52 protein-coding genes and 3 pseudogenes (1 of these 55 cut by a window edge) are annotated in these 52465 nt (G+C 73.6%); 21 read left to right on the top strand and 34 right to left on the bottom strand.

Annotated features, from left to right (window positions below; translation table 11 throughout):
* Window positions 1-121: 121 nt before the first annotated feature.
* The 3 genes from ACIQGV_RS02460 to ACIQGV_RS02450 form a co-directional block, all read right to left on the bottom strand.
* The gene (locus ACIQGV_RS02460; protein ID WP_402489254.1) at window positions 122-547 is read right to left on the bottom strand and encodes an OsmC family protein; all 426 of its coding nucleotides are present in this window, start codon (window positions 545-547) and stop codon (window positions 122-124) included.
* A gap of 97 nt (window positions 548-644) precedes the next feature.
* On the bottom strand, window positions 645-2759 hold the full coding sequence (locus ACIQGV_RS02455; RefSeq protein WP_402489252.1) for a phage holin family protein: 2115 nt from the start codon (window positions 2757-2759) through the stop codon (window positions 645-647).
* 156 nt (window positions 2760-2915) lie between these two features.
* A complete protein-coding gene (locus ACIQGV_RS02450) occupies window positions 2916-3353 on the bottom strand; it encodes a hypothetical protein (protein ID WP_402489249.1) in 438 nt (145 codons plus the stop codon).
* Window positions 3354-3437: 84 nt separating this feature from the next.
* Between ACIQGV_RS02450 and ACIQGV_RS02445 the strand changes: the two genes are divergently transcribed.
* Both ACIQGV_RS02445 and ACIQGV_RS02440 read left to right on the top strand, forming a co-directional pair.
* On the top strand, window positions 3438-4211 hold the full coding sequence (locus ACIQGV_RS02445) for an MBL fold metallo-hydrolase (protein WP_402489247.1): 774 nt from the start codon (window positions 3438-3440) through the stop codon (window positions 4209-4211).
* Entirely contained in the window at window positions 4208-4828 is a 621-nt protein-coding gene (locus ACIQGV_RS02440) for a DedA family protein (protein WP_402489244.1), read from the top strand. Before ACIQGV_RS02445 ends, ACIQGV_RS02440 begins: the two co-directional genes overlap by 4 nt.
* Window positions 4829-4849: 21 nt before the next feature.
* Here ACIQGV_RS02440 and ACIQGV_RS02435 read toward each other — a convergent pair whose 3' ends face one another.
* From ACIQGV_RS02435 to ACIQGV_RS02420, 4 genes are all read right to left on the bottom strand, one after another.
* Window positions 4850-5965: an MBL fold metallo-hydrolase gene (locus tag ACIQGV_RS02435; RefSeq protein WP_402489242.1), complete on the bottom strand. Its 1116-nt coding sequence runs from the start codon at window positions 5963-5965 to the stop codon at window positions 4850-4852.
* Window positions 5962-7209, bottom strand: a complete 1248-nt coding sequence (locus ACIQGV_RS02430; RefSeq protein ID WP_402489239.1) for an aminotransferase class I/II-fold pyridoxal phosphate-dependent enzyme — start codon at window positions 7207-7209, stop codon at window positions 5962-5964. The genes ACIQGV_RS02435 and ACIQGV_RS02430 overlap by 4 nt, the downstream gene beginning before the upstream one ends.
* 257 nt (window positions 7210-7466) lie before the next feature.
* Window positions 7467-8129: a hypothetical protein gene (locus ACIQGV_RS02425; protein ID WP_402489236.1), complete on the bottom strand. Its 663-nt coding sequence runs from the start codon at window positions 8127-8129 to the stop codon at window positions 7467-7469.
* Between the two features lie 158 nt (window positions 8130-8287).
* Window positions 8288-9082: an RNA polymerase sigma factor SigF gene (locus tag ACIQGV_RS02420; protein ID WP_402489233.1), complete on the bottom strand. Its 795-nt coding sequence runs from the start codon at window positions 9080-9082 to the stop codon at window positions 8288-8290.
* Window positions 9083-9283: 201 nt separating this feature from the next.
* Between ACIQGV_RS02420 and ACIQGV_RS02415 the strand changes: the two are divergent.
* The 4 genes and pseudogenes from ACIQGV_RS02415 to ACIQGV_RS02400 all read left to right on the top strand — a co-directional run.
* Window positions 9284-9613: pseudogene (locus ACIQGV_RS02415) on the top strand (thiamine pyrophosphate-requiring protein); the annotation flags it as partial.
* A gap of 130 nt (window positions 9614-9743) precedes the next feature.
* Window positions 9744-10127 (top strand): DUF2795 domain-containing protein, encoded by a 384-nt coding sequence (locus ACIQGV_RS02410; RefSeq protein ID WP_402489230.1) that lies wholly within the window; start codon window positions 9744-9746, stop codon window positions 10125-10127.
* Window positions 10127-10552 carry a CBS domain-containing protein gene (locus ACIQGV_RS02405; protein WP_402489228.1) on the top strand — a complete coding sequence of 142 codons (426 nt, stop codon included), beginning with the start codon at window positions 10127-10129 and terminating at the stop codon, window positions 10550-10552. Before ACIQGV_RS02410 ends, ACIQGV_RS02405 begins: the two co-directional genes overlap by 1 nt.
* A 6-nt stretch (window positions 10553-10558) precedes the next feature.
* A complete protein-coding gene (locus ACIQGV_RS02400; RefSeq protein ID WP_402489226.1) occupies window positions 10559-11101 on the top strand; it encodes a type 1 glutamine amidotransferase domain-containing protein in 543 nt (180 codons plus the stop codon).
* Window positions 11102-11215: 114 nt separating this feature from the next.
* On the opposite strand, the pseudogene ACIQGV_RS02395 reads toward ACIQGV_RS02400, so the two are convergent.
* From ACIQGV_RS02395 to ACIQGV_RS02385, 3 genes and pseudogenes are all read right to left on the bottom strand, one after another.
* A pseudogene (locus ACIQGV_RS02395) lies at window positions 11216-11532 on the bottom strand (DUF6158 family protein).
* Window positions 11533-11969: 437 nt separating this feature from the next.
* Complete coding sequence (locus ACIQGV_RS02390; RefSeq protein WP_402489223.1) at window positions 11970-13589, bottom strand: ATP-binding cassette domain-containing protein; 1620 nt, start codon at window positions 13587-13589, stop codon at window positions 11970-11972.
* 42 nt (window positions 13590-13631) lie between these two features.
* Window positions 13632-14348 (bottom strand): histidine phosphatase family protein, encoded by a 717-nt coding sequence (locus ACIQGV_RS02385; protein ID WP_402489221.1) that lies wholly within the window; start codon window positions 14346-14348, stop codon window positions 13632-13634.
* A 157-nt stretch (window positions 14349-14505) separates the two neighbouring features.
* Between ACIQGV_RS02385 and ACIQGV_RS02380 the strand changes: the two genes are divergently transcribed.
* Window positions 14506-15345 carry a methyltransferase domain-containing protein gene (locus tag ACIQGV_RS02380; RefSeq protein ID WP_402489219.1) on the top strand — a complete coding sequence of 280 codons (840 nt, stop codon included), beginning with the start codon at window positions 14506-14508 and terminating at the stop codon, window positions 15343-15345.
* 24 nt (window positions 15346-15369) lie between these two features.
* Here the strand turns inward: ACIQGV_RS02380 and ACIQGV_RS02375 are convergent, their stop codons facing one another.
* The 13 genes and pseudogenes from ACIQGV_RS02375 to ACIQGV_RS02315 form a co-directional block, all read right to left on the bottom strand.
* A complete protein-coding gene (locus ACIQGV_RS02375) occupies window positions 15370-15633 on the bottom strand; it encodes a gas vesicle protein K (protein ID WP_402489517.1) in 264 nt (87 codons plus the stop codon).
* Window positions 15634-15650: 17 nt separating this feature from the next.
* A complete protein-coding gene (locus ACIQGV_RS02370) occupies window positions 15651-15839 on the bottom strand; it encodes a gas vesicle protein (protein WP_402489216.1) in 189 nt (62 codons plus the stop codon).
* Window positions 15836-16618, bottom strand: coding sequence for a GvpL/GvpF family gas vesicle protein (locus tag ACIQGV_RS02365; RefSeq protein ID WP_402489214.1), 783 nt, complete (start codon window positions 16616-16618; stop codon window positions 15836-15838). Before ACIQGV_RS02365 ends, ACIQGV_RS02370 begins: the two co-directional genes overlap by 4 nt.
* A complete protein-coding gene (locus ACIQGV_RS02360) occupies window positions 16615-16953 on the bottom strand; it encodes a gas vesicle protein (protein ID WP_402489211.1) in 339 nt (112 codons plus the stop codon). Before ACIQGV_RS02360 ends, ACIQGV_RS02365 begins: the two co-directional genes overlap by 4 nt.
* Window positions 16950-18167 (bottom strand): SRPBCC family protein, encoded by a 1218-nt coding sequence (locus ACIQGV_RS02355; protein WP_402489208.1) that lies wholly within the window; start codon window positions 18165-18167, stop codon window positions 16950-16952. Before ACIQGV_RS02355 ends, ACIQGV_RS02360 begins: the two co-directional genes overlap by 4 nt.
* Window positions 18164-18886, bottom strand: coding sequence for a DNA primase (locus tag ACIQGV_RS02350; protein WP_402489205.1), 723 nt, complete (start codon window positions 18884-18886; stop codon window positions 18164-18166). Before ACIQGV_RS02350 ends, ACIQGV_RS02355 begins: the two co-directional genes overlap by 4 nt.
* A gap of 12 nt (window positions 18887-18898) precedes the next feature.
* Entirely contained in the window at window positions 18899-19147 is a 249-nt protein-coding gene (locus tag ACIQGV_RS02345) for a gas vesicle protein GvpG (protein ID WP_402489203.1), read from the bottom strand.
* Between the two features lie 3 nt (window positions 19148-19150).
* The gene (locus tag ACIQGV_RS02340; RefSeq protein ID WP_402489202.1) at window positions 19151-19921 is read right to left on the bottom strand and encodes a GvpL/GvpF family gas vesicle protein; all 771 of its coding nucleotides are present in this window, start codon (window positions 19919-19921) and stop codon (window positions 19151-19153) included.
* Window positions 19918-20346, bottom strand: a complete 429-nt coding sequence (locus ACIQGV_RS02335; RefSeq protein ID WP_402489200.1) for a gas vesicle structural protein GvpA — start codon at window positions 20344-20346, stop codon at window positions 19918-19920. Before ACIQGV_RS02335 ends, ACIQGV_RS02340 begins: the two co-directional genes overlap by 4 nt.
* Before the next feature lie 44 nt (window positions 20347-20390).
* Window positions 20391-20702: a gas vesicle protein gene (locus tag ACIQGV_RS02330; protein WP_402489197.1), complete on the bottom strand. Its 312-nt coding sequence runs from the start codon at window positions 20700-20702 to the stop codon at window positions 20391-20393.
* A 72-nt stretch (window positions 20703-20774) separates the two neighbouring features.
* Window positions 20775-21701, bottom strand: a complete 927-nt coding sequence (ligD, locus tag ACIQGV_RS02325) for a non-homologous end-joining DNA ligase (RefSeq protein ID WP_402489194.1) — start codon at window positions 21699-21701, stop codon at window positions 20775-20777.
* Window positions 21698-23551: pseudogene (locus tag ACIQGV_RS02320) on the bottom strand (transketolase); the annotation flags it as partial. The gene ligD and the pseudogene ACIQGV_RS02320, both read right to left, overlap by 4 nt.
* A 146-nt stretch (window positions 23552-23697) precedes the next feature.
* The gene (locus tag ACIQGV_RS02315) at window positions 23698-24228 is read right to left on the bottom strand and encodes a phage holin family protein (protein WP_402489191.1); all 531 of its coding nucleotides are present in this window, start codon (window positions 24226-24228) and stop codon (window positions 23698-23700) included.
* A 40-nt stretch (window positions 24229-24268) separates the two neighbouring features.
* On the opposite strand from ACIQGV_RS02315, the gene ACIQGV_RS02310 reads away from it, so the two are divergent.
* Window positions 24269-24856 (top strand): hypothetical protein, encoded by a 588-nt coding sequence (locus ACIQGV_RS02310; protein ID WP_402489188.1) that lies wholly within the window; start codon window positions 24269-24271, stop codon window positions 24854-24856.
* On the opposite strand, the gene ACIQGV_RS02305 is transcribed toward ACIQGV_RS02310, so the two are convergent.
* Window positions 24817-26790 carry a DUF5107 domain-containing protein gene (locus ACIQGV_RS02305; RefSeq protein WP_402489186.1) on the bottom strand — a complete coding sequence of 658 codons (1974 nt, stop codon included), beginning with the start codon at window positions 26788-26790 and terminating at the stop codon, window positions 24817-24819. The two genes, ACIQGV_RS02310 and ACIQGV_RS02305, sit on opposite strands and share 40 nt — an antisense overlap.
* Before the next feature lie 169 nt (window positions 26791-26959).
* Between ACIQGV_RS02305 and ACIQGV_RS02300 the strand changes: the two genes are divergently transcribed.
* Window positions 26960-27307 carry a DUF6204 family protein gene (locus tag ACIQGV_RS02300; protein ID WP_402489183.1) on the top strand — a complete coding sequence of 116 codons (348 nt, stop codon included), beginning with the start codon at window positions 26960-26962 and terminating at the stop codon, window positions 27305-27307.
* Here ACIQGV_RS02300 and ACIQGV_RS02295 read toward each other — a convergent pair.
* The 9 genes from ACIQGV_RS02295 to ACIQGV_RS02255 form a co-directional block, all read right to left on the bottom strand.
* Window positions 27279-27830 (bottom strand): GNAT family N-acetyltransferase, encoded by a 552-nt coding sequence (locus ACIQGV_RS02295; RefSeq protein WP_402489180.1) that lies wholly within the window; start codon window positions 27828-27830, stop codon window positions 27279-27281. The genes ACIQGV_RS02300 and ACIQGV_RS02295 overlap by 29 nt on opposite strands.
* Before the next feature lie 44 nt (window positions 27831-27874).
* A complete protein-coding gene (locus tag ACIQGV_RS02290; protein WP_402489178.1) occupies window positions 27875-28126 on the bottom strand; it encodes a lipopolysaccharide assembly protein LapA domain-containing protein in 252 nt (83 codons plus the stop codon).
* A gap of 76 nt (window positions 28127-28202) precedes the next feature.
* Window positions 28203-29132, bottom strand: coding sequence for an LD-carboxypeptidase (locus ACIQGV_RS02285; RefSeq protein ID WP_402489175.1), 930 nt, complete (start codon window positions 29130-29132; stop codon window positions 28203-28205).
* A complete protein-coding gene (locus tag ACIQGV_RS02280; protein ID WP_402489514.1) occupies window positions 29129-31093 on the bottom strand; it encodes a prolyl oligopeptidase family serine peptidase in 1965 nt (654 codons plus the stop codon). The genes ACIQGV_RS02285 and ACIQGV_RS02280 overlap by 4 nt, the downstream gene beginning before the upstream one ends.
* A gap of 5 nt (window positions 31094-31098) precedes the next feature.
* Window positions 31099-32403 (bottom strand): M20/M25/M40 family metallo-hydrolase, encoded by a 1305-nt coding sequence (locus ACIQGV_RS02275; protein WP_402489172.1) that lies wholly within the window; start codon window positions 32401-32403, stop codon window positions 31099-31101.
* Window positions 32396-33229: a M55 family metallopeptidase gene (locus tag ACIQGV_RS02270; RefSeq protein ID WP_402489169.1), complete on the bottom strand. Its 834-nt coding sequence runs from the start codon at window positions 33227-33229 to the stop codon at window positions 32396-32398. Before ACIQGV_RS02270 ends, ACIQGV_RS02275 begins: the two co-directional genes overlap by 8 nt.
* A gap of 98 nt (window positions 33230-33327) precedes the next feature.
* Window positions 33328-34053 (bottom strand): class I SAM-dependent methyltransferase, encoded by a 726-nt coding sequence (locus ACIQGV_RS02265; RefSeq protein WP_402489167.1) that lies wholly within the window; start codon window positions 34051-34053, stop codon window positions 33328-33330.
* Between the two features lie 130 nt (window positions 34054-34183).
* Window positions 34184-36661 (bottom strand): SpoIIE family protein phosphatase, encoded by a 2478-nt coding sequence (locus ACIQGV_RS02260; RefSeq protein WP_402489164.1) that lies wholly within the window; start codon window positions 36659-36661, stop codon window positions 34184-34186.
* Window positions 36662-36983: 322 nt separating this feature from the next.
* The gene (locus ACIQGV_RS02255; protein WP_402489512.1) at window positions 36984-37427 is read right to left on the bottom strand and encodes an SRPBCC family protein; all 444 of its coding nucleotides are present in this window, start codon (window positions 37425-37427) and stop codon (window positions 36984-36986) included.
* Between the two features lie 133 nt (window positions 37428-37560).
* Here ACIQGV_RS02255 and ACIQGV_RS02250 point away from each other — a divergent pair, with 133 nt between their 5' ends.
* The 4 genes from ACIQGV_RS02250 to ACIQGV_RS02235 all read left to right on the top strand — a co-directional run bounded on the left by ACIQGV_RS02250 (window position 37561) and on the right by ACIQGV_RS02235 (window position 41269).
* The gene (locus ACIQGV_RS02250) at window positions 37561-38601 is read left to right on the top strand and encodes an Rv2578c family radical SAM protein (RefSeq protein ID WP_402489161.1); all 1041 of its coding nucleotides are present in this window, start codon (window positions 37561-37563) and stop codon (window positions 38599-38601) included.
* A 136-nt stretch (window positions 38602-38737) separates the two neighbouring features.
* On the top strand, window positions 38738-40297 hold the full coding sequence (locus tag ACIQGV_RS02245) for an alpha/beta hydrolase (RefSeq protein ID WP_402489159.1): 1560 nt from the start codon (window positions 38738-38740) through the stop codon (window positions 40295-40297).
* A 49-nt stretch (window positions 40298-40346) separates the two neighbouring features.
* A complete protein-coding gene (locus tag ACIQGV_RS02240; protein WP_402489156.1) occupies window positions 40347-40748 on the top strand; it encodes a RidA family protein in 402 nt (133 codons plus the stop codon).
* 17 nt (window positions 40749-40765) lie between these two features.
* Window positions 40766-41269 carry a GNAT family N-acetyltransferase gene (locus ACIQGV_RS02235; RefSeq protein ID WP_402489509.1) on the top strand — a complete coding sequence of 168 codons (504 nt, stop codon included), beginning with the start codon at window positions 40766-40768 and terminating at the stop codon, window positions 41267-41269.
* Between the two features lie 239 nt (window positions 41270-41508).
* Here the strand turns inward: ACIQGV_RS02235 and ACIQGV_RS02230 are convergent, their stop codons facing one another.
* Window positions 41509-42084 carry an adenylosuccinate lyase gene (locus ACIQGV_RS02230; protein WP_402489154.1) on the bottom strand — a complete coding sequence of 192 codons (576 nt, stop codon included), beginning with the start codon at window positions 42082-42084 and terminating at the stop codon, window positions 41509-41511.
* 372 nt (window positions 42085-42456) lie between these two features.
* Here ACIQGV_RS02230 and ACIQGV_RS02225 point away from each other — a divergent pair, with 372 nt between their 5' ends.
* The 8 genes from ACIQGV_RS02225 to ACIQGV_RS02190 all read left to right on the top strand — a co-directional run.
* Window positions 42457-44262, top strand: coding sequence for a 3-hydroxyacyl-CoA dehydrogenase family protein (locus tag ACIQGV_RS02225; RefSeq protein WP_402489152.1), 1806 nt, complete (start codon window positions 42457-42459; stop codon window positions 44260-44262).
* A 160-nt stretch (window positions 44263-44422) separates the two neighbouring features.
* On the top strand, window positions 44423-45238 hold the full coding sequence (locus ACIQGV_RS02220) for a TetR family transcriptional regulator (RefSeq protein WP_402489149.1): 816 nt from the start codon (window positions 44423-44425) through the stop codon (window positions 45236-45238).
* Between the two features lie 416 nt (window positions 45239-45654).
* On the top strand, window positions 45655-46998 hold the full coding sequence (ccrA, locus tag ACIQGV_RS02215; RefSeq protein WP_402489147.1) for a crotonyl-CoA carboxylase/reductase: 1344 nt from the start codon (window positions 45655-45657) through the stop codon (window positions 46996-46998).
* A gap of 17 nt (window positions 46999-47015) precedes the next feature.
* A complete protein-coding gene (locus tag ACIQGV_RS02210) occupies window positions 47016-49064 on the top strand; it encodes a protein meaA (protein ID WP_402489145.1) in 2049 nt (682 codons plus the stop codon).
* Window positions 49061-50023 (top strand): HpcH/HpaI aldolase/citrate lyase family protein, encoded by a 963-nt coding sequence (locus ACIQGV_RS02205; RefSeq protein WP_402489143.1) that lies wholly within the window; start codon window positions 49061-49063, stop codon window positions 50021-50023. The genes ACIQGV_RS02210 and ACIQGV_RS02205 overlap by 4 nt, the downstream gene beginning before the upstream one ends.
* 3 nt (window positions 50024-50026) lie before the next feature.
* Complete coding sequence (locus ACIQGV_RS02200) at window positions 50027-50539, top strand: MaoC family dehydratase (RefSeq protein WP_015656728.1); 513 nt, start codon at window positions 50027-50029, stop codon at window positions 50537-50539.
* A gap of 3 nt (window positions 50540-50542) precedes the next feature.
* Window positions 50543-51748, top strand: coding sequence for an acyl-CoA dehydrogenase family protein (locus ACIQGV_RS02195; protein WP_094056016.1), 1206 nt, complete (start codon window positions 50543-50545; stop codon window positions 51746-51748).
* A 168-nt stretch (window positions 51749-51916) separates the two neighbouring features.
* On the top strand, window positions 51917-52465 hold the 5' portion of the coding sequence (locus tag ACIQGV_RS02190; RefSeq protein WP_402489140.1) for a phosphatidylserine decarboxylase. It continues 108 nt past the right edge of the window; the window shows 549 of its 657 coding nt (coding positions 1-549); its start codon is at window positions 51917-51919; its stop codon lies off the right edge, out of view.

Genomic DNA, 52465 nt, shown 5'->3' with positions numbered 1-52465 from the left:
GCGGGTGACCGGGCGCGCGCCCCGGTGTTCCTGGGCGTCGATCCCCGGCGCCCGGCCCGTCACCCGCCGGGCGGCCCCCCCCGGGGGGGGGGGGCCCCACGGTCCCGACGGGCGGACCCGTTCAGGCCAGCTTCGCCGACAGCGTGATCGGCACGGCCTTGAGGGCCTGGCTGACGGGGCAGTTGGCCTTGGCGTCCTCGGCGGCGGCCACGAAGCCGTCGTTGTCGAGTCCGGGCACCGTGCCCTCGACGGTCAGGTGGATCCCGGTGATGCCCTCGCCCGGCTGGAAGGTGACGTCGGCCGAGGTGACGAGCTTGGTGGGCGGCGTGCCGGCACCGGCCAGGCCGTGCGACAGCGCCATGGAGAAGCAGCTGGAGTGGGCGCCGGCGATCAGCTCCTCGGGGCTCGTCTTTCCATTGGCCTGCTCGGCGCGCGACGGCCACGACACCGGCTGCTCGCCGATGCCGGAGGAGTCGAAGGTGACGACTCCGTTGCCCTTGAGCAGGTCGCCTTCCCAGACGGTGTGTGCGGAGCGCGTGGTAGCCACGGGTTCTTCCTTTCGCATGCACTCGATGCGGTCCCGGTTCCCCGGGTGCCCGCGCCCTATCCGATCACATTCCGGCCCGGCGCACCCGGAACACCCGTCAGGCGGACCTGTCCCGCACGACCTCGTCCACGACGGGGAACGGGGCGATCTCGGCGGACCGCGGCGGGGCCCCGTCCAGCGGCACCTGGGGGCCGTCGGACTCGCGCAGCCAGCGGCGCAGCACCTGGTGGACGTGCTCGGCGCCGGCGATCTCCCCGGCGGGCGGCGACAGGGCGAGCGGGGACAGCAGGAACGGCCGCCCCTGGGCGCCGCCGAGCCCGCCGTGCGAGCCGATCTGCTCCTCGAAGGCGAGGACCTCGCCGTCGGCGGGGTCGTGGAAGGAGTTGACCATGATGTCGGCGGTGTGCGGGAAGGAGTGGGTGCGCCGCACGGCGCCGGCGGCGCCCGGCCCGAACGCGGCCAGCGGGCCCTGCCCGTCCTCCAGTTCGGCGACCGGGATCTCGGCGCCGAACGCCCCGAGGACGACCCCTCCGTGCTCCTCGCTGCGCACGAGGAGGAAACCGATGCCGGGATGGTTGGCGAGGGTCGCCAGCAGCGCCGGGTGGCGGGCGTCGATCTCCTCCTTGGTCATGCGGTGGGGCACGTCCGGGAAGGAGACCAGGCCGAGGTTCCCGGAGGCGAGCACGACGGGCTCGCTGCGCCGGGAGGGCCGGTACTGCTCGGCGCGCTCCTCCACCGGCCGGCGCAGCGCCGCGCGCACCGCCGCCCGCGCCTCGGCGCCGCTGTGGGTGCGGCGGGCCCTGCGCGGTACGGGCAGCCCGCAGCCGGCCCGCACCAGGTCGCCGAGGGTGAGGCCGTAGCGGGCGCGGAAGGTCTCGCCGGGGCTCTGGCCGTGGTCGGAGAGCACGACCAGGCGGTAGGGGCGCGGGGCGTGCTCGGCGACCTTCTCGATCAGCGCCAGCGAGCGGTCGAGCCGGGCGAGCACCCGCTCGGCGTCGCGGCTGTGCGGGCCGGAGTGGTGCGCGACCTCGTCGTAGGCGACCAGGTCGGCGTAGACCGCGGTCCGGCCGGCGAGCAGGTCGCCCATCACCGCCGCGACGACGACGTCCCGCTCGACGACGGTGGCGAAGGCGCGGATGAAGGGGTAGAGGCCGCCGCGCCTGACGCGGGGGCGCTGCCGGTGCAGCCGGGCCCGGGTGGACTGGCCGATCTCACGGCCCGTCTCGGCGACGAACGACAGGGCGGTGCGCACGGCGTTGGCCGGGTCGGAGAAGTAGGCGAAGTACCCGGCCCGGGAGCGGGTCTCGCGGCTGCGCCGCCGGGTGGCGATGGAGAGCACCAGGGCCTGTTCGTCGGCGCCGCCGCTGAACAGGTTGCCGCGGCTGGCTCCGTCGGCGCCGAGCAGCCCGCCGTCGCCGGTGCGGGCGACCGCGCGGCGTTGCAGCTCGGCGGCGCTGGTGGGCCGGTTGCACACCATGACCTCACGGCTGTCCTTCTCGTACCAGCGGAAGGCGGGGACGTCGAAGGTGCTGCCGTGCAGGATGCCGAGCTGGCTGGCGCCGGTCTGGCTGGACCAGTCGGTGCGCCAGGGGGTGAGCCGGTGGGTGGCGGACGTGCCGGGGGCGCCGTGCAGCCAGCGGGCGACGGTCGGCACGAGGCCCTTGGCGACGGCGTCGGCGAGCACGTCGTGGCCCACGCCGTCGAGTTGCAGGAAGAGGGTGCCGGGGGTGGCCGGGCCGGGCGGCAGGGATCTGCGGCGGCGGTCGGCGAGCCGGTACAGGCGGCGCCGGTAGGCGTCGTCGTCGCGCACGGCGAGGGCGGCGCCGGTGGCGGAGGCGACGGCCGACATGACGGCGGCCACCACCACGGCGGTCTCCCAGGCCGCACCGCCGCGCTCGGCCGGGTTCAGGTCCAGCGCCAGCAGCAGCAGGGCGCCGTTGAGGAAGAACACCAGCAGGCCGAGCACGAACGCCGGGACGAGCAGCAGCAGCCGGACGAGCAGAGGCCAGACGAGGGCGGACAGCAGGCCGAAGGCACCCGCGCCGAACGCGGCGGTGACCGCGATCCGGGTGGCGCTGTCGCCGTCGGCGGACTGGAGCCGGAAGTCGGGCAGAAGGCCGGCGAGGACGAGCATGGTGAGGGTCGAGACGGCCCACACCGCGGTGCTCCGGCCGATCTGGTTCACGGCCCGTCGCCAACGCCGTCCCCGCACGCCGCACACCTCACGTCCCGGCCCGTCGCCACCGCGGGCCCGTCTCCAGCCTGGCACACCGGCGTGCGGAACCGGCCGGCCGCTCGGGCGACATTCGAAAGTACGTGCCCGGGTGCGCGGCGGGCCGCGCCGCCCGGCCCTGCGGCCGGGACGGGGTCAGCGGCCGTCGTAGCCCGCGGTCGGCATCGACAGCCTGCGGTGCACGACGGCTTTCATCCGGGCGTCGTAGGCGGGTTCGGCCCGGCCCACGGTCTCCACGCGCACCCCGCGCCGCGCGCACTCGGCGGTGAACTCCTCCAGGGAGGCGAGCGCGCACTCCAGCACCCGCCGGCTCGGCGCCACGAACAGGTCCACACCCGGCCGGACCCCGTCCCACAGGGCACGGTGGTCGGGCCGCAGCCCGCGCACGAGCAGCTCGCGCGTGACGACGTAACCGTGCTCGGCGGCCCAGCGCGCGCACATGGCGTGCTGGCCGCGGGAGTCCACGAGGAAGGGGTCCGCCTCCAGTTCCTCCAGAGGCGTCAGACTCGCGATCGCGGTGACATGGACCGCCGCCGCGTCCGGCCGGCCGAAGGCACCCCGTGTCCGTCCCATGGCGTCCCCCTCACCTCCGGGTTTCGCCGCCGACCCTACTCCTGCCCGTAGGCTCTGGGGAGTCGCGCGAAAGGGGGCGCAGAGGTGCCGGTGGAGATCACCTGGTGGGGGCACGCCACCTGCACGGTCGCGGACTCGGACGTACGCGTCCTCACCGATCCCCTGTTCGCCCGCAGGCTGGCGCACCTGAGGCGTCGCCGGGGCGCGTTGCCGCCGCCCGGCGCATGGCGCGCGGACGTGGCACTGGTGTCGCATCTGCACGCCGACCATCTGCATGTGCCGTCGCTCGCGCGGCTCGCGCCGGGCACGCGCCTGCTCGTGCCCCGGGGCGCGCCCCGGGCGGTGCCGTCGCTGCGCCGGCTCGGCCATCTGCGGATCAGCGAGGTCGGTCCGGGCGACGAGACGGCGGTGGGCGGCCTGCGGGTGCGGGCCGTGCCCGCGGCGCACGACGGGCGGCGGCTGCCGGTCGGTCCGCACCGCGCCCCCGCGCTGGGCTATGTCGTCGAGGGGGAGGCGCGCACGTACTTCGCCGGGGACACCGGGCTGTTCGACACCATGGCGAAGGACGTCGGGCCGGTCGACGTGGCGCTGCTGCCGGTGGGCGGCTGGGGCCCGTACCTCGGCGAGGGGCACCTGGACGCCGGGCGGGCCGCGGAGGCGCTGGCCCGGCTGGGCGCGGGCAGCGCGGTGCCGGTGCACTACGGCACGTACTGGCCGATCGGGATGGACGCCGTACGGCCGCACGAGTTCCACGCGCCGGGCGAGGAGTTCGTGCGGCTGGCGGCGGAGCGGGTGCCGGGGACGGCGGTGCACCGGCTGGGTCACGGGGAGAGCGTGCGCCTGGAGGTCGCGCGGTGAGCCTGCTCGCGGCCGCGTCCCAGTCCGTGCCGCAGGAGTCGACCCAGCAGGCACTCGGCTATCCGATGCTGTTCCTGCTGGTGCTGGCCGGCGCGCTGGTGCCGGTGGTGCCGACGGGGGCGCTGGTGTCCTCCGCGGCGGTGGTGGCCTTCCACCAGACGGCGCCCTTCGCGCTGGGCCTGGTGTTCGTGACGGCCTCGCTGGCGGCGTTCCTGGGTGATGTGGCGCTGTACTGGCTGGGCCGGCGCGGGGTGGGGTCGAAGAACGGCTCGCGCTGGCTGGAGGCGATCCGGGCCCGGGCGCCCGAGGACCGGCTGGAGCAGGCGCAGACGAAACTGGCCGAGCACGGGGTGGCCGTGCTGGTGCTGTCGCGGCTGGTGCCGGCCGGGCGGCTGCCGGTGATGCTGGCCTGTCTGCTGGCCAGGTGGCCGCTGCGGAGGTTCGTACGGGGCGACCTGCCCGCCTGTCTGGCCTGGGCCGTGACGTACCAGTTCATCGGGATTCTCGGGGGTTCCCTGTTCCCCGAGCCCTGGCAGGGGGTGGTCGTGGCGATCGCGCTGACCCTGCTGATCAGTGTGGCGCCGAGTCTGTGGCGGCGTGTGCGGTCCCTCCGCTGAGCCCTCCGCGGGAGCCGGGCGTCAGCCGCCGGTCCGCTCCAGCACCCTGGACGCGCCCACGGGCAGGTCCCACAGGTCGGCCCGGTCCAGGCCCGCCGTCTCCCAGGCCCGCCTCACCCGCACGAGCGGTTCGAGCACCGGCTCGGCCGAGAGGACGAAGGTGCCCCAGTGCATGGGGGCCAGCCGGCGGGCCCCGAGGTCCTGTGCGGCGCGCACGGCCTCCTCGGGGTCGCAGTGGACGTCGCTGAGCCACCAGCGGGGGTCGTAGGCGCCGATGGGGAGCAGCGCGAGGTCGATGCCGGGGTAGCGGCGGCCGATACGGGAGAACCAGTGGCCGTAGCCGGTGTCGCCGGCGAAGTAGACGCGCTGTCCGTGGGGGTCGGTGAGGACCCAGCCGCCCCACAGGGAGCGGCAGGTGTCGGTGAGGGTGCGCTTGGACCAGTGGTGGGCGGGGACGAAGTCGAAGCGGACCCCGGACAGCTGGGCGGCCTCCCACCAGTCCAGCTCGGTGACGCGGGTGAAGCAGCGGCGGTGGAACCAGCCGCCGAGGCCGGCGGGCACGAACACCGGGGTGTCGGCCGGCAGCCTGCGCAGGGTCGGGGCGTCGAGATGGTCGAAGTGGTTGTGGCTGATGACGACGGCGTCGATGTGCGGCAGCGCGTTCCAGGCGATCCCCACGGGCGTGACCCGGGCCGGGGTGCCGAGGATGCGGCGGGACCACACCGGGTCGGTGAGGACGCTCAGCCCGCCGACGCGCACGACCCAGCTGGCGTGTCCCGCCCAGGAGACCGCGACGGTACGGGCGTCCACCCTGGGCAGCGGAGCGGGTGCGAAGGGGATGCGGGGGATGTCGGCGAGGCCCTCGGGGCCGGGGCGCACGGCGCCCTCGCGGGCGAAGCGGGCGAGGGCCTTGAGGCCGGGCAGCGGGGCGGTGAGCCGGTCGTGGAAGGTGCGCGGCCACACACGGCGCTCCCCCAGCGGGCGGGGCTCGGCGAGGGGCGGGAACGGCGGGGCGAGGGGGGACCCGGTGAGGAGGGAGGGAGTGGGACGGGGCGGTTCGCCGGAGCCGGATCCCCCGGTCCTCGGGTCCGTGCCGGTGCTCGCCCCCGTGGTGGTCGGCTCGGACTGCTGCGTCATCGAGGAGGCTCCCGTCGCCGGACGTCGTCGCGGAGTTCGCCGAAGACCGTCCGGACGGTGGTCAACGCGCTCTGCACGTGGGGCAGTTCCAGGGGCATGGGTGAGGCGAGGCACCGCGCGCGTTCCTCGTCCGTGCGGCCGAGCAGCGGGCCGGTGGCGAGCCGGACGCGGAGGGCCGCGAGATCGTCCCCGAAGCGCTGTCCGCCGGGGGCGGGCATGCCGAGCCGGGCGGTGAGGAAGTCCTCCAGTTCCTGCGCGTCGCCGACGCCGTGCGCGGACAGCGCGGCGCGCAGCGGGCCGAGGTCGGCGTAGAGGTGGCGGCCGGCCTGTGGCGGGCGGCTGAGGGCACCGGCGCCGGTGACGGCCGCGTGCAGGGCGGCGGCCACCCGCACGTGGAGGCGCACGGCGGCCCGGGCCCGGTCGGCGACCGGCTCGGGTTCGGCGAGGGCGTACGAGGCCGCGGTGGCGACCGGACCGGCGACACGGGCGCCCAGAGCGGTGAGGATGTCGAGCACGCGCGCGTGGAGGCGGGTTCCGTCCGCGTCCGCGGGGAAGCGGGCGACGGCGGCGGGCCAGGCCGCGGGCAGCAGTCCGCCGGCCAGGTCGCTGACGACGGTGACCCGGCCGGGCAGCATCTCGGCCGGGCTGAGCAGCACCGTCCCGGCCGGGGTGTGCAGGGTGTCGCGCCAGGTCTCGTCGCTGACCAGGTGCAGTCCCTCGCCGGCCGCGGCCTCGACCGCCTCGTGCAGCACCTCGGGCGGGGCGACGGTGCCGGTGGGGTCGTCCGCGACGGACAGCACGAGCAGGCGGGGGTCGCCGCCCTCCTCCCGCACCCGGCGCACGGTCTCCAGCAGGGCGTACGGGTCGGGCACGCCGCCGCACTCGGCGGGGGTCGCGACATGGAAGACGGGCCTGCCGAGCAGACGGGCGTACGGGGCCCACCAGGCGGCGCAGGGACGGGGCACGAGGACGTCGCCGCCGAGCGCGGCCGTCAGCGCGAGCAGCAGGGCCGGGGCGCCGGGTCCCGCGGCGGTGTGCCCCGGTTCGGTGGGCAGCCCGCGCCGCTCCCAGTAGCCGCAGGCCGCCTCCAGCAGCGCGGTGCCGCCGCCGACCGGTTCGGCCGCGGCCCGCCCGGCCGCCGCGGCCAGCACCCCGCACAGCTCGGGCAGCACCGGCAGCCCGTCCTCGGGCAACGGGGGCCCGTACCGGACGGGCCCGTGTCCCTCCGCATCCGCCCACCGCATGCCCACCTCCGGATCGTGCCGTCATCGCCTCTGCCCTGCCGCGCCCCCGGTCCGCTCCCGGACCGGTGTCCCGGCCCCCGGCCGGGGGCCGGCGCGGCGGCCTCGCGGGCCGCCGTCACGGGCCGGGGCGGGCCGCCGGGCACGGGCCGGCCGTGGCACGAGTGTCGTCCCGCCGGATCCCCGCCGCCTCCCGTGCCGTGGGCCGCGTGGGGCGCGGCCGGTCCCTCGGGGCACCGCGTACCCGGCGGGACACGGGGTCAGGCGTCCCGGGCCGGGGTCCTGCGGCGCAGCCGGTAGACGGCCCCGCCGAACGCGCCGGCGATGAACAGGCCGCCGACGACCAGCGCGGGCACGGAGTCGGTGAAGGCGCCGCCCTCGCCGGCCCGCACGCCGTGCTGCACGGGTGCGGGCGCGGGCGGGCAGGTGGCCTGCGGCCGGGGGCAGGGCGACGCGGGGGCCGTACGGGTGACCGTGAAGGTCGCGCTCCACGGCTTGCCCTGGCCGCCGGGCGCCGCGGGGCAGGTGCCGTCGACGGTCCAGGCGGTGTCCGGTCCGAGGCCCGCCGGGTCGCTCTCCAGGTCGGCGGCGGAGGCGATGAGCGCGGTGCCGCGGTAGACGGGTCCGGCCTGCGGGTCGACGGCGGTGGGCACCAGGTTCAGGGCGACGGTGCCCTCGTCGAACGCCTCGGACGTGGCGTCCATGGCCGGCGGGGGCGACCCGCCGGTGGGGTCGCAGGTGACGGACACGGTGACGGTGCCGCCGGGCGAGGCGACGGCGGGGTCGACCTCCGCGGCCGGCCCGGCCGGGACACTGGCGGGGGCGGCCCGGGCGGCCGGCCCGGCCGGGGCCGGCGGTGCGGCACCGGCCAGGGCGGCGCCGGTGAGGGCGGCGACGGACAGGGCACGGGCGGTGCGGCGCATGACGGAGGGCTCCTCGGGGCCGGCGGCTGCGGGGGCACGGCGTTCGCGCCTCCGCAGCCATCACAGCCCGCCCCGCCCGGCCCCGCGCGCGGCCGGCCACCATCGGTGGGACGCCGGGCGTCCGTCCGGGTGAACCCGGCGCGGTCCGGGCGGGTCCGTCAGGCGGCGTCCCTCAGCACCTGCTCGCGCAGCCGGGCGCAGCAGCGGCTGATCAGCCGGGAGACGTGCATCTGGGAGACGCCGAGCTGCTCGGCGATGCGGCTCTGGGTCATGTCGCCGAAGAAGCGCATGTAGAGGATGGCCTGCTCACGCTCGGGCAGGGCGGCGAGCCGGGGCCTGACGGCCTCGCGGTCGACGACCGTGTCGAGGGCGGGATCGGGGGCTCCGAGGACGTCGCCGAGGCGGTGGCCGTCCTCCCCGCCCGGCAGTTCGGCGTCGAGGGAGAGGGCGGTGAAGCTCTCCAGTGCCTCCAGGCCGGCGCGGGCGTCCTCCTCGCTCATGTCCGTGTGCGCGGCGATCTCGGTGACGGTGGGCCTGCGGCCGGGGGCCCGCTGGCTCAGTTCCTGGACGGCGAACCGGACCTGGTTGCGCAGGTCCTGGACCCGGCGCGGCACGTGCACGGTCCACATGTGGTCGCGGAAGTGGCGCTTGATCTCTCCGGTGACGGTCGGCACGGCGTAGCTCTCGAACGCGTTGCCGAGCGCGGGGTCGTAGCGGTCGACGGCCTTGACCAGGCCGAGGGCCGCCACCTGGCGCAGGTCCTCGTAGCTCTCGCCGCGGTTGCGGAAGCGGCCGGCGAGCCGCGCGGCCATGGGCAGCCATGCCTCGACGATCTCGCCGCGCAGCACGTCGCGCCGCGGTCCGGGAGGCAGTTGGGCGAGGGTGCGGAACGCTTCGGCGGTGTCGGGGGCGTCGTGGTGCGGATGGCGCTTCGCAGCTGCTCGGGTTCGCATGCGCGTCGCAACTCCCTTGCGTGGACTCGGGTTCGGCAGGTCACCGTGGGAGTCCGCGACGCGACCGGGGGACGCGAGGGCTGCGGCGATGCCGCTCCCACGGGCGTGCCTCCGGTCCGAAGCACTGCCGGTGCGCCTGCCCCGGCCCGGTGACCGCAAACCAGGGCCGGGGTTTCCCGCCGGGGGGCGGGGTGACCCGGCACGGCGTACGCGCGCCGCTGTGCCGCCGCGGTCGTCGTACCGGGCGATGTGCAGGAGCTGGACCGCCCGCCGCCCGCGCACGGGTTCAGGACGGTGCCGTCGAGCCCGGACCTCAGGGGCCGGCCGGCGGTCCCGTCGAGGGGGCCGCTGCGCCGGGCCGCGGAGATCCTGAACTCCGGTGACAGGACGGCGGTCCTGGCCGGCCGGGGCGCGGCGGGTGGCCGCGCGGAGGCGGAGCGGCTCGCGCGGACGCTCGGCGCGGGCGTGGCCGGGGCGCTGCCCGGCAGGGACGTCCTCAGCGACGGACTCCCTCGTGCCACGGGGGTGATCGTCCCGTCGTTCCCGTAGGTGGCCCGTGGGGGGCGCAGGCCGGGTCTCCTGCGATCCCCGCCGCAAACCCCGGTGTCGGCGGTGCCCGTCCGGGTACGCGGTGCGCGACTGCCGACGATCAGGAGGAGTCATGCAGCGAGGCAGTGACCGGATGAGCGCGCACCGCGACGACGAGATGAAGCACCAGTTGCAGGGCCTGCTGAGGTCGGGCCATCCCACCCGGGTGGAGGAGTGGCACGACCCGGAGCCCTCCGCGGAGGACGACCCGCGTCTGGCGGGCGGACCGGCCGCGCCGGCCTCCACGGCGGAGGCACGACTGGAGCTGGGCCGGATGCTGGGCCGTACGTCGTTCCCGGCGGGGCCGCACGAGCTGATCGGGGTGCTGCGCGGCAGGCATGCGCCGGACGCCCTGATCGAGCCGTTGCACCGCCTCCCCCGGTCCGCGCGCTACCGCAACGTGCAGGAGCTGGCGGAGGCCCTGACAGGGGGAGCGGGATCGGAGGGAAGCCGCTGATGGCGGAGTTCGTGCGCGAGGTGATGACCCCGGGCGTGGTCGCGGTACGCCCGGACGCCTCCCTGACGGAGGCGGCGCAGCTGATGCGCGCGCAGGACATCGGGGACGTGGTGGTGGCCGACGGCCAGGAGGTCGTGGGGGTGCTCACGGACCGGGACATCACCGTGCGGGCGGTGGCCGAGGGCGTCGACCCGCTGACGATGAGCGCGGGGGCGGTCTGCACCCCCGGTCCGGTGACGGTCGCGCCGACGGACACGGTGGCGGCGGCCGTGGCACTGATGCGGGCGAGGTCGGTACGGCGACTGCCGGTCGTCGAGGACGGCCTGCCGGTCGGCGTGGTCACCCTCGGGGACCTGGCCGTGTCGGAGGACCCCGGCAGCGCCCTCGCCGCGATCAGCAGGGCCGGATCCGACGAAGGAGAGTGACGACGCATGCGTATCGCGTTTCTGACGGCGCCCGAGGGCGTGGAGCAGATCGAGCTGACCGGACCCTGGAAGGCCGCGCAGGACGCCGGGCACGAACCCGTGCTGGTGTCCACGAAGTCCGGTCAGGTGCAGGCGTTCGACCACCTCGACAAGGCGGACACCTTCACGGTGGACGACGTGGTGGGCGAGGTGCCGGCGGAGTCGTTCGGGGCGCTGGTGCTGCCCGGCGGGGTGGCCAACCCCGACTTCCTGCGCACGGACGACGAGGCGGTGGCGTTCGTCAGGGGCTTCTTCGAACGGGGCCGCCCGGTCGCCGCGATCTGCCACGCCCCGTGGACGCTGGTGGAGGCCGACGTGGTGCGCGGCCGGGAGCTCACCTCCTGGCCGAGCCTGCGCACCGACATCGTCAACGCGGGCGGCACCTGGGTGGACGAGCAGGTCAAGGTGTGCGACCACGGGCCCAACCAGCTGGTCACCAGCCGCAAACCGGACGATCTGAAGGCGTTCTGCGAGACCTTCCTGGAGGTCTTCGCGAAGGCGGACGCCTGAGGGCGGCGCACGGACGTGAGCGGCCCGCGCCGGGCCCCCGGAACCGACTCCCGGTCCCGGGGGCCCCGCGTGTCGGAGGCCGCCGGCCGCGCCGGACGTCCGGCGGGCGGGGGGTCAGCCGCCCCCGCCCCACTTGCCCACGGGCGTCTCGGCGGCCCGCCCGGCCGTGGCCCGGCCGGCCGTGGCCCGCCCGCGGGCGCCGTCGCGGGTGCGTGAGGGCGAGACGGACCTGCGCGGATTGCGGCGCAGATACTCGCCCTCCAGCTGCGCCATGCGCTCGTTGTGGACGCGCAGCGCGTCGTTCGACCCGTACAGGAGGGTGTCGTGGCGGGTCCGGTGGATCGTCTCCAGCTCCTTCATGAGCTGCTGGTCGTCCAGGCGGCCCGGGTCGACTCCGGTCATGGTGTGCCCCGCTCGTCGTGTTCGTCCATGCCGTTCGGGTACCCGCCCGGGAGCACCACCCCGGGAGGCGTCCCGGGAGGGAGCCATGGACCTCGCCTTCCTGCATCCACTGTACGAACAAACCGGCCCCTGGGCCTCCGTGTACGTCGACTCCTCCCGCCGCACCGAGGGCACCCCACGAGCGGCACCCGACCGCGGGGGCGATGCGGCCGAGCCCGCCCGGCCTGGCCCTGTTCCCCCGGGCGGGTGAGGTCGTGCCGGACCGGCGGCCCGATGCCCCCCGCTGCCGCGCACCGCACCCCTGCCGGGGCCCGCCGGGACGGTCGCCGGGCGGCGGTGGCCGGTGCGCTGTCCCTGGGGCCCGGCGGCGGGCGGCCGCGACGACGTGCCGGCGGGCGGCAGCGGAGCCCTGCCGCGCCGGGCCTGACCCCGTCGGCCCGGCCCGGACGGCCGCGCGGGCCGGGCCTCAGCGGGCCCGTTCCACCCGCCGTTCGTCCCAGACCGGCTCCGGGGTCTCGCGGACCCGGCCGTCGCTGCCGAAGACCAGATAGCGGTCGAAGGAGCGGGCGAACCAGCGGTCGTGGGTGACCGAGAGGACCGTGCCGTCGAACGCCTCCAGGCCCTCCTGGAGGGCCTCCGCGGACTCCAGGTCGAGGTTGTCGGTGGGCTCGTCCAGCAGCAGGGCGGTGACGCCCTGGAGCTCCAGCAGAAGGATCTGGAAGCGGGCCTGCTGGCCGCCGGAGAGCCGGTCGAAGGTCTGCTCGGCCTGCTGCGTCAGCTCGTAGCGGCGCAGACGGGACATCGCGGCGCCCCGGTCCTGGGCGTGCTCCTTCCACAGGATGTCCAGCAGCGTGCGGCCCTGGAGCTCCGGGTGGGCGTGGGTCTGCGCGAAGTGCCCGGGCACCACGCGCGCGCCCAGCTTCCACTCGCCGGTGTGCGCGACGTCCTCCCCGGCCAGCAGCCGCAGGAAGTGCGACTTGCCGGAGCCGTTGGAGCCGAGGACCGCGACCCGCTCGCCGTAGAAGACCTCCAGGTCGAACGGCTTCATCAGACCGGTCAGTTCGAGCCCCGCGCAGGTGACGGCCCGTACGCCGGTGCGGCCGCCCTTGAGGCGCATGGTGATGTCCTGCTCGCGCGGCGGCTCCGGCGGCGGACCCGCCTCCTCGAACTTGCGCAGCCGGGTCTGGGCGGCGGCGTAGCGGGAGGCCATCTCATGGCTGACGGCGGCGGCCTGACGGAGGTTCAGCACCAGCTTCTTCAGCTGGGCGTGCTTCTCGTCCCAGCGCCGGCGCAGTTCCTCGAAGCGGGCGAAGCGCTGCCTGCGGGCCTCGTGGTACGTCGCGAAGCCGCCGCCGTGCACCCAGGCGTCGGCGCCGGCCGGGCCGGGTTCGACGGAGACGATCTTCTCGGCGGCGCGGGCCAGCAGCTCCCGGTCGTGGGAGACGAAGAGGACCGTCTTGCGGGTCTCCTTCAGCTTCTCCTCCAGCCATCGCTTGCCGGGCACGTCGAGGTAGTTGTCGGGCTCGTCGAGCAGCAGCACCTCGTCGGTGCCGCGCAGCAGCGCCTCCAGCACCAGCCGCTTCTGCTCGCCGCCGGACAGAGTGCGCACCTGCCGCCACTGCGCCTTGTCGTACGGCACCCCGAGCGCGGCCGTGGTGCACATGTCCCACAGCGTCTCGGCCTCGTAGCCGCGGGCCTCGGCCCAGTCGGCGAGGGCCTGGGCGTACTTCAGCTGGGCGGCCTCGTCGTCGACGGTCATGATGCCGTGCTCGGCGGCGTCGACGGCCTTCGCGGCCTCCCGGATGCGCGGCGGGGCGACCGAGACGAGCAGGTCGCGCACGGTGGTCTCGTCGCGCACCGAGCCGACGAACTGACGCATCACACCGAGCCCGCCACCGACGGTGACGGTGCCGCCGTGCGGCTTCAGCTCGCCGGAGATCAGGCGCAGCAGGGTGGTCTTGCCGGCGCCGTTGGGTCCGACGAGGGCGACGACCGCGCCCTCGCCCACGCGGAAGGACACGTCGCCGAGCAGCGTCCTCCCGTCGGGGAGGTGGTACTCGAGGTGCGCGGCTTCCAGATGTCCCATGGTCAGGCATTGTGCGGGCGCCCCGCCCGGCCGGGCAAACCGTTATACCGCCCCGCCCGGTCCGCCCCCGGGGCCCGCGGGGTCCGGCCCGTGCCGGTCCGCCTCGCCGAGGGGCCGTCCCGCGGGGCCCTCCTCGACGACGGGCCCGGTGCCCTCCACCAGCGCACCGGCCCACGACAGCGCCGTCCAGCCGTCGGACGGGGAGCCCTCCAGGACGACCACGCCGGTGTTCTCCAGGCCCTGGGAGGCGCCGAAGGGGGCGTCCAGGTTCCCGGCGCGCACGGCCGTCCACAGCCGGACGGCGGCGCCGTGGCTGACCAGCACGGCGGTGCCGGCGCCGCCGTCCGCGGCCTCCGCGACCACGGCGTCGTAGCGCGCGAGCACCTCCTCGCCGGTCTCGCCGCCCGGCATCCGCAGCCGGGTGGCGCCCTCCATCCACGCGACCACGGTCCGCATGAACGTCTGTCCCCGCGGTGAGCCGCCGGGCAGCATCTCCAGATCGCCCGCCGTCACCTCGCGCAGCCCGTCGCGCACCCGGACCTCCAGGCCGCGGGCGGCGGCCAGCGGGGCGGCCGTACGGCGGGTCCGGGTCAGCGGGGAGGCGTAGACGGCGGTGACGTCCTCGCCGGCCAGGGCCTCCGGCAGCGCCGCGGCCTGCCGCTCCCCCAGCTCGGTCAGCTCGGCGCCGGGATACGCGGTGTCCAGCAGGAAGTCCACGTTGGCGACGGTCTGGGCGTGGCGGACGAGAAGCAGACGCATCGCCTCAGCGTACCCGCGGCGGCCGACGCGAGTACGTGGACTGACACACCGTCAGTCCATATAAAGAAATAGGTATCTCAGAATGCGGCACCCGGGCTTACGGTGACGTCAGCCGCCCCGGCACCCCGGGACGGGCCGGACGCGAAGGGGTACAGCCATGCCGCAAGCACGGGAGACCGCCGTCTACACCCATGGGCACCACGAGTCGGTGCTGCGTTCCCACACCTGGCGCACCGCCGCCAACTCCGCGGCGTACCTGCTCGGTTCGATCGAGCCCGGCATGCGGATCCTGGACATCGGCTGCGGCCCCGGCACCATCACCGCCGACCTGGCCGAGCTGGTCCCCGACGGGCATGTCACCGGTGCCGACCGGGCGCCGGAGATCGTGGCGACGGCCCGGGCCACGGCCGCCGCACGGGGCCTGGCCAACACCGACTTCACCGTCGCCGACATCCACGCCCTGGACCACCCGGACGACTCCTTCGACGTGGTCCACGCCCACCAGGTGCTCCAGCACGTGGGCGACCCCGTCCAGGCCCTGCGCGAGATGCGCCGGGTGACACGGCCGGGCGGGATCGTCGCCGTACGCGACTCCGACTACGCGGCCATGACCTGGTACCCCGCCTCGCCGGGCCTGGACGACTGGCAGGACCTCTACCAGCGGGTCGCCCGCGCCAACGGCGGCGAGCCGGACGCCGGGCGCCGGCTGAAGTCGTGGGCCCTGGAGGCGGGCCTGACGGACATCACCGCGACCTCCTCCACCTGGACCTTCTCCACCCCCGAGGAGCGTGCCTGGTGGAGCGGCCTGTGGGCCGACCGCACGCTGGCCTCGGCCTACGCGGACCGCGCCACCGAGGGCGGCCACGCGACCGCCGAGGAGCTGCGGGCCGTGTCGCGGGCCTGGCGGGAGTGGGGCGAGCGGGAGGACGGCTGGTTCAGCGTCCTGCACGGGGAGATCCTGTGCCGCGAGGGCGGCGGGACCCGCACGGCGTCCTGAGCACGGCGTCCTGCCCCCGCCGCCTCACTCCCGGGGCAGCAGGGGTCCCAGCGGCCCGAGGTCCAGGTTCAGGTCCTCGGGCCGCAGGCCGTAGCGCTCCCGCAGCTCGGTCATCCGCTCGTCCAGCAGCATCAGGGTGAGCCCGATCCGCTCCTCCTGCTCCTCGCTGAGGTCCCCGACGTCGACACGGCGCAGCGCCTGCCGCTCCATGAGCTGGCGCAGCAGCTCCACCACGGTCAGGACCAGCTTGACGAGGTCCCGTTCGACGGTGTCGGGGTCCAGCTCCATCCGGTGTCCGCGCGCGCTCACAGCGGCTCCCCCCAGGGCGCGGGAACGCCTGGCCCGACCGAGCTGATCAGGGCGTTCAGATCGATGCGGACGAGGTCGACGTCCGCGATGCGCAGCGTGAGGTCCCCCGTGACGACGACCCCGCCCGCCAGCAGCCGGTCGAGGAGGTCGACGAGGGCCACCTCCCGGCGTTCCACCACCGTCACCGGTCCTCCTCCCCCGTGAATCCCATGTCCCCCGTGAACGAGTAGGCCGCCCAGGGCCCGGTGAGCTCCACCCGCATCCCGGTGGCCTCGTCCTTCGTGCGGTCCACCAGCTCCACGAACTCCTCGGACTGCGCGCGGGGCACGAGATAGGCGGCGTTGAGGACGTTCTGCCCGGCCGCCCCGGAGAGCGCCGGGTTCTGCGGCGCGTGCAGCCGGACCTCCTCGGCGTGCGCGGACAGCGTGCGGTGCAGGCCGTTCGCGAACTCCTCGGCCCGCCGCCAGGTCTCCTCCGCGCCGAGCGACTGCCTGCGCCGGCGGCGCAGATAGTCCCGGCCGCTCGCCGGGCGGGCCGCCGGTGCCGCCGGCTCCTCCGGCTCGGGCTCGGGTTCGACGTACAGCTTCACACCCCACTCGACCCGGCCGGTCAGCCGTTCCAGGGTGCGCCGGAACTCCTCCTCGTGCCGCTCGATCATCACGCGTACGCCGCTGTCGTCGCGGAACACGGTGGCGAGCCGCAGCGGCAGCGGAGTGGTGACGGCCGTGAGCGCGTCGATCACGCCCTGGTGGGCGCGGGCCGTGGCGGTGAGCCAGTCGAGGTCCTCCAGATGCTCCCGCAGCGGCTCCTCGGAGAAGATCGTCTCCGGCACCGTGCTGACGACGGCGATCAGGCCGTGGTGCTCCAGCTGCCGGGGCGGCACCCCCGCCACCCCGGTCAGCTGCACCTGAAGCGGGGAGCTGAAGGGCCGGCAGACGGCGTAGACGTAGCGCAGACCGCTCACGGGGCCTCCTCCTGTGCCTTGCGGGGCTCCAGCTGCTCCAGCTGTGCCAGCCGCTCCCGCAACTCGGCGTTCTCACGCGCGAGTTCGGAGCGGCGGGCGCGGGAGGACAGCGCCGGGTCGTCCTCCCACCAGTCGATGCCCATCTCCTTCGCCTTGTCGACGGACGCGACCACGAGCCGCAGCTTGATGGTGAGCAGCTCGATGTCGAGCAGGTTGATCCGGATGTCGCCCGCGATGACGACACCCTTGTCCAGCACCCGCTCCAGGATGTCGGCGAGGTTGGCGCCGCCACCGTCGCGGGCATAGGGCTCGGGCAGCCGGCCGGCCACGCTCATCGGCGGCTCCGCCGGGACCGGGGCTCGGGCTCGGGCTCGGGCTCGGGCTCGTACTCGTCGTCGCCCCTCTCTTCCCCGCCGTCCTCGTACTCGTCCTCGTCCTCGTACCGGCCCTCGGGCTCGTCCGAGTCCTCGGCGTCCTCTCCATCGTCGTCGTACTCGGCGTCGTCGGCACGCCCGGCGTCGTCGTACTCGGCGTCCTCGTCCGGATACTCCTCGTCGTCCTCGTCCTCGTCCTCGTCCTCGTCCTCGTACTCGTCCTCGCCGCGAGGCTGCTCGTCGCGCTCCTCGTCGGTGGACTCGTCCCGGTCCTCGGACTCCTCCTGCTCCTCCTCCGCCAGGGCGTCCTCGTGGCTCTTGACGACCTCGCCGTCGCGGATCTCCCCGCGCCAGCCGTCCTTCGCCTCGCCCTTGAGGGTGATGTACCGGGCGAAGTGCTTCAGGTCCAGCCGGGCCCGGCGGCCCTGGGCCCGCCAGATGTTGCCGGTCTTCTCGAACAGGCCCGAGGGGTAGTACTCGAGGACGAGCAGGACTCGGGTCAGATTGTCGGCCAGCCGGTGGAAGGAGACGACGCCCTTCGTGGTGCCCTTGGCGCCCTCCGACGACCAGGCGATCCGGTCGTCGGGAACCTGCTCGGTGGTGTGGCCCTTCCAGCTGCGGCTGGACCAGAACACCTTGAGGTTCCAGTCGGAGTCCACGTCGTTGGCGCGGTTCGCGCTCTTGACGCCCTTGGCGAAGGTGCTGAAGTCCTGGTACTGGGTCCACTGGTCGTAGGCGGTGCGCAGGTCGACGCCGACGTCGATGTACTCCATGATGACGGTCGGCTTCTGGCCTCCGCCGCCCTTGCCCTTGCCCTTTCCCTTGCCGCCGCCGAGGTTCTTGAGGGCGCCCATCGCCTTGTCCTTCATCTGGCCGGCGCCGGTCTCCAGCGCCGCGCGCAGGGGCGACTTGCCTTCCGCGAGTTTGCGGCCGCCCTCGAGCGCGAGCTTGGCGAAACCCGGGCTGTTGCCCTCGGCGATGTCGTTGAGCTTGACCGTGGTCTCACCGAGTTTGCGGCCCGCGCCGGCCAGCACCCGCTGGGCCTGGGCGGCCAGGTACTCCTGGAGCTCGGCCTTGAGCCGGTCGGCGGCCTCGCTGTGGGCCAGGTCGGTGAGGGGATTGCTCTGCGCGGCGTCGGTCGCCTTCGAGGCGGTGGATCGAGCGGTGTCGGTCATCGGTCTCCGCCTCCCTTCGGACGGCGGGCCCGGCTGGCCGTCCTGGTGGCGGACCCGGCCGCCGACTTGGTCTTCTTCTCGGCCGTCTTCTGCGCCGTCTTCCTGGCGGGGCTCTTGCGGGCCGTGCTCTTGCGGGGGGCGGCCTTCTTGGCGGGCGCGGTGGCCTTCTTGGCCCGTGCCCGGCCACCGGAGCCGCGGGACTTCGCGGACCCGTCCGCGTCCGACTCGTCGTCGTCCGTGTCGTCGGCTTCGGCTTCGTCGTCGGCTTCGTCGTCGGCTTCGGTTTCGTCGTCGGCTTCGGTTTCGTCGGCGTCCGCGTCGGCCTTGCCGGCCTTCCGGGACTTCGGCGCGTCCTCGGCCTCCTCGCGCTCCTCGTCCTCGCGCTCCTCGTCCTCGTCGGGGAGCACGCCGGCGAGCCGGTCGCGCGTCTGCGCGGTACGGTCGTGGAGCCGGCCGGCGAGGGCGTCGAGCTGCCGCTCGACCATCGCCGAGGAGGCGGCCTTGCCGACGCCTCGCAGCTCGCCGCGGAGCTGGTCGCCGATCTCCTTGAACTGCGGGTTGTCCCGCAGCTGCGTCGAGACCAGTTCGGCGATCGCCCGGGGGCCGCCCAGCTTCTTGCCGGCCACGAACGAGCCGACGGCGAGGGCTACTTTCAGCTTCCTGGTGCGTCCCAGGAGGTATCCGGCCCCTATCGCGAGGCCCAGTCCCGTTCGGTTCATCGTCCTGTCCTGTCACTCTCCGGCCGCGTCCGGGCGCGGGCCTTGCTCCAGCCTGTCGAGCAGCTCGTCCTCCCGGCGGTCGAACTCCTCCTCGTCGATCTCCCCCGCCTCCAGGGCCTGCTCCAGTCGCGCCAGCTCGGCCTGGACGACGGCGGGGTCGTAGTACTGGCGCTCCGCCTCGCGCAGCACCTGGTTGATCACCCAGGCGCTTCCGCGCACGGGCGCGAACGGCAGCAGCAGCACCTCCGTGATCAGACCCATGGCCTACTCCACGCGCTCCGCGCCGGTGAGACCCGCGGGCGCGGCGTCCGCCGGACCCGGCTCCACGAAGCTGTACGGCGGCAGGGGCCCGTTCACCCGCAGTTCCAGGTGCGGAAGGCTCTTGCGGGTCTCGTCCACCGTCTCCAGGAACGCGGCGGCCTCGTCGCGGTGGACCAGGAACGAGACGTTGACCAGCCAGCCGCCGGACTCGGGCCCCGCACTGGCGGCCTCGGCGGCCCCTTCCAGCGCCTCGTGCACCCGGGCGGCGTCCTCGGCCTCCTGGGCGCGCACGGCGGTCGCGACCATCTCGCCCAGCCGCAGCTTGTCGTCGTAACTGCCGCCACCGGCGTTCCGGTTCGCCTCCGCGAAGGCGCGGAGCTCCGGGTCGGCGGCCATCACCTGGTGCAGCACGGCCTCTTCGACGTGGGACGCCTTGATGTTGTACTCGACCCGCGCGTCGAGCGCCCGCAGCCGCTCCTGGTAGTGGCCGGCCCGCTCGGTGAGCACGGCGGTGACCGTGTCCTCGTCGGGGGCGACGCTGCCGAACCGCATCGGCAGCACGGAGCCGGTGGATCCGGCTTCTCCCAGCACCGTCTGATGCGCCATCAGGTCACGCCGCTTGGGCCGCAGCCCCTCGGGTGCCTCGCCGACGATCGCGGCCAGTTCCCCCGCGGGCAGCAGCCGCACCGGGCGCGGCGGGTCTCCGACACCGGTGAGGCCGTCGGGCAGCGACGGGTGGGAACGCGCGACGATTCCGTAGACGTAGGTGCTCACTCCTGCTCCTCCTTGCGGCGCGAGGACGACCGACGGGCGCGCGGCCTGGCCTCGCGCTCCTCGGAGCCCTCGTCACGGGCCTGCTGGAAGGCGTCGGAGATGGTCTGCGCGGCGCCGGTCAGCGCGCCCTTGGACTTCCCGCGGGCGCCCGACTCGGTCATCTCGCCGACCAGATCGGGCAGGCCGGGGCTCTTGTGCGGTCCGGATTCCAGGTCGAGGCGGTTGCACGCCTCAGCGAACCGCAGATAGGTGTCGACGCTGGCCACGACGACCCTGACGTCGATCTTGAGAATCTCGATACCGACCAGGGAGACCCGGACGAAGGCATCGATGACGAGCCCCCTGTCGAGTACGAGTTCCAGCACGTCGTAGAGGCCGCTGGAGCCTCCCGACCCGCCTGTCTGTGCTGCCGGGACGACGGTCATACCTGCCGTTCCTCCTGTCGTGAAGTGGGTGGCGGTACAGCGGCCTAGCGGCCGGAGCGGCTCGCGTCGGACCGTCCGCGCTCATAGCGGCGGACGCGCCGGTAGCCGGTGAGCTGCCCGTCCGGGTCGAGCTCGACCCGGTAGCTGGCGAGCAGGCTCATCGTGTCCGGGACGCGCTCCAGCTCCAGCACCTCGACGTCCAGGGACCAGCCGTCCTCGGTCCGCTCGAAGGACGACACGCTCTCGGCCGTCATCCCGGTCAGCTCGGTCAGCTGTTCCCGCGCCTGGCGCAGTACCTCCATCGGGGACGGCTTCTTCTCCGCCCCGCCGGTCTCCTTGCTTGTCTTCTCAGTCATGGGCGTCTCTCCCACGGGCGAGTGGCCAGGAGAGCCCTGGTCAAACCCGACCGTTCGTCGGCGGGCAGGTTTTCAGCCGCTCAGCGCGTCGAGCCTGCGCCGGGCGGGCCGCAGGGAACGGGGCCGGCTCATGGCTCCGGCCCAGGGGTCGGTACGTGCCTGCTCCACGGCGTTCGCGACGGTCCAGCTACGGGCGGTGACCTCCTGATCGGTCAGCCGGTCCCAGGTCAGGGGGGTGGCCACCGGGGCGCCCGGCAGGGCCCGCACGGTGTAGGGCGCGACCGCGGTCTGCGCGTAGGCGTTGCGCTGCACGTCGAGGTAGAGGCGGTCGCCGCGGTCCTTCCTGCGGGCGGCGGTGGTCAAGCGGTCCGGGTGCCGGGAGACGAGCAGGTCGGCGACGGCCCGGGCGAAGTCCCGGACCTCGTCGACGTCGTGCCGGCCGTTCAGGGGCACCACGACGTGCACTCCGCGGGAGCCGGTCGTCATCGGCGCGCAGGGCAGCCCGAGGGCGTCGAGCAGTTCACCGACGAGCAGTGCCGTCTCCCGCACCCGGCCGAAGTCGTCCCCGGCCGGATCGAGGTCGAACACCATCCGGTCGGGGTGGCCGACGCCGTCGGCACGGGACAGCCAGCGGTGCAGGGTGAGGCACGCCTGGTCGGTGAGGTACAGCAGGGTGGCGGTGTCCTGGCAGAGGGTGTGCTGGACGGTGCCGCCCTCCTTGGGCAGGTCGGCGCGGGCGATCCAGCCGGGGTAGTGCCCGGGAGTGTTCTTCTGCATGAAGCGCGGGCCGTCGATGCCGTCGGGGTGGCGCTCCAGCATCAGCGGGCGCCCGCGCAGATGCGGCAGCATGAAGGGGGCGACCGCCCGGTGGTAGTCGGCGAGGTCGCCCTTGGTGTACTCCCGGGTGTCCGCGCCGCCGGGGAAGAGCACCTTGCCGGGCCTGCGCACCTCCACCGTGCGCCGCCCGGCCCGGATCCGCCGTACGTCGTCGCCGCTCACGGCACCACGGCCTGCTCCACGAGCAGGCGTACGCCGGCCGCGATCGAACCGGCGTCGATGCCCGCCGCGCGCAACTGCTCCTCGGGCGTGGCCGAGCCCGGCATCGTCCGTACGGCGAGCCGCACCAGCCGCGGGACGGGGCGCCCGTCCTGGAACGCGTCGAGGACGGCGTCGCCGAGGCCGCCCTCGGGGTGGTGGTCCTCCACGGTGACCAGGGCGCCGGTCTCCTCGGCGGCCTGCCGCAGGGTGAGCCGGTCGACGGGCTTGACGGAGTACAGGTCGAGGACGCGCACGGCGATGCCTTCGCGTTCCAGCAGGTCGGCCGCGGCGAGCGCCTCGTGCACGGTCACGCCCGCCGCGACCAGCGTGACCCGGTCCTGCGCGGAGGAGCGCAGCACCTTGGAGCCGCCGACCGGGAACTCGTCGCGCGGGTCGTAGATCACCGGTGTCGCGCCGCGCGAGGTGCGCAGATAGCGGATGCCGTCCAGTGCGGCCATGGTCGCCACCAGATGAGCCGTCTGGTTGGCGTCGCACGGGTAGAGCACGGTCGAGCCGTGCACGGCCCGGAACATCGCCAGGTCCTCCAGGCCCATCTGGGAGGGCCCGTCCTCGCCGATGGCGACGCCCGCGTGCGAGCCGACGACGTTGATGCCGGCCCCGCTGACCGCCGCCATGCGGACGAAGTCGTGGGCGCGGGTGAGGAAGGCCGCGAAGGAGGAGGCGTAGGGCACCCAGCCGCGGGTGGCGAGCCCGACGGCGGCGGCGACCATCTGCTGTTCGGCGATGTAGCACTCGAAGAACCGGTCGGGGTGTTCGTCGGCGAACGCCTTGGCCCGCGTGGAGTCGCCGACCTCGCCGTCCAGGGCCACGACGTCACCGCGTCCGCTGCCGAGGGCGGCGAGCGCCTTGCCGTAGGCGTCCCGGGTGGGGACGTCCTCGCCCCGGTCCCAGCGGGGGATCTCCGGGTGTCCGGAGCGCACGGCGTGCAGGACACGGGCGGCGGGCGGGTCGGCGACCCGGACGCGCAGGTCGGAGGGTCCGCCCAGTTCGGCGACGGCTCCTTCGGGGTCGGGCAGGGGCTTGCCGTGCAGGCCCTCGCGGTCCTGGACCTCCTCGACGCCCTTGCCCTTGAGGGTGCGGGCGAGGATCACGGTGGGCTGGCCGAGGGTGGAGGCCGCCTCCTTGCAGGCGCGGTCGATCGCGTCGACGTCATGGCCGTCGATCTCCACGGTGTGCCAGCCGAACGCCTGGAAGCGGCGGGCGTAGGCGTCGAGGTCATGGCCGTGGCGGGTGGGGCCCCGCTGGCCGAGGCGGTTGACGTCGACGATCGCGGTGAGGTTGTCCAGGTGCTCGAAGGCGGCGTGCTCGGCGGCCTCCCACACGGACCCTTCGGCGAGCTCGCTGTCCCCGCACAGCACCCAGACGCGGTAGCCGGTGCGGTCGAGGCGGCTGCCGGACAGCGCGATGCCCACGCCGACCGGCAGACCCTGGCCGAGGGATCCGGTGGCCGTCTCCACCCAGGGCAGCCGGCGCGGGGTGGGATGGCCCTCCAGGCGGCTGCCCTGCTTGCGGAAGGTGAGCAGTTCCTCCTCGTCGATCGCGCCGGCCGCCCTGGCCGCGGCGTACATCAGCGGAGAGGCGTGGCCCTTGGAGAGGACGAAGCGGTCGTTCGTGGGGTGCGCGGGCCGGTCGAAGTCGTAGCGCAGATGGCCCGCCAGCAGGACGGCCATCAGGTCCGCGGCGGACATCGAGGACGTCGGGTGCCCGCTGCCCGCGGCGGCGGCCGCGCGCACGCTGTCGACGCGCAGCTGACGGGCGAGGTCGGCGTATTCACGGGAGTTCATCGCGCTCCTTCGTCGGGTTCGCCGTACTCGTACCGGTCTTGCGCGTCACCGCGTTTCCCCGGCCCGCGCGCCCAAACGCGCGGGATCCCGGACGAGACGCCCGGCGAACGCGGCGCCGCGGGACGCGGCCCGTGTCCGCCTGCTCGCCGGCGTCACGCCCTGTGGTGGGGGTTCTCGGGGTCGGCGCCGTCCTGGTGCGGGGCGGGCGCCGCGGTGCCGCCGGGTGCCGGGGTGCCCGCGCCGGGCGTGCCCGGCGCCACGGGCGGCATGGGCGGGAAGCCGGCCGGGCCGCCGAGGCCGCCGGGCGTCACGCCCTGGGGCGCGGCGGCCCCGTGCGCCTGCTGTCCGTGGGCGTCGTCCTGCGCGCCGCCCCGCGGGGACGGCCGGGAGGACGACGGCCTGGCCGCCGCGCGCAGCGCGTAGGCGGCGGCGCCCAGGATCACGGCGGTGATCAGTGCGGCGGCCCAGTCGGGAAGACCGGCGGCCAGGGCGAGTCCGACGGTGAGCGCGACGGCGGCCCCCGCGTACAGGGCGACGGCGCCGGACGCCGCGTACAGCACCGCGCGCCGCCGCTGCCCACGGGTCTGCCGTCGCAGCTCGTCCCGCACGGTCTCCCGCGCCACCTGCGCGAGCTCGTCGACCAGTGCCTTGTCCAGGTGCTCCAGATGATCCAAGCGGTCCATGCGGGCCCGGGTACCCGCCGTCCCGCGGGCGTAACGCGGTGTGTCCGCCGGTGCCCGCGGCCGGACCCACCCGCCGCGCGGACCCACCGCCGCCCGCCGAGCTGTCACCTCCCGCCGGACCGTCACCGCCCGGCAGGCCGTCGCCGTACGGCAGACCGTCACCTCCCGCCGGACCGTCACCGTCCGCCGGACCGTCGCCGTACGGCAGACCGTCACCTCCCGCCGGACCGTCACCGTCCGCCGGACCGTCGCCGTACGGCAGACCGTCACCGCCCGCCGGACCGTCACCGTCCGCCGGACCGTCGCCGTACGGCAGACCGTCACCGCCCGCCGGACCGTCACCGTGCGGCAGGCCGTCACCGCCCGGCAGGCCGTCACCGCCCGGCAGGCCGCCGCCGTACGGCAGGCCACCGCCGTACGGCAGGCCACCGCCGTACGGCAGGCCGCCGCCGTACGGCAGGCCGCCGCCGTACGGCAGGCCGCCGCCTGCCGGACCGGCCCTGCCGGGCCGGTCGTGCGGTCCCCCGCGCCCCCTTCCGTCCCCCGCGCCCCTTCCCGTCCCCCGTGCCTCTTCTCGGGGTGCCGGTCTCAGCGGTCCTCGGTCTTCGGCCGCATGCGGAAGTCGTAGCGCTCGGGCAGCGGCTCGTCCGTGAGCCGTGACCACAGCCGGCCGATGTCCTCCGCCCCCTCCCTCAGGTCGGCCACCTCGAAGCCCGCGTCGAAGACGGCCCGGGCCCGCTCCGGCCGGCCCTCCGCGCACAGCAGCGTCGCCTCGATCAGCCGGAACCGGCCCCGGGCCCGTGTCCCGGTGTCCAGCCGGTCCCAGACACCGCGTGCCTCGCGCACCCGCCCGGCGGCGAGCAGGGCGGTGATCGCCTCACGCCCGAGGGCGGCCGCGGCGAAGACCCACGGCTCTCCGGGCCCGCGCCGGGCGCACAGGTCGCCGAACGCCTCCGCGTACCGTTCGGCGGCCCGGGTCCGGTGTCCCGCCTCCTCGTCGGCGACGGCGAGACACCGCAGGGCGGGCCATCGCTGCGGAGCGTGCCGCAGCGCCCGCTCCCAGCTGCGGACGGCCTGTGCCCGGTCTCCCCCGTGCCACTGGGCGATGCCCAGGTGGTACTCGGCGAGCGGTGTGGCGGGCGCCGTCTCCAGCATGTCCCGCCACGCCGGGGCGACGAGCGTCTCGCCGGGCGGCAGGACGGACGGCGCCCCGGGCAGGGAGCCGGTGCGCAGCAGCTCCCGCCACGGCGCCTGTGCCTCGCCGAGGGTGGACTCCGCGAAGGGCGTCCCGGGCAGTTTCCAGCCCGTGCGCAGCACCTCCAGCGCGCCCCAGCCGGAGCCGGCGGACAGGATCTCGGCGGGCTCGGTGTCGGCGTGGCCCCGCCAGGCGGTGTACGCGGCCTCGACGTCCGCGCGCGGGAGGACCTCCTCCAGACGGGCCTCGGCCGCGTCGACGACGTCCGCCCAGTCCTCGCCGGGCCGGCCGGGGGCGCAGTCCAGCGGCCCGTACGCCTCCAGCCAGCTGATCTCGCTCTCCGCCTCCAGCCGCACATGCTCCAGCTGGGTGCGGGCGAGCCCGGCCTGGATCTCGCAGTAGCCTCCGGTGCCGGGCTCGGTGAGCCACTCCTGCCAGCGCCGTCCGCCGGTGCCGGAGCCCCAGACGAACAGCTTGCGGCCGCGCAGGACGTCGGTCGACGTCTGCGCCAGCCCGTGCCCCTCGGCGTCCAGGGCCGCGATCCAGCGGCGCCGCCCGTCGGGGACGTCGTAGAACCAGTCGGCGGCGTGGCCGCTGTTCAGCGGGTAGGTGCGGTCGACGCCGTCGTGCTCGGGCACGGGCACCTTGCGCAGGCGGCGTTCGTAGCCGAAGTGATAGGCGTCCTCGGCCGGGGCGAGCACTCTGCGCTCCTCCGGCACGGCGGTGTTGGACCACCAGTAGGCGGGGACCGGCCGCTCGTGCGGGTTGCGGACGCGGACGCCGACGTGGAGGAAGTCGGAGCCGTCGGGGAGCCAGAGGTCGACCTGGAAGGGCAGGTCGCGCAGCCGTTCCCACTCCCACAGCCGCAGCATCGGACCGCCGTCGGGGGCGGGGACGCGGGCGGCGTGCAGGGGTGCGCAGGACAGGGTGGTGTGGCCGGTGGCGCCGATGTTCCACTCGATGCCGCCGGAGTACCAGGCGCCGTTGAGGGCGAAGTCGGCGGGCTGGAACACCGGGTTGCGGTAGAGGAGTTCCCGTCCCGAGGGCTTGTGGAGCAGGGACGCGATCCGGCCGCCGAGCCCGGGCAGGACGGTGACCTCCAGACGGTCGTTCTCCAGGACGAGGGCGTCGAACTCCCTCGGTGCGCGGTGCCGTCCGTAGCCGTCGCGGACCCGCAGCGGCAGCAGCCCGTGCAGCGGCCCGTACCCGATCTGCCGGGCCATGTCGCGGGGCAGGTCCTCCTTGTCACGGTCCTCGATGCGGTGCACCTCGTCCAGGGTCCGCAGCGGGGGCAGGGGGTTGTCCGGGCCCAACTCGGCCGCGGGCAGGGTCACTCGCGCGCGTCGGATCGTCGTCACGATCACCATGGAACCCGGCCGCCGGGCAACCGGCCAGAGGAGCTGCCGGTCAGGATTGGGCAAAGGCGGCCGCGCACCGGAGGGCGGCCGCGGCCTCGCCGCCGCGATATTCCGCGTGCGGTCCGGGCCCGGCGGCGTACAGTCGGGCTCTTCGACGCAGTGCACCGAGGAGACGGACGTGGCGGAGCAGCACACCTACCGGGTGATCGTACGGGGCACCTGGGAAGGGCTCACCGAGGAGGCGCGGGCCCGCCTGCTGGCCGAGGCCGACGAGCACGGCCTGGCGAGCATGCGCTTCACGCAGGAGGGGACCCTCTCCTACGAGCGGGCGCCGCTGAAGCACTTCTCGATGCGGTTCGTGGTGGTGTCCGACGCGGCGGACGGCGAGGACATGGCGGCGGCGATCGCCGAGGACCGGGCGGAGACGGTGCTGCGGGGTCTGGGCTGCGGCTTCGGCGTGCTGCGGTCGACCGTCACCGACCTGGACACCATGAAGATCAATCACAAGCCGGCCGCCCGGCGATGAGCGCCCAGCGCTCGTGATCGCGCCAGGCCCCGTCGACGAAGAGCATGGCCGGTGAGAAGCCCTCCAGGCGGAAGCCGCAGGAACGGGCGAGGGCGATGGACGCGGTGTTGCCGGGCTGGACGTTGATCTCCAGGCGGTGCAGCTGCATCGGCCCGAAGGCGTGGCCGACGACCAGGCCGAGGGCCTCGCGCATCAGCCCCTGCCCCGCGGCGTGCGCGAAGACGCCGTAGCCGAGGGCACCGCACCGGAACGCGCCGTGGACGATGTTGTTGATGTTGATGAACCCGGCGATCGCGCCGTCGTCCTTGCGGCACACCAGGAAGCCCGCGCGGGCCGGGTCCTCGATGAGACGGTCCGCGTAGCCGGCGTACGCCTCGGCGCTGTCCGGCGGGAACAGCCAGGGGTGGTGGAGGTCCTTGCTCTCCCGGGCCCGGGCGGTGAACTCCTCGCCGTCGGCCCGGGTGAAGTGGCGTACGCCCACCCGGGGGCCCTCGGCGAGGAAGCGTGATGCGGTGTGCGGCATCCGCCCAGCCTATGCCGCACCCGGCGCCGGCGGTCCGGGACGCCTCAGCGCCGGCGCCTGGCGAGGAAGGCCCCGCACAGCACGCCGATGATCATCGTGATCAGCAGCGCCACCCACAGGGGCATGGTGACCACGGGGATCAGCAGCCGGATCTCGGTGCTCTGGGTGTTCTCGAAGATGAAGATCAGGCCGAGGACGCCGAGGGCGAGGACGAACCACCGGCCGGGGGTCATGACCCCGCCGCGCCCGCCTTCCTTCGTGGTGCTCTTGCCGCTGTCGGTCAGCTTCGGGCTCATACCCCCAGGGTGCGCCTCTCCCGCAGGTCACGCGCGGTGAGCGCATCCCGCGGGCGGGGCGGGGCCGGGCGCGGCCTCAGCGCAGGGCCGGTGCGTCCAGGGTCAGCGTGCCCGCCTCCGCGTCCAGCTCGGCGGCGACGCCGAAGGGGATCGTCAGCGCGCCGTCGCAGTGCCCGAAACCGAAGTTCTCCACGACGGGCACCCCGAGCCCGCCGAGCCGGTCGGCCAGCAGCGGCCGCAGTCTGCCCTCGTAGTCCTCGCACTGCTCCCAGGAGCCGAGCAGCACCCCGCTCACCCCGTCCAGCCCGCCCGCGCGCAGGAGCTGGGTGAGGTAGCGGTCGAGCCGGTACGTCTCCTCCCCGACGTCCTCCAGGCACAGCAGGCCGCCCGCCGCGGAGGGGCGCGCGTGCGGGGTGCCCGCCTCGGCGGCGAGCAGGCACAGGCACCCGCCGAACAGCACACCGCGGGCGCGGCCCGCGACCATGGCCCTGCTGTCCGGCGCGGTGACGGTGGTGACGGTCTGCGGAGCGAACAGCGTGGTCCTCAGATGTTCCTGGGCGCGCGCGTTCTTCAGCAGGTCGACGCCCGCCGCCATGGGCCCGTGCAGGGTGACCAGGCCGAGCCGGACGGCGAACGCCTCGTGGAGCGCGGTGATGTCGCTGAAGCCGACGAACACCTTCGGCCCGGCCGCCCGCATCGCGTCCCAGTCCAGCAGGTCCGCCATGCGCTGCACCCCGTAGCCGCCGCGGGCGCACAGCACGGCGTCGACCGACGGGTCGCACCAGGCGGCCTGGAGGTCGGCGGCCCGGTCGGCGTCGGCGCCCGCCAGGTAGTCGAACTCGGCGTGCCGGTCCAGGACATGGGGGGCCACGACGGGTTCGAGGTCCCAGCCGCGCAGCAGGTCCAGGCCCGCCTCCAGACGCTCCTCGGGCACAGGCCCGCTGGGCGCGACGACGGCGACGCGGGCTCCGGGGGCGAGGCGCGCGGGGCGCCGCAGTTCCTTCATCCGGCCAGCTCCAGCTTCGGGACGCCGGGCACACGGAGCCCGAACACCTGCGCGTACAGGGACAGTTCCGCCTCCAGGGCGCGGACCATGGTGTCGGCACGCCGGAAGCCGTGGCCCTCCCCCTCGAAGGCGATGTACGCGTGCGGCACTCCCCGGCCCTCCATGCGGGCCAGGAACCGCTCGCTCTGGGCGGGCGGGCAGATCACGTCGTCCAGGCCCTGGAGCAGCAGGAAGGGCGCGGTGATCCGGTCGGCGTGCTCGGTGGGGGAACGTTCCGCGTACCGTGCGGGCACCTCGGCGTACGGGCCGACCAGCGTCTCCAGATAGTGCGACTCGAAGTCGTGGGTCTCCCCGGACGCCCAGCCGGCCAGGTCCAGCACCGGGTAGATGACGGTGCCGCAGGCGTACACGTCGGTCGTGGCGAGGGAGGCGGCGGTGGTCCAGCCACCCGCGCTGCCGCCCCGGACCGCCAGCCGGGACCGGTCGGCGGTGCCCTCCTCGGCGAGGGCCAGCGCGACGGCGGCGCAGTCCTCGACGTCGACCACGCCCCACTGCTCGCGCAGCCGGTTGCGGTACGCGCGTCCGTACCCGGCCGAACCGCCGTAGTTCACCTCGGCGACGCCGATGCCGCGCGAGGTGAAGTAGGCGATCTCCAGGTCGAGCACCAGCGGGGAGCGTCCGGTGGGTCCGCCGTGCGCCCAGACGACGTACGGCGGCAGCTCGGCGTCGGGTGCCGTGCAGGCCGGATTGTGCGGCGGGTAGACGTGGGCGTGGATGTCCCGGCCGTCGGGCCCGGTGAAGGTGCGGATCTGCGGCTCGGGGTAGTGGACCGGGTCGACGGCGTCGTCGTGCGGGGCTCCGACGACCCGGGCGTGCCCGGTGCGGGTGTCCAGCTCGACGACCTCGTAGGCGGTGCGCGGACTGGCGCCGACGGCGACGACGCGTTCGCCGTGCACGGCCAGGGTGGGCGCGAACTCGGTCCACGGCCCGGCCGCGTCGACGACCTCGCCCGTCTCGGGGTCGAGCACGCCGAGCGCGGTGGCGCCGCGGCCGTGCACAACGGCGATCAGCCCGCTCGGCAGCGGGGCGAACCAGCGGTGGCCGATCTTCCACAGCGGCCCGCCGAACTCCTCCTCGCGCGGGCACAGGGGCTCGCCGTCGCGGTAGATGTTCCACCAGCCGGTGCGGTCGCTCGCGTACAGCAGGGCGCCGTCGGCGGCGAAGTCGGCCTGGCAGACGGACTCCTCGGGGCCGCCGGCCACCACCCGGGGTGTGCCGAGGGTGCCGTCGGGCAGGACGTCGGCGAGCAGCAGTTCGGTGCCGTCCCACGGCATGCGCGGATGGTCCCAGCCGAGCCACGCCGCGCGCCGCCCGTCGGGCGAGAGCCTGGGGCCGGTGACGAACCGGTGCCGCTCGGCGGCGAGTTCCCGCACGGCGTCACGGGATGCGGCGGCGGAGCCGTCCAGCGGCACGGCGACCGGCACACGGCGCACGTCGCCGGGTCCGTCGCCGGTGAACTCCTCCAGCACGCACCACACCTCGCCGCGGCCGGGCGGCAGCACCGGGTCCGCCCAGCGCAGTCCGCCGCCCACCTCGGACACCGGGGTGAGCGGGACGGGCTCCGCGCCGGGCTCCCAGCGATAGAGCCGCTGGTCGGCGAAGTGCACGAACACCACCAGGGGGCGGCCGTCCGCCTCGGCGCCCGCCCAGGGCTGTCCGCCGTACTCGACGACCCTGCTGCGCACGTTCCACGGCGCGGGCAGCACCTGCTCCTCGCGGCCGTCGGCGTGGCGGCGCACCAGGGTGCGGCGGCCGCCCTCGGCGGGGCGGGGTTCGGTCCACCACGCCTCGTCGCCGACGAAGCCCGCGTACTCGGGATGCCCGTCGTGGGCGGCCGCGAGGGCCGCGTCGATGGGCGAGGGCCAGGACCCGTAGGCCAGCGTCCGCACGTCGTCCCCCACTTCGCTCACGCCGTCCGCAGGAAGCGGTCCAGGACGCGGACACCGAAGTGCAGCGCCTCGACCGGAACCCGCTCGTCGACCCCGTGGAACAGCGCCTGGTAGTCGAAACCCTCCGGCAGCTTCAGCGGCGCGAAGCCGTAGCCGGTGATGCCCAGACGCGAGAACTGCTTGGCGTCCGTGCCGCCGGACATGCAGTACGGCACCACATGCCCCTCGGGCGCGAACTCCTCCACCGCGGCCCGCATCCGCGCGAAGACCGGCGCGTCCACGGGTGCCTGGAGGGCGACCTCCCGGTGCTGGAACTCCCAGTCCACGTCCGGGCCGGTCAGCTTGTCGAGCGTGGTCCGGAACTCCTCCTCGCCGCCCGGCAGGAAGCGGCCGTCGACGAAGGCGGCCGCCTCGCCCGGGATGACGTTGATCTTGTAGCCGGCGTCCAGCATGGTCGGGTTGCTGCTGTTGCGCACGGTCGCCTCGACCAGCTTGGCGGCCGGGCCCAGCTCGGCCAGCAGCCCGTCCACGTCGTCGAGGTCCGCGTCGATGCCGTACAGCGCGGCGAGTTCGGTGAGCGCGGCCCGCACGGTCGGGGTGAGCCTGAGCGGCCACTCGTGCGCGCCGATCCGGGCGACCGCGGCGGCGAGCCTGGTCACCGCGTTCTCCCGGTTGACCTTGGAACCGTGTCCGGCGCGGCCGCGCGCGGTCAGCTTCAGCCAGCCCGTGCCGCGCTCACCGGCCGCGATCGGGTAGATCTGCCGTCCGGAGCCGTCGTGGAAGGTGAACGCGCCGGACTCGCTGACGCCCTCGGTGCAGCCCTCGAACAGCTCCGCGTGCTTGTCGGCCAGGAAGCCCGAGCCGTCCTCGGCGCTGGCCTCCTCGTCCGCGGTGAACGCGATGACGAGGTCGCGCCGGGGCCGTACGCCCTCGCGGGCCCAGGACCGTACGACCGCGAGGATCATCGCGTCCATGTTCTTCATGTCGACCGCGCCGCGGCCCCAGACGACGCCGTCGCGGACCTCGCCGGAGAACGGGTGCACGCTCCAGTCGGCGGCCTCGGCCGGCACCACGTCGAGATGGCCGTGCACCAGCAGCGCGTCGGCCGACGGGTCGGTGCCCGCCAGCCGGGCCACGACGTTGGTCCGGCCCTTGGTGCGCTCCAGCATGACGGGGTCCAGGCCCGCCTCGGCGAGCGCCGCGGCCGCGTACTCGGCGGCGGGCCGCTCCTGGCAGTCACCGCCGCCCCGGTTGGTGGTGTCGATGCGGATGAGGTCGGAGGTGAACCGGACGACCTCGTCCAGTGCCCGCTCGTCAGCCATACTGCTCCTCCACTGCGGCCGAGACGACGGTGGTGACCGCCTTGAAGGTGCGGATCCCCTCGAACATGGTGGCGCTGGTGTAGGCGACCTTGCGCTCCCCGGTCCGGGCCACCCCCGGTACGACGGTCGCGGCCATCGCCAGGTGCTCGGCGTCGAACTCCAGCGCGATCGTGTGCGGCCCGGCGGAGACCGGCTCGTGCCGCACGGCGAGCGCCGCCGCCTCCTTCGCGGCCGCCCGGATGTCGGCCGCGGTGCGCGCGGGGGTGCGGCAGACCGCCGCGTACCGCGACACATGGTCCTTCACCGCGACCTTCAGCGCCTCGGGGGCGTAGCCGAGCGCGTCCTCGCAGGCCAGGTCGTCCCCGGTGACCAGCACGACCGGCACCCCGTACTCGGCGACGACATGGGCGTTCAGCAGGCCCTCGCTGGCCCGGACGCCGTCCAGCCAGACACCCGTGAGCTGGTTGGCGAGGTAGGTGTGCGCGAGGACGCCCTCCATCCCCGCACCCGTGTGGTAGCCGATGAACGCGATCCCGTCGACGTCGCCGTGCTGGACGCCCTCGACCATGGACAGCGCCTTGTGCCGGCCGGTCAGCATCTGCGCCCGCTCGTCCAGCTGCTCCAGCAGCAGATTGCGCATGCTCCAGTGCGCCTCGTTGACGAGGACCTCGTCGGCGCCGCCGTCGAGGAAGCCGAGCACCGCGGCGTTCACGTCCGAGGTGAACATCGAGCGGCACCGCTCCCACTGCGGGGTGCCCGGCAGCACGTCCGCGGGCCAGGTCACCCCGGTGGCGCCCTCCATGTCGGCGCTGATCAGGATCTTCATGATGCGCACGTTACGCGGAGATACGGAAACCGGCCAGGACACGGTTTTTCCGCCCTGACCGGTTTCCCACCGTACGTCTTCCCGCGAGCGGGCCCGGATCAGGCCGCACGGCCCGCCATCAGCCATATGGACGGCAGCTCGATCCGGGCGCCGTCGGCGGTGTACTCGGTGGTGACCAGCGGCAGACCGCCGCCCGCGAGGACGGTGAGACCGGCAGCGGCCAGCAGCTCGGGGACCGCCGCGTCGGCGACCTCGCCGGGGGCGATGCCGTGGCGCAGGACCGGGGCGAGCTTGGCGGGCGGTCCGACCGGGCGCCGGGCCAGGTCGCGCAGCACGGCCCCGGCGGCCTCGGACGGCTCGACGAGGAAGACGCGCCCGCGGGTACCGGCCAGCGTGGCCAGCGTGTCGGCCAGCGGCCGGCGGTCGTCGGGCTCGCACTGGTGCAGCACCCCGCGCATGTAGACGTTGGCGTCACCCAGCTCCGCGTGCAGCGTCTCGGCCTCGGTCTTGTCGGTGGCGTCGAGCTCCCGGTACACCGCCTGTCCGGCCGGGTCGGCGCGGCGGGCGTGCTCCAGGGCCGCGGCGGACAGCTCGACGCCGATCACCCGGGCGAAGCGGTCGGCGAGGAAACGGGTCTGGGTGCCGTTGCCGCAGCCCAGGTCGACGAGCGGCAGGGCGGGGTCCGACAGGAGGGGCTCGAAGAGGGCCAGGTGCCGGGCGGCGGTCAGGGACGGCTCCGCGTCCCAGAACACCGCCTGCGGTTCGCCGGACGTCTCCCTCCAGAAACCCTCCCACGCGTCGCGGTACCGACTCGTCACGCTCATGCCCAACCCCCCAGGTACGACACCGATCCGCCGAGTGCGACGGGCGAGTACGGGTCTACCGCCCCCCGGTCGTGCCGACAAGCACACGGCGCGTTCCTTCACCGCTCGTCCGGCGGATGTGCGCGCCCGGTCAGCGCCGGGGCAGGGTGAGCTCGAACCACACCGTCTTGCCCGCGGCCGTACGGCTGGTGCCCCACTCCCGCGCGAGCGTGGACACCACGCGCAGACCGCGCCCGGTCTCGTCGGAGGGTCCCGCGCTCAGCAGGGTCGGCAGGTCGTGGTGGTCGTCGTCCACCTCGCACAGCAGCGTGTCGCCGCGCACCAGGCGCAGTTCGACGGGGTGGGTGCGCGAGTGCCGTACGGCGTTGGTGACCAGCTCGCCCACCAGCAGCTCGGCGGTGTCCGTCAGTGCGGCGAGCCCCCACACGTGCAGCTGCTCGCGGACCACGGCCCGGGCCCGGGGCACCTCGGCCGGGTCCAGGGGAAGACGCCACCGGGCGACGTCGCCGGGTTCGATGCCGTTCAGCCGGGCCATCAGCAGCGCCACGTCGTCCTTGCGGCCGCCCCGGGTGTTCAGGGCCCGGATGATGGTGTCGCAGGCGTGGTCCATGGACGCGGCCGGGTGCGCGGCGGACTCGCAGAGCGTCGCCAGGCCCACCCCGATGTCCTCGCCGCGCATCTCCACCAGTCCGTCGGTGCACATCACCAGCCGGTCGCCGGGCTCCACCCGCACGCGTACGGCCTCGAAGGGCACCCCGCCGACGCCGATGGGCGCTCCCGTCGGCAGGTCGAGCAGTTCGCTGCGCCCGTCCTCGGCCCGCACGACCACCGGCGGGATGTGCCCGGCGTTGGCCAGGTGCAGTTCGCCCCCGATCGGGTCGTAGACGGCGTAGAGACAGGTGGCCAGGTAGGTGTCGCCGAGGCGCTGGGCGAGGTCGTCGAGATTGCGCAGCAGCTGCGCGGGCGGCAGGTCGAGCGCGGCCATGGTCTGCACCGCGGTCCTGAGCTGGCCCATCATCGCGGCCGAGTTCAGGCCGTGGCCCATCACGTCGCCGACGACGAACGCGGTACGCGCGCCGGGCAGTTTGACCGAGTCGAACCAGTCGCCGCCGACCCGGCCGAGGAGGACGCCGGGCAGATAGCGGGTGGCGATGTCGCAGCCGGCCCGGCGTGCCGGGATGTGCGGCAGCATGCTGTCCTGGAGGGTCTCGGCGACGCTCTCCTGGTAGGTGTACATGCGCGCGTTGTCGAGCACGAGGCCCGCGCGGGCGGCGAGTTCGGCGCCGGTGACCCGGTCCATGTCGTTGAACTCGGCCCGCTCGGGGTGGCGCAGCAGAATCATGAAGCCGAGGACGACACTGCGTGCCTTGAGCGGGACGACCAGCATGGACCGGCCGGTGATCAGCGGCCGGATGTCGCGCTTCTCGAACTGCGAGGCGATGGCATGGCCCATCTGCTCGCTGATCCGCGGCACGAGGACGGGCTCGCCGGTGGTCATGCACTGGAAGAACGGGGTGTGCGCCGGGAACGGCATGGCCTCGCCGACCGGTACGACGTCGTCCCAGCGGCCGGGCTCGTCGGTGTGCTCCAGGGCCACCCGGTGCCACAGGGTGGTGGTGTCGGGCACGCCCTCGGGGAACCCCTCGCCGGCGACGACCTGTTCGCGCAGATAGGTCCCGGCGACGTCGGTGAAGCGCGGCACGACGGCTCTGCTGACCTCGACGATGGTCCGGGAGAGGTCGAGCGAGGTGCCGATCCTCCCGCTGACCTCGTTGAGGAACTCCAGCCGCTCGCGCACGGCGGCGTGCTCCAGGTCCTCCCTGTCGTCCTCGGCCCGTCCGGCGGGCAGCGGCTCGCCCGCCGCCGCGGCCCGGGCCAGCAGCTCGCGGCGCGCCTTGCGCTCGGCACGCCGGGGCACGCCCCAGTCGGGGGTGACGGGCACCCGGTCGTTCTGGCTGAACTCCAGCACGGGGTAGCCCAGTTCGAGCACCTGGGCGACGATGCGGGCGCTCTCGTCGACGCTCATGCTGGGCAGGATCTCGGGCAGCCTGCGGGCGAGTTCCCCGGAGCCGGGGAAGTCGGTGTGCAGGGCGAAGCCGGGCGTGATGCGCTCGACCGTGCGGCCCGGCCCGCCGGGCGTCTCGGGACGCAGCCCGGCCGCGTCCGCGGCGAGCACCAGGAGCCGCTCGGCACCGGGTCCCACCAGCGGGTAGGCCCACCACAGCACCTCGGCCCGGTCACGTCCGGGCACATCGAGCCGGGCGCTCCCGGCCGCCGGGTAGGAGAGCCCGCCGCCCAGCGAGGACTCCAGGTCCGGGCCGAGTCCGTCGTAGGTGTCGTAGGCCCCGTAGGGGGAGGGTTCCGCGGCCCCGGGCAGGGCGCCGGAGACGGGCAGCAGATCCGTCGCGGGCAGGCCGACCGCCGATTCCCTGGAGGCGCCGAACAGCCGTCGCGCACCGCTGCTCCAGTGCGAGACGAGGCCCTCACGGTCGACGACCACGACGGCCAGCGGTATCCGCCCGGTCACGGGCCCCGGCACGGGGCCGGCCTCCGCGCCGGGCCCGGTCGGGCGGCTGGGAGGTGCTGTCCGGTCGGTGCCACGGTCCATGGCCCAAGCCCTCTCTCCGCAAGCCTCCGCAAGATCTGTCCCCGCACCACGGTACGGCTCCGGTCCGGGCCGATGTGCGGCAATGCGGGAATTGGCGGCACCGCGTGCCCCCGCGTGCGCCCCGGCGCGTTCAGGCCGCGCGTTCAGGCCCCGCGCCCCGGCCCCGCGTCCGGGCCACGCGTTCGGACTTCGCGCCCCGGCCTCGCGCCCCGGCCTTGCGCCGGCCGGGGCTCCCGTTCCGTACGGCCGCCGCCCGCGACCCGGCCGGCTCGCGATGCCGTCCGTGCCGGTGAGGGGGCCGGCGGCCTCCCGGTCCCGGGCCCTACTTCTCCACCTCGGTGGCGAGCCGCGCGAGCACGGCGTCGTAGATCCGGCCGAGGCCCTTGGGGGCGAAGGTCCGCTCGAAGAAGCCGCCGATGCCGCCGGCGCCGGTCCAGGTGGTGGTGACGACGACCCGGGACCTGCCCTCGCCGGCCGGGGTGACGCGCCAGACGGTGACCATGGAGGAGTTGCGGTCCTTCTCGACCAGCTCACCGTCGGTGGGCTCGGTCACCTCCAGGAGGCAGTCGCGCACCCGCTTGCTGGTGGCCTGGAGCTTCCAGTGGACGAGGGTGCCCTCGCCGTCGCCGCCCTCGCGCACCTCGTACTCGCTGAAGTGCTCGGACAGCAGCTTCGCGCGGCTGCCGCTGTAGTCCGCGAGGGTGTCGAACACCGTCTCGGGGTCCGCCGCGACGACCCGCTCGGTGGTGGCCTCGACCTGCGCCATTGCTTCCTCCAGGACCTTCAGTACTCGGGGTTGGGGCAAGCCAACCACCCCGCCGCCCGGCCGCCCAAATCGGGGTCGCACGATCATGCGAACACATGTTCTATTCTGAGCCCAGTGCCACCGAGGAGGCGTCATGCGCGGGGAGAACCTCACCGAGTCCGCCGAGCACCGCCGCGCCGGCGCCGCCCTGTTCGGCGCCGGCGCGGTGACCACCCGCACCTTCGACGAGCCGGGGCTCCGGGGGATCACGTTCCACGAGGTCCGGGCCCGCTCGGTCCTGAACCGGGTGCCCGGTGCCTCCCGGATGCCGTTCGAATGGACGGTGAACCCGTACCGCGGGTGCTCGCACGCCTGCGTCTACTGCTTCGCCCGCAGGACCCACAGCCGTCTGGACCTGGACACCGGCGTCGGCTTCGACACCCAGATCGTGGTGAAGGTCAACGCCCCCGAGCTGATGCGCCGCCAGCTCGCCTCCCGGCGCTGGCAGGGCGAGCACGTGGCCATGGGCACCGACGTGGACTGCTACCAGCGGGCCGAGGGCCGCTACCGGCTGATGCCGGGCATCATCGCCGCCCTGCGCGACCGCGCGAACCCGTTCTCCGTCCTCACCAAGGGCACACTGATCCTGCGGGACCTCGATCTGCTGGCGCAGGCGGCCGAGGTCACCGACGTCGGCATCTCGGTGTCGGTCGGCTTCACCGACCACGAGCTGTGGCGGACCGTGGAGCCGGGCGCACCGGCCCCGGAGCACCGCCTGGACGTCGTACGCGCCCTCGCCGGCCGCGGCATCGGCTGCGGGGTGCTGATGGCCCCGGTCGTCCCCTTCCTCGGCGACCGGCCGGCCCAACTTCGCGACACCGTACGGGCGATCGCGGCCTGCGGGGCGACCTCGGTGACCCCGCTGGTGCTGCATCTGCGCCCCGGCGCCCGGGAGTGGTTCATGAGCTGGCTCGGCCGGCACCACCCTCACCTGGTGCGCCGCTACGAGCGGCTGTACGCCGACGGCGCCTACGCCCCCACGTGGTACCAGCGCCGGATCACCGGCCAGGTGCACGAACTGGCCCAGGAGTACGGCATCGGACCCACGCGCCCCGGTCCGCCCCGCCGCGTCCGCCCGGCCGGGCCGCCGAAGCCCGGCGCGACGTCCGGACCGACCCAACTCACGCTGCTGTGAGCGCATCCGAGGGCATGTGACTACCCAATCGGGTCAAGTGCGGCCAGAACACGTTCTTCCGGGCGCCCTTTCAGGGACGATGCGGCGAGGACCGTGACCCTCGCGGTCCGGTCGCCCTCCGCTCCGGAAGGACCCCATGAAAAAACGCGCAGCCGTGCTGTGCGGCGCCGCCGCCGTCCTGGCCGGGTCGTTCACCGCCGTGCCCGCCGAGGCGAGCGGCCCCGGCGGCGCGGCCCCGAAGCCCGCCTGGAAGACGTGCGGCATCACCGCCTACCCGAAGCTGCAGTGCGCTTCCCTGGAAGTGCCCCTGGACCACGCGGACCCGCGGGGAAAGAAGATCACCCTCGCGCTGTCCCGTGTCCCGCACACCGCGAAGACGTACCAGGGTCCGCTGCTGGTCAACCCCGGCGGCCCGGGCGGCAGCGGACTGAAGCTCGCCGGGTTCATCGCCTCCGCGCTCCCCGCGTCGGTGGCGGCCCAGTACGACGTGATCGGCTTCGACCCGCGCGGTGTCGGCAAGAGCAAGCCCGCGCTGAACTGCCTGCCCGGTCACTTCAACCCGGTGCGCCCCGACTCGGTCCCCGTCACCCCCGCCGTCGAGCAGGCCGGCCTGGCGCGCGCCCGCGCGTTCGCCGACGCCTGCGCCACGAAGTACGCGGACGTGCTGCCGCACATCAACACCCTCGCCACGGTGCGGGACATGGACAGCATCCGCGAGGCGCTCGGCTCGGACAGCCTCAACTACTTCGGCTACTCGTACGGCACCTATCTCGGCGCCGTCTACGGCAGGCTCCACCCGGACCGGGTGCGCCGCTTCGTGCTGGACTCGGTCGTCGACCCGACCGGCGTCTGGTACGACGACAACCTCGCCCAGGACCACGCCTTCAACGACCGCCACCGCGCCTTCCTGGCCTGGGTCGCGAAGCACGACGGCACCTACCGGCTGGGCACGGACCCGGCCGGGGTCGAGGAGAAGTGGTACGCGATGCGGGCCGCGCTGGCCGAGGAGCCGGCGGACGGCAAGGTGGGTCCGGCCGAGCTGGAGGACACCTTCATGCCGGGCGGCTACTACAACGGCTACTGGCCCTATCTCGCCGAGGCGTTCGCCGCGTACGCCAGGACCGGGGACTCCGCTCCGCTGGTCGCCGCGTACGAGTCGTTCGCCGCGGTCGACGCGGCCGGCCAGAACGGCTACAGCGTGTACACCGCGGTGCAGTGCCGGGACGCGCCCTGGCCGCGCAGCTGGGCGACCTGGCGCGCGGACAACTGGGCCGCGTACGAGAAGGCGCCGTTCATGACCTGGAACAACGCCTGGTACAACGCGCCCTGTGCGTTCTGGCCGGTTCCGCCGATGCTGCCGCGCAACGTCGCCAACGCCGAACTGCCCCCGGTGCTGCTGTTCCAGGCGACCGACGACGCGGCCACGCCGTTCCACGGCGGCGTCCTCACGCACACCCTGCTGCGCGGTTCCAGCCTGGTGGTCGAGGAGGGCGGCGGGAACCACGGCGTCACCCTGAGCGGGAACGCCTGTCTGGACCGGCATCTGAACGCCTACCTCACCGACGGCACCGTGCCCCGCGGCTCCGGCGAGGCGGACGCGGTGTGCGAGGCGCTCCCGGACCCCGGGCCGGCGGGCGCCAGGTCCACCCCCTCGCGCGGCACCGTGCTGCACGGCCTGCTCGGGTTCCGCGGCTGACGCCGTTCTTCCGCGGCGGGAGTCCCCGGGGCTGTGGTCCCATGGGCGCATGACTGAGCCGATCACCAGGATCGCCGCCCCCGACGGCGTCGCCCCCGCCACCGCGTACACCCATGTGGTGACGGGCAGGGGGCGTTTCGTGGCCGTCGCCGGCCAGCTGCCGCTCGACGAGAACGGCACGCTGGTCGGGCCGGGCGACCCCGGCGCCCAGGCACGCCAGGTCTTCGAGAACCTCCGGCGCTGCCTGGCCGCGGCCGGAGCCGGCTTCGACGACGTCGTCAGGCTCACCTTCTTCGTCACGGACATGGCGTACATGCCCGCGATCCGCGCCGCCCGTGCCGCGTACATCCCGGACGACCGGCTCCCGGCCGCCTCCGCCGTGCAGGTCGTGGCGCTGGTGCGGCCGGAGTGCCTGATGGAGATCGAGGCCACGGCGGTGGTGGCCGAGTGAGCGTCCGGGTGCGTGAGATGACGCCCGACGACTGCGACCGCGTGGCCGCGATCCGTGTCGGCGGCTGGCGGACGGCCTACCGCGGGCTGATGCCCCAGGCGTATCTGGACGGGCTGAGCGTGCCGGAGGACGCGGCACGCCATCGCGCCCGGTTCGCCTCCGGCGACGGCAGCGTGCTGGACCTGGTCGCCGAGCGGGACGGCGAGGTGCTGGGCTGGGCGTGCCACGGGCCCTACCGCGAGGACGAGGTGCGCACCGCGGACGCCGAGTTGTACGCGATCTACGTCGACCCGCGGCGGTACGGCGACGGCATCGGCGGGGCCCTGCTCCAGGAGTCCCTGCGGCGCTGCACGGCCGCCGGCCGTCCGCGGATGCTGCTGTGGGTGCTGAAGGGCAACGCGCGCGCCCGGCGGTTCTACGAACGGGCCGGGTTCCGCGCGGACGGCACCGAGGAGCCGTACGAGGTGTCCGGCGTCCCGGTGCCGGAGCTGCGCTACGCCAGGGACCTCACCGGCGTCTGAGGACGTCACCGGCGTCCGGAGGGTGCCGTCCGGATCAGGCCGGCCGTGCGGCAGCGCCTCCCGGCCGCCCCGGGCGGGGTCCGGCGCGTGCGGCTGCAAGGCGGAGGGGGCGTCGACGCGGTGGGTGCCCGCGCGGGCGAAGCCGGGCGTGGGGAGAGCCGGCGACAACGCCCCGGGGGAGCGCGTGCCGGACCCCGCGGCACCGGCGCGATCCGAACGGCAGCTCCCTGGCGGGCCGCTCAGCGCGGGGCGGGGATGCGGGCGAGCGCGTGCACCGCCGCCTCGGCGAGGGCCGGGTGCGCGAGGGCCTCGTTCAGCACGGCCCTGGCGCGTGCGTCGCCGAGCGTGCCGAGCCCCTCCACACAGGCGAGGGCCACCCGCCGGTAGGGGTCGTGCGGGCGCAGCCGCCGCCGGAGCGTGGTGATGAGCGCGGGCACGGACTCCGGGGCCCGCAGCCGCACCAGGAGCCGTACGGGGTGCAGGGCGTAGGCGACGCGCAGTTCGTTGGTGGCGAGCGCGGCGGCCGCGCGTGCCGTGCGCGGATCACCGAGGCGGGCGAGGGCGTGGGCGGCGGACGCGCAGCGCTGCGGGTCACGGTGGTTGAGGAGCAGGACGAGCGACTCGAAGGCCCGTGGGTCACCGGCCAGACCGAGGCGGAACGCGGCCAGCTCACGCGCCCACAGCGGCTGTCCGGGGGCGGTCAGCACCTGGGCCAGTCCGTCGCTGTCGCCGGTCGCCGCGAGGCGCTCGAAGGCCGCGGAGGCGCCGGACTCCTGCCGTAAGCGCTGCGTGAGCGATCGCAACTCTTCGTCCATGGACCGAGGGTAGGGGCGATCCGCCGGGAGAGGGAGCTACATCACAAAGTCGGGGGGCTGGCGCGCTCGTTACCCACCGGTTAAGCTCAGACGAGCGAGTTACCCACTCGCGGAACTCCTCGGAGCGGTTTGGTGACGCAGCCGCCCCGGGTGCAGTCGGTTCGGTGCCTCAGGTACCGCAGTGCGACCCGGCCACGGGACAGGGCCGGTCGGAATCCGCCGTACGGCGGGCGTGTGCACGCCCGCGGACACGGCACCGGGCGTGTGCGCTCGCAGCCCGTTCATCACCCGCATTCCTCCACGCACCCGGTGCGCCTCTTCGGCGCACCCGGGCGCGTTCCCCGTCGTCACCCTCATTCCTGGAGTCCCGCGATGGCCACTCCCCTGTCCGACACCCCTCTGTCCCCGCTCAGGACCGTCGCCGTCGTCGGCCTCGGCACCATGGGCACCGGTATCGCCGAGGTCCTCGCCCGCGCCGGCCGCGAGGTGATCGGCATCGACATCAGCGAGGCCCAGGCCGCGAAGTGCGTCGCCGCCCTGGAGACCTCCACCGCCCGCGCCGTGGAGCGCGAGCGTCTCACGGAGCAGGAGCGCGCCGGCGTCCTCGGCCGGCTGCGCGTCTCCACGGACCTGCGGACCGCGGCCGACGCCGACCTGGTCATCGAGGTGGCTCCGGAGTCGTACGAGGTCAAGCAGCAGATCTTCCGCGAGCTGGACGGGATCGTGCGCCCGGAGGCGATCCTGGCGACCGGCACCAACGCGCTGTCCGTGACCCGGCTCGCCGCCGACTCCCAGCGGCCCGAACGGGTGCTGGGCCTGCACTTCTTCAACCCGGCGCCCGCCATGAAGCTGGTGGAGGTCGTCTCCTCGGTGCTGACCGCGCCGGGCGCCGTCGCCGCCGTCACCGACCTCGCCCTGGAGCTCGGCAAGGAGCCCGTCGCGGTCGGCGACCGGCCCGGGTTCGTCGCCGACGGCCTGCTGTTCGGCTACCTCAACCAGGCAGCCGCGATGTACGAGGCGAAGTACGCCTCCCGCGAGGACATCGACGCCGCGATGCGGCTGGGCTGCGGTCTGCCGATGGGCCCGCTCGCGCTGCTGGACCTGATCGGCATCGACACCGCCCGCACGGTCCTGGAGGCGATGTACTCCGAGTCCCGGGACAGGCTGCACGCCCCGGCGCCGATCCTGAAGCAGCTCAGCGAGGCGGGGCTGACGGGCCGTAAGTCGGGCCGCGGCTTCTACACCTACGAGGCGCCCGGCAGCGCCACGGTCGTGCGCGACACGCTGACCCCGCAGGAGGGCGGCTCCCTCGCCGCGGGGCGTCCGGTCTCCTCGGTCGGGGTCGCCGGCTCCGGCACGATGGCCTCCGGTATCGCCGAGGTCTTCGCCAAGGCGGGCTACTCCGTCGTCCTGGCGGCCCGCAGCCCGGAGAAGGCCGAGGCCGCCAAGGCGCGGATCGGCAAGTCGCTGACGCGCTCGGTCGACAAGGGCCGGATGACCGCCGAGGCCGCCGCCGCGACCCTGGAGCTGATCGTCCCGGCCGGCTCCTACGACGCGTTCGCCGAGGTCGACCTGGCCGTCGAGGCGGTCGCCGAGGACCTGGAGGTCAAGCAGCAGCTGTTCGCGACCCTGGACAAGGTGTGCAAGCCGGGCGCGATCCTGGCCACCACCACGTCGTCGCTGCCGGTCGTCGCCTGCGCCCGGGCCACCTCGCGTCCGCAGGACGTGATCGGCATGCACTTCTTCAACCCCGCGCCGGCCATGAAGCTGGTCGAGGTCGTCCGCACGGTGCTGACCGGCGACGACGTCCACGCCACGGTCCGCGAGGTGTGCGCCCGCATCCGCAAGCACGCCGTGGACTGCGGCGACCGGGCCGGGTTCATCGTGAACGCCCTGCTGTTCCCGTACCTGAACAACGCCATCAAGATGGTCCAGGACCACTACGCGACCCTGGACGACATCGACGCGGCGATGAAGCTGGGCGGCGGCTACCCGATGGGTCCCTTCGAGCTGCTGGACGTCGTCGGGCTCGATGTCTCGCTGGCGATCGAGCAGGTGCTGCACCGCGAGTTCCGCGACCCCGGTCTCGCCCCCGCGCCCCTGCTGGAGCACCTGGTGGCCGCGGGCTGCCTCGGCCGCAAGACGGGCCGTGGTTTCCGCGAATATGCCCGGCGCTGACGGGGTCGGCGACCGGTTCCGGACAGGGGAGGACTGGGGCGGGCTGCTCGGTCCGGCCAGGGCCGGGCAGCCCGACCGCGGCGCCCCTCCCCCGCCCCCTGTGGGCGGGGGAACCCCCGTGCATGCGCACCGAGCTGCGCACATGCAGTACGTTCGGGTCATGTCCCAGCCCGCCAAGTCCTCACGTACACCAGCCACGCCCGACGCGCCGGAGAGTGCCGCGGGTTCCCGCGCCGCGGCACAGCGGCTCAAGATGCGCCGGGAGCTGGCGGCCGCGGCCATGGAGCTGTTCGCGACCAAGGGGTACGAGGCGACCACCGTCGACGAGATCGCGGCCGCGGCCGGCGTCGCCCGCCGCACGTTCTTCCGCCACTTCCGCTCCAAGGAAGAGGCGATCTTCCCCGACCACGACGACACCCTGATCCGCGCCGAGGCCGTGCTCAACGCCGCTCCCGCCCATGAGCACCCCCTCGACACCGTGTGCCGCGGCATCAAGGAGGTCATGCGGATGTACGCGGCCCGGCCGGAGATCTCGGTCGCCCGCTACAAGCTCACGCGCGAGGTGCCCACCCTGCGCGAGGCGGAGATCGCGTCGGTGGCCCGCTACGAGCGCCTCTTCACCCGCTACCTCCTCGGCCACTTCGACGAGCACGCCCACGACGACGACGCCAACGACGACCCGCTGCTGGCCGAGGTGGCCGCCTCCGCCGTGGTCACCGCCCACAACCACGTGCTGCGGCGCTGGCTCAGGGCCGGCGGCCAGGGGGACGTGGAGGCCCAGCTCGACCACGCCTTCGCCATCGTGCGCAAGACGTTCGGCACCGGCATCGGCGCCGGCCGCACCGGCGAGACGCCCCGTGCCGCGGCGCCCGCCTCGGTCGCGGCGAACGGTGAGGTCCTGGTGACCGTGGCGCGCACCGACGCCCCGCTGGACGAGGTCATGCGGACCATCGAGGAGGCTCTGCAGAAGCGCTGAGCCGCTGTCGCCCCTGTGAGAACGGCCACCCGACCGGGTGGCCGTTTTGGCATGTCAGGGGCCCTTTTCCACCGGCGCTCAAGGCCCGTCCGATCGATCATCGCTCATTTGTAACGTAAAGATTTCACCTGAGCCCAAGTTCTGGCACTCAGTGCCTTGCGGGGTGACACGGTGTGCCATACGTTGATGTTGTCCGGGCGGCCGGCGCGCAGAGACCTTTCGTGCGTCGGCTGTCCCCGCAAACCACGGTTCGCGCCGCCCGGACGCCTGCGTCACAGGCAACCTCCCGCGCCACAAAGCGCTGCCGATCAAGCATCACCCGCCGAACCGACGGCATTTCGAGAACCCACCCTCAGCAGCACCGACGTAACCCTCAGCGCCCCTCCCTCAGGGCGCTCACCGCCGGAGGCAACACCGTGACCGTGAAGGACATCCTGGCCGCGATCCAGTCGCCGGACACCACGTCCGCAGACTTCGCCGCCCTGCCGCTCCCCGAGTCGTACCGCGCGATCACCGTGCACAAGGACGAGACGGAGATGTTCGCCGGGCTCCAGACCCGCGACAAGGACCCGCGCAAGTCGCTGCACCTCGACGAGGTGCCCCTGCCCGAACTGGGTCCGGGCGAGGCCCTGGTGGCCGTGATGGCCTCCTCGGTCAACTACAACTCCGTGTGGACCTCGATCTTCGAGCCGCTGTCCACCTTCGGGTTCCTGGAGCGCTACGGCCGCACCAACGAGCTGGCCAAGCGCCACGACCTGCCGTACCACATCATCGGCTCGGACCTCGCGGGCGTCGTCCTGCGCACCGGCCCCGGCGTCAACGCCTGGCAGCCCGGTGACGAGGTCGTCGCGCACTGCCTGTCCGTCGAGCTGGAGTCCTCCGACGGCCACAACGACACGATGCTCGACCCCGAGCAGCGCATCTGGGGCTTCGAGACCAACTTCGGCGGCCTCGCCGAGATCGCCCTGGTCAAGTCGAACCAGCTGATGCCCAAGCCGGACCACCTCAGCTGGGAGGAGGCCGCGGCCCCGGGCCTGGTGAACTCCACCGCCTACCGCCAGCTGGTCTCCCGCAACGGCGCCGGCATGAAGCAGGGCGACAACGTCCTGATCTGGGGCGCCAGCGGCGGCCTCGGCTCCTACGCCACCCAGTTCGCCCTGGCCGGCGGCGCCAACCCGATCTGTGTCGTCTCCAGCGAGCAGAAGGCGGACATCTGCCGCTCGATGGGCGCCGAGGCGATCATCGACCGCAGCGCCGAGGGCTACAGGTTCTGGAAGGACGAGCGCACCCAGGACCCCAGGGAGTGGAAGCGCTTCGGCAAGCGCATCCGCGAGTTCACCGGCGGCGAGGACATCGACATCGTCTTCGAGCACCCCGGCCGTGAGACCTTCGGCGCCTCCGTCTACGTCACCCGCAAGGGCGGCACCATCACCACCTGCGCCTCCACCTCGGGCTACATGCACGAGTACGACAACCGCTACCTGTGGATGTCGCTGAAGCGGATCATCGGCTCGCACTTCGCGAACTACCGCGAGGCGTGGGAGGCCAACCGCCTCATCGCCAAGGGCAAGATCCACCCGACCCTGTCGAAGGTCTACTCCCTGGAGGAGACCGGCCAGGCCGCCCACGACGTGCACCGCAACGTCCACCAGGGCAAGGTCGGCGTGCTCTGCCTCGCCCCCGAGGAGGGACTGGGCGTGCGCAACGCGGAGATGCGCGCCAAGCACCTCGACGCCATCAACCGCTTCCGCAACGTCTGAGACACCCGAGGTCATAGATGACTGAGCGTCAGTCCGCCGAAGGCAGGCGGGAGAAGGACCGGCCGTGGCTCATGCGCACGTACGCCGGTCACTCCACGGCCGAGGCGTCCAACGAGCTGTACCGGCGCAACCTCGCCAAGGGCCAGACGGGTCTGTCGGTCGCCTTCGACCTGCCGACCCAGACCGGCTACGACTCCGACCACATCCTCGCCCGCGGCGAGGTCGGCCGGGTCGGCGTGCCGGTGGCGCACCTCGGTGACATGCGCCGGCTGTTCCAGGACATCCCCCTGGAGCAGATGAACACCTCGATGACGATCAACGCCACCGCCATGTGGCTGCTGGCGCTCTACCAGGTCGTCGCCGAGGAGCAGGGCGCGGACATCACCAAGCTCCAGGGCACGACCCAGAACGACATCGTCAAGGAGTACCTGTCGCGGGGGACCCACGTCTTCCCGCCGGGGCCCTCACTCCGGCTGACGACGGACATGATCGCGTACACGGTCTCCCACATCCCGAAGTGGAACCCGATCAACATCTGCAGCTACCACCTGCAGGAGGCGGGCGCCACGCCGGTCCAGGAGATCGCGTACGCGATGTCCACCGCGGTGGCGGTTCTCGATGCCGTGCGCGACTCAGGGCAGGTCCCCGCCGAGAAGTTCGGGGACGTCGTGGCCCGTATCTCCTTCTTCGTGAACGCGGGCGTCCGCTTCGTGGAGGAGATGTGCAAGATGCGGGCGTTCGGGCGGATCTGGGACCAGGTCACGCGCGAGCGGTACGGCATCGAGAACCCCAAGCAGCGCCGTTTCCGCTACGGCGTCCAGGTCAACTCCCTCGGTCTGACCGAGGCGCAGCCGGAGAACAACGTCCAGCGGATCGTGCTGGAGATGCTGGCGGTGACCCTCTCCAAGGACGCCCGGGCGCGTGCCGTGCAGCTGCCGGCCTGGAACGAGGCCCTGGGGCTCCCCCGCCCCTGGGACCAGCAGTGGAGCCTGCGCATCCAGCAGGTGCTGGCACACGAGAGCGACCTGCTGGAGTACGAGGACATCTTCGCGGGCTCGACGGTGATCGAGGCGAAGGTCTCCCAGCTGGTCGAGGACTCCCTCGCGGAGATGGAGCGGATCGAGGAGATGGGCGGCGCGATGGCCGCCGTCGAGTCGGGCTACCTCAAGTCTCAGCTCGTCTCCTCGCACGCGGAGCGCCGGGCACGGATCGAGTCCGGCCAGGAGAAGATCGTCGGCGTCAACATCTTCGAGACGACCGAGCCGAACCCGCTCACGTCCGACCTGGACACCGCGATCCAGACGGTCGACCCGGCGGTCGAGGCCCAGGTCGTCGCCTCCCTCCGGAACTGGCGGGACACCCGCTACCAGCCGCCCTTCAACCACCCGCGCCCTTGCAAGGCGCTGGAGCGGCTGAAGGAGGCCGCGAAGGGCACCGGCAACCTCATGGAGGCCACCCTGGAGTGCGCCCGCGCCGGTGTCACCACCGGCGAGTGGGCCGGGGCGCTGCGCGAGGTGTTCGGCGAGTTCCGCGCCCCGACGGGCGTGTCCTCCGCTCCGGTGGCCGTTCCGGCCGCGGCGGGCTCGGCCCTCTCCGAGGTGCGCCGCAAGGTGGAGGAGACCGCCCGCGAGATGGGCGTCGGCAAGCTCCGCTTCCTGGTCGGCAAGCCGGGCCTGGACGGGCACTCCAACGGTGCCGAGCAGATCGCGGTGCGTGCGCGTGACGCCGGCTTCGAGGTGGTCTACCAGGGCATCCGGCTCACCCCGGAGCAGATCGTGGACGCGGCCCTCGCCGAGGACGTGCACGCGGTCGGCCTGTCGATCCTGTCCGGCTCGCACGCCCAGCTGGTGCCCGACGTCCTGGACCGGCTCCGTGTGGCCGGTGCCACAGATATACCGGTGATCGCAGGTGGCATCATCCCGAACGGTGACGCCGAACAGCTGCGGGCCGCCGGAGTGGCCGCGGTGTTCACCCCGAAGGACTTCGACATCACCGGGATCATCGGCCGCATCGTGGACGAGATCCGGAAAGCGAACAAGCTCGACCCCCTGGAGGTCCCCGCATGACGACCGTCAACCGCCTTCGCCCGCGGCGCTCCTGCCTGGCTGTACCGGGCTCGAACCCGCGCTTCCTCGAGAAGGCGCAGGGTCTCCCGGCCGACCAGGTCTTCCTCGACCTCGAGGACGCCTGCGCCCCGCTCGCCAAGCCCGAGGCACGCCACACCATCGTCAAGTTCCTCAACGAGGGCGACTGGACCGGCAAGACGCGTGTGGTGCGGGTCAACGACTGGACGACCGAGTGGACGTACCGCGACGTCGTCACCGTCGTCGAGGGCGCCGGCCAGAACCTCGACTGCATCATGCTGCCGAAGGTGCAGACGGCCCAGCAGGTCGTCGCGCTGGACCTGCTGCTGACGCAGATCGAGAAGACCATGGGCTTCGAGGTCGGCAAGATCGGCATCGAGGCGCAGATCGAGAACGCGCAGGGCCTGAACAACGTCAACGAGATCGCCACCGCCTCGCAGCGCGTGGAGACGATCATCTTCGGCCCGGCCGACTTCATGGCGTCCATCAACATGAAGTCGCTGGTCGTGGGCGAGCAGCCGCCCGGCTACCCGGCGGACGCCTACCACTACATCCTGATGAAGATCCTGATGGCCGCCCGCGCCAACAACCTCCAGGCGATCGACGGCCCCTACCTCCAGATCCGCAACGTCGAGGGCTACCGCGCGGTCGCGCAGCGTGCCGCCGCGCTCGGCTTCGACGGCAAGTGGGTGCTGCACCCGGGCCAGGTCGAGGCGTCCAACGAGATCTTCTCGCCGTCGCAGGAGGACTTCGACCACGCCGAGCTGATCCTGGACGCTTACGACTACTACACGTCCGAGGCGGGCGGCAAGAAGGGCTCCGCGATGCTCGGCGACGAGATGATCGACGAGGCCAGCCGCAAGATGGCCCTGGTCGTCTCCGGCAAGGGCCGCGCCGCCGGCATGCAGCGCACCAGCAAGTTCGAGATCCCGGAGGCGTAGGCCATGCAGTTCGGACGCACCTACGAGGAGTTCGAGGTCGGGGCGGTCTACAAGCACTGGCCCGGGAAGACGGTCACGGAGTACGACGACCACCTCTTCTGTCTCCTCACCATGAACCACCACCCGCTCCACATGGACGTCAACTATGCGGAGAACACGACGGACTTCGGCAAGAACGTCGTCGTAGGGAACTACATCTACTCGCTGCTGCTGGGCATGTCCGTGCCGGACGTGTCGGGCAAGGCGATCGCCAACCTGGAGATCGAGTCGCTGCGGCACGTGGCGCCGACCTTCCACGGCGACACGATCTACGGCGAGACGACGGTCCTCGACAAGACGCCCTCGAAGTCGAAGAACGACCGCGGCATCGTCTACGTCGAGACCAAGGGCTACAAGCAGGACGGCACACTCGTGTGCGTCTTCCGCCGCAAGGTGATGGTGCCCACCGAGACGTACATCAAGGAGCGCGGCGGCGAGCAGCCCGGCCGCCCCGAGCTCAAGGAACAGGGGAAGTAAGCGATGGCCCGTCTCGCCCAGACCGCCGGTCTGACCGACGTCCAGCAGGAGATCCTCTCCACGGTCCGCGACTTCGTGGACAAGGAGATCATCCCGGTCGCCACCGAGCTGGAGCACCGCGACGAGTACCCTCAAGCGATCGTCGACGGCCTGAAGGAACTCGGCCTCTTCGGTCTGATGATCCCCGAGGAGTACGGGGGCCTGGGCGAGTCGCTGCTCACCTACGCGCTGTGCGTGGAGGAGATCGCGCGCGGCTGGATGTCGGTGTCCGGCATCATCAACACGCACTTCATCGTCGCGTACATGCTCAAGCAGCACGGCACGCAGGAGCAGAAGGACCACTTCCTGCCGCGCATGGCCGCCGGCGACATCCGCGGCGCCTTCTCCATGTCGGAGCCGGGCCTGGGCTCCGATGTGTCGGCCATCACGTCCAAGGCGGTCAAGGACGGCGACGAGTACGTCCTGAACGGCCAGAAGATGTGGCTGACGAACGGCGGCACCTCCTCGCTGGTGGCCGTTCTCGTCCGGAGTGACGAAGGACACCCCGAGGGCACCGCGCCCCACAAATCGATGACGACCTTCCTCGTGGAGAAGGAGCCGGGCTTCGGCGAGGTCCGCCCCGGTCTCACCATCCCGGGCAAGATCGACAAGATGGGCTACAAGGGTGTCGACACCACCGAGCTCATCATGGACGGCCTGCGGATTCCGGCCGATCGCGTGCTCGGCGGGGTCACCGGACGAGGTTTTTACCAAATGATGGACGGGGTCGAGGTCGGCCGCGTCAATGTCGCGGCCCGTGGCTGCGGTGTCGCGCAGCGTGCGTTCGAGCTGGGTGTCCAGTACGCCCAGCAGCGTCACACTTTCGGCAAGCCGATCGCCCAGCACCAGGCGATCCAGTTCAAGCTGGCCGAGATGGCTACCAAGGTCGAGGCCGCTCATGCGATGATGGTGAACGCGGCCCGCAAAAAGGACTCCGGCGAACGAAACGACCTCGAAGCAGGGATGGCGAAGTACCTCGCCTCCGAATACTGCAAGGAGGTCGTCGAGGACGCTTTCCGGATCCACGGCGGCTACGGCTTCTCCAAGGAGTACGAGATCGAGCGCCTCTACCGTGAGGCTCCGATGCTGCTGATCGGCGAAGGTACCGCCGAGATCCAGAAAATGATCATCGGCCGCAGACTGCTCGAAGAGTATCGGTTCCAGGGCTGATTGCCCGGTTACGGGGTGTTTTCTTCGCGAAGAAGATCACACCCCGTCAGCACTCTTCGGGTGCCGACTCGGCTTCCTGGCTTACCCAGTTACGGCTCCAAACCGCTACGATCGCCGGAAAGCCGCCGTCCCCCTCATGCGCGGCATCATCCGCTACGAAGGTCATCCATGCCCCACAGCCAAACCTCTGCACCTCGCGACAGCCGGGCCGGCGTACGCCTCGCGCGCGGAGCATCGCCGTGGCTTCTCCCGACCGTCGCCACCGCAGCACTCAGCCTGGCCAGGGCCCGCCGCTCCGGCGTCGCCAAGGCCGTCGCCGTGCCCGCCACCGCTCTCGCGGCGGGCATGCTGTGGTTCTTCCGCGACCCCGAGCGCGAGATCGCGAAGGGCCGGGTCATCTCCCCCGCCGACGGTGTGGTGCAGAGCATCATGCCGTGGAAGGACGGACGGACCCGCGTCGCGATCTTCATGAGCCCGCTCAATGTCCATGTCAACCGCGCGCCCCTCGCGGGCACGGTGACCTCGGTCGAGCACATCCCGGGCGGCTTCGTTCCCGCTTTCAACAAGGAGAGCGAGAACAACGAGCGGGTCGTCTGGCACTTCGACACCGAGCTCGGTGACATCGAGATGATCCAGATCGCCGGCGCGGTGGCCCGACGCATCGTCCCCTACATCCCGGAGGGCACGAAGGTCGAGCAGGGTGACCGCATCGGTCTG

This window comes from Streptomyces sp. NPDC093094 (assembly GCF_044754345.1).
Lineage (GTDB): Bacteria > Actinomycetota > Actinomycetes > Streptomycetales > Streptomycetaceae > Streptomyces.
The sequence above is the reverse complement of the archived record's forward strand: the minus strand, read 5'-3'. Positions and strand labels throughout refer to the sequence as shown.

Bases quoted from the DNA above. Each gene is read 5' to 3' on its own strand.
- ACIQGV_RS02450 (WP_402489249.1), bottom strand. From the start codon at position 3,353: ATGGGACGGACACGGGGTGCCTTCGGCCGGCCGGACGCGGCGGCGGTC.
- ACIQGV_RS02435 (WP_402489242.1), bottom strand. From the start codon at position 5,965: ATGACGCAGCAGTCCGAGCCGACCACCACGGGGGCGAGCACCGGCACG.
- ACIQGV_RS02430 (WP_402489239.1), bottom strand. From the start codon at position 7,209: ATGCGGTGGGCGGATGCGGAGGGACACGGGCCCGTCCGGTACGGGCCC.
- ACIQGV_RS02425 (WP_402489236.1), bottom strand. From the start codon at position 8,129: ATGCGCCGCACCGCCCGTGCCCTGTCCGTCGCCGCCCTCACCGGCGCC.
- ACIQGV_RS02420 (WP_402489233.1), bottom strand. From the start codon at position 9,082: ATGCGAACCCGAGCAGCTGCGAAGCGCCATCCGCACCACGACGCCCCC.
- ACIQGV_RS02410 (WP_402489230.1), top strand. From the start codon at position 9,744: ATGCAGCGAGGCAGTGACCGGATGAGCGCGCACCGCGACGACGAGATG.
- ACIQGV_RS02405 (WP_402489228.1), top strand. From the start codon at position 10,127: ATGGCGGAGTTCGTGCGCGAGGTGATGACCCCGGGCGTGGTCGCGGTA.
- ACIQGV_RS02400 (WP_402489226.1), top strand. From the start codon at position 10,559: ATGCGTATCGCGTTTCTGACGGCGCCCGAGGGCGTGGAGCAGATCGAG.
- ACIQGV_RS02390 (WP_402489223.1), bottom strand. From the start codon at position 13,589: ATGGGACATCTGGAAGCCGCGCACCTCGAGTACCACCTCCCCGACGGG.
- ACIQGV_RS02385 (WP_402489221.1), bottom strand. From the start codon at position 14,348: ATGCGTCTGCTTCTCGTCCGCCACGCCCAGACCGTCGCCAACGTGGAC.
- ACIQGV_RS02380 (WP_402489219.1), top strand. From the start codon at position 14,506: ATGCCGCAAGCACGGGAGACCGCCGTCTACACCCATGGGCACCACGAG.
- ACIQGV_RS02375 (WP_402489517.1), bottom strand. From the start codon at position 15,633: ATGGAGCTGGACCCCGACACCGTCGAACGGGACCTCGTCAAGCTGGTC.
- ACIQGV_RS02360 (WP_402489211.1), bottom strand. From the start codon at position 16,953: ATGAGCGTGGCCGGCCGGCTGCCCGAGCCCTATGCCCGCGACGGTGGC.
- ACIQGV_RS02355 (WP_402489208.1), bottom strand. From the start codon at position 18,167: ATGACCGACACCGCTCGATCCACCGCCTCGAAGGCGACCGACGCCGCG.
- ACIQGV_RS02350 (WP_402489205.1), bottom strand. From the start codon at position 18,886: ATGAACCGAACGGGACTGGGCCTCGCGATAGGGGCCGGATACCTCCTG.
- ACIQGV_RS02345 (WP_402489203.1), bottom strand. From the start codon at position 19,147: ATGGGTCTGATCACGGAGGTGCTGCTGCTGCCGTTCGCGCCCGTGCGC.
- ACIQGV_RS02335 (WP_402489200.1), bottom strand. From the start codon at position 20,346: ATGACCGTCGTCCCGGCAGCACAGACAGGCGGGTCGGGAGGCTCCAGC.
- ACIQGV_RS02330 (WP_402489197.1), bottom strand. From the start codon at position 20,702: ATGACTGAGAAGACAAGCAAGGAGACCGGCGGGGCGGAGAAGAAGCCG.
- ACIQGV_RS02315 (WP_402489191.1), bottom strand. From the start codon at position 24,228: ATGGACCGCTTGGATCATCTGGAGCACCTGGACAAGGCACTGGTCGAC.
- ACIQGV_RS02305 (WP_402489186.1), bottom strand. From the start codon at position 26,790: ATGGTGATCGTGACGACGATCCGACGCGCGCGAGTGACCCTGCCCGCG.
- ACIQGV_RS02295 (WP_402489180.1), bottom strand. From the start codon at position 27,830: ATGCCGCACACCGCATCACGCTTCCTCGCCGAGGGCCCCCGGGTGGGC.
- ACIQGV_RS02290 (WP_402489178.1), bottom strand. From the start codon at position 28,126: ATGAGCCCGAAGCTGACCGACAGCGGCAAGAGCACCACGAAGGAAGGC.
- ACIQGV_RS02285 (WP_402489175.1), bottom strand. From the start codon at position 29,132: ATGAAGGAACTGCGGCGCCCCGCGCGCCTCGCCCCCGGAGCCCGCGTC.
- ACIQGV_RS02275 (WP_402489172.1), bottom strand. From the start codon at position 32,403: ATGGCTGACGAGCGGGCACTGGACGAGGTCGTCCGGTTCACCTCCGAC.
- ACIQGV_RS02270 (WP_402489169.1), bottom strand. From the start codon at position 33,229: ATGAAGATCCTGATCAGCGCCGACATGGAGGGCGCCACCGGGGTGACC.
- ACIQGV_RS02265 (WP_402489167.1), bottom strand. From the start codon at position 34,053: ATGAGCGTGACGAGTCGGTACCGCGACGCGTGGGAGGGTTTCTGGAGG.
- ACIQGV_RS02260 (WP_402489164.1), bottom strand. From the start codon at position 36,661: ATGGACCGTGGCACCGACCGGACAGCACCTCCCAGCCGCCCGACCGGG.
- ACIQGV_RS02255 (WP_402489512.1), bottom strand. From the start codon at position 37,427: ATGGCGCAGGTCGAGGCCACCACCGAGCGGGTCGTCGCGGCGGACCCC.
- ACIQGV_RS02250 (WP_402489161.1), top strand. From the start codon at position 37,561: ATGCGCGGGGAGAACCTCACCGAGTCCGCCGAGCACCGCCGCGCCGGC.
- ACIQGV_RS02245 (WP_402489159.1), top strand. From the start codon at position 38,738: ATGAAAAAACGCGCAGCCGTGCTGTGCGGCGCCGCCGCCGTCCTGGCC.
- ACIQGV_RS02240 (WP_402489156.1), top strand. From the start codon at position 40,347: ATGACTGAGCCGATCACCAGGATCGCCGCCCCCGACGGCGTCGCCCCC.
- ACIQGV_RS02235 (WP_402489509.1), top strand. From the start codon at position 40,766: ATGACGCCCGACGACTGCGACCGCGTGGCCGCGATCCGTGTCGGCGGC.
- ACIQGV_RS02230 (WP_402489154.1), bottom strand. From the start codon at position 42,084: ATGGACGAAGAGTTGCGATCGCTCACGCAGCGCTTACGGCAGGAGTCC.
- ACIQGV_RS02225 (WP_402489152.1), top strand. From the start codon at position 42,457: ATGGCCACTCCCCTGTCCGACACCCCTCTGTCCCCGCTCAGGACCGTC.
- ACIQGV_RS02220 (WP_402489149.1), top strand. From the start codon at position 44,423: ATGTCCCAGCCCGCCAAGTCCTCACGTACACCAGCCACGCCCGACGCG.
- ACIQGV_RS02210 (WP_402489145.1), top strand. From the start codon at position 47,016: ATGACTGAGCGTCAGTCCGCCGAAGGCAGGCGGGAGAAGGACCGGCCG.
- ACIQGV_RS02205 (WP_402489143.1), top strand. From the start codon at position 49,061: ATGACGACCGTCAACCGCCTTCGCCCGCGGCGCTCCTGCCTGGCTGTA.
- ACIQGV_RS02200 (WP_015656728.1), top strand. From the start codon at position 50,027: ATGCAGTTCGGACGCACCTACGAGGAGTTCGAGGTCGGGGCGGTCTAC.
- ACIQGV_RS02195 (WP_094056016.1), top strand. From the start codon at position 50,543: ATGGCCCGTCTCGCCCAGACCGCCGGTCTGACCGACGTCCAGCAGGAG.